The organism is Pseudomonas sp. RGM2987 (assembly GCF_022952855.1).
GTDB lineage: Bacteria > Pseudomonadota > Gammaproteobacteria > Pseudomonadales > Pseudomonadaceae > Aquipseudomonas.
This window is the reverse complement of the sequence record NZ_JALJDX010000192.1, coordinates 1-53,660: the sequence shown is the minus strand read 5'-3', so window position 1 is coordinate 53,660 and position 53,660 is coordinate 1. Positions and strand designations below refer to the sequence as shown.

At 62.2% G+C, this 53,660-nt stretch carries 38 protein-coding genes; 27 read left to right on the top strand and 11 right to left on the bottom strand.

The window, feature by feature from the left end; genetic code table 11:
* Positions 1-102: 102 nt before the first annotated feature.
* Complete coding sequence (gene putA, locus RGM2987_RS13410; protein WP_245141858.1) at positions 103-4,056, bottom strand: trifunctional transcriptional regulator/proline dehydrogenase/L-glutamate gamma-semialdehyde dehydrogenase; 3,954 nt, start codon at positions 4,054-4,056, stop codon at positions 103-105.
* 458 nt (positions 4,057-4,514) lie between these two features.
* Between putA and putP the strand changes: the two genes are divergently transcribed.
* From putP to rlmJ, 4 genes are all read left to right on the top strand, one after another.
* A complete protein-coding gene (putP, locus tag RGM2987_RS13405; RefSeq protein ID WP_245141855.1) occupies positions 4,515-5,999 on the top strand; it encodes a sodium/proline symporter PutP in 1,485 nt (494 codons plus the stop codon).
* 254 nt (positions 6,000-6,253) lie between these two features.
* The gene (locus RGM2987_RS13400; protein ID WP_245141853.1) at positions 6,254-8,308 is read left to right on the top strand and encodes a type VI secretion system tip protein VgrG; all 2,055 of its coding nucleotides are present in this window, start codon (positions 6,254-6,256) and stop codon (positions 8,306-8,308) included.
* A complete protein-coding gene (locus RGM2987_RS13395; protein WP_245141850.1) occupies positions 8,305-9,036 on the top strand; it encodes a DUF4123 domain-containing protein in 732 nt (243 codons plus the stop codon). Before RGM2987_RS13400 ends, RGM2987_RS13395 begins: the two co-directional genes overlap by 4 nt.
* A 251-nt stretch (positions 9,037-9,287) precedes the next feature.
* Positions 9,288-10,127 carry a 23S rRNA (adenine(2030)-N(6))-methyltransferase RlmJ gene (gene rlmJ, locus RGM2987_RS13390; protein WP_245141848.1) on the top strand — a complete coding sequence of 280 codons (840 nt, stop codon included), beginning with the start codon at positions 9,288-9,290 and terminating at the stop codon, positions 10,125-10,127.
* A 150-nt stretch (positions 10,128-10,277) separates the two neighbouring features.
* Here rlmJ and msrA read toward each other — a convergent pair whose 3' ends face one another.
* The 5 genes from msrA to aceE form a co-directional block, all read right to left on the bottom strand.
* Positions 10,278-10,925 (bottom strand): peptide-methionine (S)-S-oxide reductase MsrA, encoded by a 648-nt coding sequence (msrA, locus tag RGM2987_RS13385; RefSeq protein WP_245141862.1) that lies wholly within the window; start codon positions 10,923-10,925, stop codon positions 10,278-10,280.
* 78 nt (positions 10,926-11,003) lie between these two features.
* Positions 11,004-13,697, bottom strand: coding sequence for a GGDEF and EAL domain-containing protein (locus RGM2987_RS13380; RefSeq protein ID WP_245141846.1), 2,694 nt, complete (start codon positions 13,695-13,697; stop codon positions 11,004-11,006).
* A 194-nt stretch (positions 13,698-13,891) separates the two neighbouring features.
* The gene (locus RGM2987_RS13375; RefSeq protein ID WP_245141843.1) at positions 13,892-15,283 is read right to left on the bottom strand and encodes an alkaline phosphatase D family protein; all 1,392 of its coding nucleotides are present in this window, start codon (positions 15,281-15,283) and stop codon (positions 13,892-13,894) included.
* A gap of 313 nt (positions 15,284-15,596) precedes the next feature.
* On the bottom strand, positions 15,597-17,234 hold the full coding sequence (aceF, locus tag RGM2987_RS13370) for a dihydrolipoyllysine-residue acetyltransferase (RefSeq protein WP_245141840.1): 1,638 nt from the start codon (positions 17,232-17,234) through the stop codon (positions 15,597-15,599).
* 11 nt (positions 17,235-17,245) lie between these two features.
* A complete protein-coding gene (gene aceE, locus RGM2987_RS13365; RefSeq protein WP_245141836.1) occupies positions 17,246-19,891 on the bottom strand; it encodes a pyruvate dehydrogenase (acetyl-transferring), homodimeric type in 2,646 nt (881 codons plus the stop codon).
* 382 nt (positions 19,892-20,273) lie between these two features.
* Here aceE and glnE point away from each other — a divergent pair, with 382 nt between their 5' ends.
* From glnE to RGM2987_RS13290, 15 genes are all read left to right on the top strand, one after another.
* Complete coding sequence (glnE, locus tag RGM2987_RS13360; protein WP_245141833.1) at positions 20,274-23,213, top strand: bifunctional [glutamate--ammonia ligase]-adenylyl-L-tyrosine phosphorylase/[glutamate--ammonia-ligase] adenylyltransferase; 2,940 nt, start codon at positions 20,274-20,276, stop codon at positions 23,211-23,213.
* Positions 23,214-23,484: 271 nt separating this feature from the next.
* Positions 23,485-24,519 carry a lipopolysaccharide heptosyltransferase II gene (gene waaF, locus RGM2987_RS13355; RefSeq protein ID WP_245141830.1) on the top strand — a complete coding sequence of 345 codons (1,035 nt, stop codon included), beginning with the start codon at positions 23,485-23,487 and terminating at the stop codon, positions 24,517-24,519.
* 1 nt (position 24,520) lies between these two features.
* Positions 24,521-25,579: a lipopolysaccharide heptosyltransferase I gene (gene waaC / locus RGM2987_RS13350; protein WP_245141827.1), complete on the top strand. Its 1,059-nt coding sequence runs from the start codon at positions 24,521-24,523 to the stop codon at positions 25,577-25,579.
* Positions 25,579-26,703, top strand: coding sequence for a glycosyltransferase family 4 protein (locus RGM2987_RS13345; RefSeq protein ID WP_245141824.1), 1,125 nt, complete (start codon positions 25,579-25,581; stop codon positions 26,701-26,703). Before waaC ends, RGM2987_RS13345 begins: the two co-directional genes overlap by 1 nt.
* Entirely contained in the window at positions 26,700-27,506 is an 807-nt protein-coding gene (gene rfaP, locus RGM2987_RS13340; RefSeq protein ID WP_245141822.1) for a lipopolysaccharide core heptose(I) kinase RfaP, read from the top strand. The genes RGM2987_RS13345 and rfaP overlap by 4 nt, the downstream gene beginning before the upstream one ends.
* Positions 27,506-28,240 (top strand): lipopolysaccharide kinase InaA family protein, encoded by a 735-nt coding sequence (locus tag RGM2987_RS13335; protein WP_245141820.1) that lies wholly within the window; start codon positions 27,506-27,508, stop codon positions 28,238-28,240. The genes rfaP and RGM2987_RS13335 overlap by 1 nt, the downstream gene beginning before the upstream one ends.
* Positions 28,237-28,989 carry a lipopolysaccharide kinase InaA family protein gene (locus RGM2987_RS13330; protein ID WP_245141818.1) on the top strand — a complete coding sequence of 251 codons (753 nt, stop codon included), beginning with the start codon at positions 28,237-28,239 and terminating at the stop codon, positions 28,987-28,989. The genes RGM2987_RS13335 and RGM2987_RS13330 overlap by 4 nt, the downstream gene beginning before the upstream one ends.
* A complete protein-coding gene (locus RGM2987_RS13325; RefSeq protein ID WP_245141815.1) occupies positions 28,989-30,440 on the top strand; it encodes a lipopolysaccharide kinase InaA family protein in 1,452 nt (483 codons plus the stop codon). Before RGM2987_RS13330 ends, RGM2987_RS13325 begins: the two co-directional genes overlap by 1 nt.
* A gap of 313 nt (positions 30,441-30,753) precedes the next feature.
* Entirely contained in the window at positions 30,754-32,511 is a 1,758-nt protein-coding gene (locus RGM2987_RS13320) for a carbamoyltransferase (protein ID WP_245141812.1), read from the top strand.
* Positions 32,495-33,625: a glycosyltransferase gene (locus RGM2987_RS13315; protein WP_245141860.1), complete on the top strand. Its 1,131-nt coding sequence runs from the start codon at positions 32,495-32,497 to the stop codon at positions 33,623-33,625. The genes RGM2987_RS13320 and RGM2987_RS13315 overlap by 17 nt, the downstream gene beginning before the upstream one ends.
* The gene (locus RGM2987_RS13310) at positions 33,625-34,521 is read left to right on the top strand and encodes an antimicrobial resistance protein Mig-14 (RefSeq protein ID WP_245141809.1); all 897 of its coding nucleotides are present in this window, start codon (positions 33,625-33,627) and stop codon (positions 34,519-34,521) included. The genes RGM2987_RS13315 and RGM2987_RS13310 overlap by 1 nt, the downstream gene beginning before the upstream one ends.
* 8 nt (positions 34,522-34,529) lie before the next feature.
* Entirely contained in the window at positions 34,530-35,963 is a 1,434-nt protein-coding gene (locus tag RGM2987_RS13305) for a PIG-L family deacetylase (RefSeq protein WP_245141807.1), read from the top strand.
* 46 nt (positions 35,964-36,009) lie between these two features.
* Entirely contained in the window at positions 36,010-36,894 is an 885-nt protein-coding gene (locus tag RGM2987_RS13300) for a DUF6625 family protein (RefSeq protein ID WP_245141805.1), read from the top strand.
* Positions 36,891-38,045 (top strand): glycosyltransferase, encoded by a 1,155-nt coding sequence (locus tag RGM2987_RS13295; RefSeq protein WP_245141803.1) that lies wholly within the window; start codon positions 36,891-36,893, stop codon positions 38,043-38,045. The genes RGM2987_RS13300 and RGM2987_RS13295 overlap by 4 nt, the downstream gene beginning before the upstream one ends.
* Positions 38,042-38,926, top strand: coding sequence for a glycosyltransferase (locus RGM2987_RS13290; RefSeq protein ID WP_245141800.1), 885 nt, complete (start codon positions 38,042-38,044; stop codon positions 38,924-38,926). The genes RGM2987_RS13295 and RGM2987_RS13290 overlap by 4 nt, the downstream gene beginning before the upstream one ends.
* Positions 38,927-38,999: 73 nt before the next feature.
* Here RGM2987_RS13290 and RGM2987_RS13285 read toward each other — a convergent pair whose 3' ends face one another.
* Positions 39,000-40,856, bottom strand: a complete 1,857-nt coding sequence (locus RGM2987_RS13285) for a bifunctional O-antigen ligase/aminoglycoside phosphotransferase family protein (RefSeq protein WP_245141796.1) — start codon at positions 40,854-40,856, stop codon at positions 39,000-39,002.
* Positions 40,857-41,010: 154 nt separating this feature from the next.
* Here RGM2987_RS13285 and msbA point away from each other — a divergent pair, with 154 nt between their 5' ends.
* The 6 genes from msbA to RGM2987_RS13255 all read left to right on the top strand — a co-directional run bounded on the left by msbA (position 41,011) and on the right by RGM2987_RS13255 (position 47,740).
* Positions 41,011-42,813: a lipid A export permease/ATP-binding protein MsbA gene (gene msbA / locus RGM2987_RS13280; RefSeq protein ID WP_245141794.1), complete on the top strand. Its 1,803-nt coding sequence runs from the start codon at positions 41,011-41,013 to the stop codon at positions 42,811-42,813.
* A gap of 129 nt (positions 42,814-42,942) precedes the next feature.
* A complete protein-coding gene (gene cysC, locus RGM2987_RS13275; RefSeq protein ID WP_245141792.1) occupies positions 42,943-43,551 on the top strand; it encodes an adenylyl-sulfate kinase in 609 nt (202 codons plus the stop codon).
* Between the two features lie 99 nt (positions 43,552-43,650).
* The gene (hldE, locus tag RGM2987_RS13270) at positions 43,651-45,072 is read left to right on the top strand and encodes a bifunctional D-glycero-beta-D-manno-heptose-7-phosphate kinase/D-glycero-beta-D-manno-heptose 1-phosphate adenylyltransferase HldE (RefSeq protein WP_245141789.1); all 1,422 of its coding nucleotides are present in this window, start codon (positions 43,651-43,653) and stop codon (positions 45,070-45,072) included.
* A gap of 106 nt (positions 45,073-45,178) precedes the next feature.
* Entirely contained in the window at positions 45,179-46,153 is a 975-nt protein-coding gene (locus tag RGM2987_RS13265; RefSeq protein WP_245141787.1) for a glycosyltransferase, read from the top strand.
* 5 nt (positions 46,154-46,158) lie between these two features.
* Positions 46,159-46,860: a hypothetical protein gene (locus RGM2987_RS13260; protein ID WP_245141785.1), complete on the top strand. Its 702-nt coding sequence runs from the start codon at positions 46,159-46,161 to the stop codon at positions 46,858-46,860.
* 73 nt (positions 46,861-46,933) lie between these two features.
* Complete coding sequence (locus RGM2987_RS13255) at positions 46,934-47,740, top strand: hypothetical protein (RefSeq protein WP_245141783.1); 807 nt, start codon at positions 46,934-46,936, stop codon at positions 47,738-47,740.
* A gap of 2 nt (positions 47,741-47,742) precedes the next feature.
* On the opposite strand, the gene RGM2987_RS13250 is transcribed toward RGM2987_RS13255, so the two are convergent.
* The 4 genes from RGM2987_RS13250 to RGM2987_RS13235 all read right to left on the bottom strand — a co-directional run bounded on the left by RGM2987_RS13250 (position 47,743) and on the right by RGM2987_RS13235 (position 51,273).
* On the bottom strand, positions 47,743-48,708 hold the full coding sequence (locus tag RGM2987_RS13250; protein WP_245141781.1) for a metal ABC transporter ATPase: 966 nt from the start codon (positions 48,706-48,708) through the stop codon (positions 47,743-47,745).
* A gap of 33 nt (positions 48,709-48,741) precedes the next feature.
* A complete protein-coding gene (locus tag RGM2987_RS13245) occupies positions 48,742-49,554 on the bottom strand; it encodes an aldo/keto reductase (protein ID WP_245141778.1) in 813 nt (270 codons plus the stop codon).
* The gene (locus RGM2987_RS13240; protein ID WP_245141776.1) at positions 49,551-50,726 is read right to left on the bottom strand and encodes an FAD-dependent oxidoreductase; all 1,176 of its coding nucleotides are present in this window, start codon (positions 50,724-50,726) and stop codon (positions 49,551-49,553) included. Before RGM2987_RS13240 ends, RGM2987_RS13245 begins: the two co-directional genes overlap by 4 nt.
* Positions 50,727-50,940: 214 nt before the next feature.
* The gene (locus RGM2987_RS13235) at positions 50,941-51,273 is read right to left on the bottom strand and encodes a multidrug efflux SMR transporter (RefSeq protein WP_245141774.1); all 333 of its coding nucleotides are present in this window, start codon (positions 51,271-51,273) and stop codon (positions 50,941-50,943) included.
* Between the two features lie 103 nt (positions 51,274-51,376).
* Here RGM2987_RS13235 and RGM2987_RS13230 point away from each other — a divergent pair, with 103 nt between their 5' ends.
* Together RGM2987_RS13230 and waaA are read left to right on the top strand one after the other, a co-directional pair.
* Positions 51,377-52,267, top strand: coding sequence for a LysR family transcriptional regulator (locus RGM2987_RS13230; RefSeq protein WP_245141771.1), 891 nt, complete (start codon positions 51,377-51,379; stop codon positions 52,265-52,267).
* Between the two features lie 22 nt (positions 52,268-52,289).
* Positions 52,290-53,564, top strand: coding sequence for a lipid IV(A) 3-deoxy-D-manno-octulosonic acid transferase (waaA, locus tag RGM2987_RS13225; RefSeq protein ID WP_245141769.1), 1,275 nt, complete (start codon positions 52,290-52,292; stop codon positions 53,562-53,564).
* The last annotated feature ends 96 nt before the right edge of the window (positions 53,565-53,660 follow it).

Genomic DNA, 53,660 nt, shown 5'->3' with positions numbered 1-53,660 from the left:
GAAATGATGTCGACTGACCCACCGCCTTCGCGAGCAAGCCCGCTCCCACAAGGGGATTGCGGTTACCCAGGCACCCATTGCGAGTGCCTGGCTTGCAGTGGTTTAACCGATCGTCATCAAGCTGGCGTTACCGCCCGCCGCTGCGGTGTTGACGCTCAACGCCCGCTCGATCACCAAACGCTCCAGCGCGATGCCGGTTTCGCCCTGGGACAAACCGTGGACCCCGACGATGGCGCCGGCACGCTTGGCCACTTGCTGGCAGACACTGCGCAACTGATCCGAGTCGCCGTGGTGCAGGACCGCGTCAAATACCACGTCGTCCTTGGCCCAGTCGCCAACCCGCTGGATGCGCGCCTGAATGTCCTTCGGCAAGCGTGCGAACAAGGCTTTGCTGGTATCGGTTTCCGGCCACACGGCCGAGCCGCCCACGGCCAGTACGGCCGCCAGTTGCGTCAGCAGATCGCCTTCCACGTCGGCCAGGCACAGCACATGCTCGCGCGGCAGGATGGCGTAGCTGTTGCGCTCGCCCGTCGGGCCGGTCAACTGGCGGGTAATACCGCTTTGCGACTGGGCCGCGAACTGTACGCACAGGGCGCTCAATTCGGCGAGTTTCTGGCTGTCGGCCCAGGCTTGCAGGGCGGTCAGCGGTTTGCTCATGGCATCGCGCAAACGCAGGTCCGGTGCACTGACGGCGTCACCGCGGGCAAAGGACTGCTGGATCGCATCGGTCGGACGGGTCGACAGCAGGCGATACAGGTACAGCGGACCACCGGCCTTGGGCCCGGTGCCCGACAGGCCTTCGCCGCCGAACGGTTGGACACCGACCACGGCACCGACGATGTTGCGGTTCACGTAGACGTTGCCGGCATGGACGTTGTCGATCACCTTGGCGATGGTTTCGTCGATGCGGGTGTGCACGCCCAAGGTCAAGCCGTAGCCGGACGCATTGATCTGGTTGATCAACTGATCCAGTTCCTTGCGCTTGTAGCGGACCACGTGCAGCACCGGACCGAAGATCTCGCGTTGCAGCTCATCGAAGCTTTCCAGCTCGATCAGGGTCGGCATCACGAAGGTGCCTCGCTTGCACTCGTCGCTGTCGGCGATTGCCATCTGGTACACGGTGCGACCTTTGTCGCGCATGGCCTGGATGTGTTTCTCGATGCCGGCCTTGGCTTCGGCGTCGATCACCGGGCCGATGTCTACCGACAGGCGCTCCGGGTTACCCAGGCGCGACTCGGCCATGGCGCCCTTGAGCATTTCGATGACACGGTCGGCGGAATCTTCCTGCAAGCACAGGACCCGCAGGGCCGAGCAACGCTGGCCGGCGCTGTCGAAGGCCGACGACACCACGTCGATGACCACTTGTTCGGTCAGGGCCGAGGAGTCGACGATCATCGCGTTCTGGCCGCCGGTCTCGGCGATCAGCGGGATCGGGCGGCCCTGGTTGTCCAGGCGACCGGCGATGTTGCGTTGCAGCAGGCGCGCCACTTCGGTGGAGCCAGTGAACATCACGCCTTTGACCCGCTCGTCACCCACCAGGCGGGCACCGACGGTTTCGCCACGGCCCGGCAGCAGTTGCAGCACGCCTTGCGGAATGCCTGCTTCGAGCAGCAGGCGCACGGCCTGGGCGGCCACCAGCGGCGTCTGTTCGGCTGGCTTGGCCAGGACCGGGTTGCCGGCGGCCAGTGCCGCAGCGACCTGGCCGCTGAAGATCGCCAGGGGGAAGTTCCACGGGCTGATGCAGACCACCGGGCCCAATGGGCGGTGAGCGTCGTTGGTGAAATCGTTGCGCGCCTGAACCGCGTAGTAGCGCAGGAAGTCCACGGCTTCGCGGACTTCGGCGATGGCGTTGGCGAAGGTCTTGCCGGCTTCGCGGGCCAACAGGCCCATCAGCGGTTGGATCTCGCCTTCCATCAGGTCCGCGGCGCGTTCCAGGATCGCGGCGCGTTCGGCCGGTGGCGTGGCCTGCCAGATCGGTGCAGCGTTGACCGCGCACTGGATGGCGTTGTCGACGTCGGCGACCGTGGCTTCCTGTACATGCCCGACCACGTCACGGTGATCGGACGGGTTCAAGACCGGCGCGGGTGCTTCTTCGCTGGCGGCGCAGCCGAGCATCGGCGCAGCCTTCCAGTCGTTATGGGCCGTTGCCAACAAGGCGCAGGATAGCGAGGCCAGGCGATGTTCGTTGGCCATGTCGATGCCGCTGGAGTTGGCGCGTTCGCTGCCGTACAGGTCGCGTGGCAGGGGAATGCGCGGATGCGGCAGGCCGAAACCGCCTTCCAGGGTCGCCATCTGCTCGATGCTCGCGACCGGGTCGGCCACCAGTTCCTGAATGGAAATGGACTGGTCAGCGATGCGGTTGACGAACGAGGTGTTGGCGCCGTTTTCCAACAGGCGACGCACCAGATAGGCCAGCAGTGTTTCATGGGTGCCGACCGGGGCGTACACGCGGCACGGACGGTTCAACTTGCCTTCGGAAACCTTGCCTACAACTTGTTCGTACAGCGGTTCGCCCATGCCGTGCAAGCACTGGAACTCGTACTGCCCCGGGTAATAGTTCTGACCGGCGATATGATAAATGGCCGACAACGTGTGGGCGTTGTGCGTGGCGAACTGCGGGTAAATGACTTCCGGCACCGACAACAGCTTGCGGGCGCAAGCGATATAGGACACGTCGGTGTACACCTTGCGGGTATACACCGGATAGCCTTCCAGGCCTTCGACCTGGGCGCGCTTGATCTCGCTGTCCCAGTAGGCGCCTTTTACCAGGCGGATCATCAGGCGGTGACGGCTGCGACGCGCCAGGTCAATCACGTAGTCGATCACGTACGGGCAGCGTTTCTGGTACGCCTGGATCACGAAGCCGATGCCGTTCCAGCCGGTCAGTTGCGGCTCGAAGCACAGGCGCTCCAGCAGGTCCAGGGACAGTTCGAGGCGGTCGGCTTCTTCGGCGTCGATGTTCAGGCCGATGTCGTATTGCTTGGCCAGCAGCGTCAGCGCCAGCAGGCGCGGGTACAGCTCGTCCATGACGCGTTCGTACTGGGCGCGGCTGTAGCGCGGGTGCAGGGCCGAAAGCTTGATGGAAATGCCCGGGCCTTCATAAATCCCACGACCGTGGGACGCTTTGCCGATCGAGTGGATGGCTTGTTCGTACGAGGCCAGGTATTTCTGCGCGTCATGTTCGGTGAGCGCCGCTTCACCCAGCATGTCGTAGGAGTAACGGAAGCCCTTGGATTCGAATTTGCTGGCGTTGGCCAAGGCTTCGGCGATGGTTTCGCCGGTGACGAACTGTTCGCCCATCAGGCGCATGGCCATGTCGACGCCCTTGCGGATCATCGGCTCGCCGCTCTTGCCGATGATGCGGCTCAGGGAGGAGGTCAGGCCCGCTTCATTATGGGTGGCGACCAGTTTGCCGGTCAGCAGCAGGCCCCAGGTGGCGGCGTTGACGAACAGCGAAGGGCTGTTGCCCAGGTGCGGCTGCCAGTTGCCGGTGCTGATCTTGTCGCGGATCAGCGCATCGCGCGTGCCCTTGTCCGGGATCCGCAACAGGGCTTCGGCCAGGCACATCAGCGCCACGCCTTCCTGGGACGACAGGGAAAACTCCTGCAGCAGTCCCTGGACAATCCCGGCACGGCCGCCGGCACTTTTCTGGTTGCGCAGCTTCTCGGCGATCGACGCCGCCAGCTTGTTGGTGGCCTCGGCCATTGGCGCCGGCAGGCGCGCCTGCTCGATCAGCATCGGCACCACTTCCGGTTCCGGACGACGATAGGCGGCGGTGATGGAGGCGCGCAGGACCGATTGCGGCAGGATGCTTTCGGCAAATTCCAGGAAGCACTGGTGAGCGTGGTCGACCTGGACCTCGCCGGCATCGTCGCTGTCGGCGCGGGGGGCACCGTTGAGCTCGGTCAGGGTTGCACCACCCTCGAGTTTTTCCAGGTAATTGAAAATTGCCTGCTTGATCAGCCAGTGTGGCGTGCGATCAATCGAGGTTGCGGCCGCCTTGAGGCGTTCGCGGGTCGGGTCGTCGAGTTTGACCCCGAGGGTGGTGGTAGCCATATTTTTATCCTCATGTTTACCACGTATGGCGTGGCATCAGCTGGCGGCAAGATTAGCTGTGCGCAGAATGAGGTGCAACCGGGTGCAACCCATTTTTGGATGAAATAATAAGCAGCTCATCAGTTAGCAGGTACGAACATGGTTTCCATGCACTTACTTGGTGCTCTCGCTACTGATAGAACATCAGTTATTGCACCAACCTGGAGCAAAAAGCGCTCGATCAGTAGGAAAACCGATCAGGTGCAACTGATTTGAACGAAACAGGTTGCACCTCATTTCATTTGTTGAATAGCATTCGCGGCCAAGGTGCAACCGGTTCTCGCCGGAGCATCGGCTGATGGCTTTCCTGGGGAAACATCGGTCATAAATTCGCGGGTCTGCAAATCGTCACTACAACTTCTGTTGTCGGCGTTTCCAGCTGCCACCGCTACATAAAAACAAAGCCAGGGCGTTATTCAATGAGTGTTAGCAATCCCACGTTGATCACTTTCGTGATCTATATCGCAGCCATGGTCCTGATCGGCCTGATGGCTTATCGCTCCACCAATAACCTTTCCGATTACATCCTGGGCGGTCGCAGCCTGGGGAGCGTGGTCACGGCGTTGTCCGCCGGTGCTTCGGACATGAGCGGCTGGTTGTTGATGGGGCTGCCAGGTGCCATCTACATGTCCGGCTTGTCGGAGAGCTGGATCGCCATCGGCCTGATCGTCGGTGCGTACCTGAACTGGCTGTTCGTGGCGGGCCGCCTGCGCGTGCAGACCGAACACAACGGCGACGCACTGACGCTGCCGGATTACTTCTCCAGCCGCTTCGAAGACAAGAGCGGCGTACTGCGGATCATCTCTGCGGTGGTGATTCTGGTGTTCTTCACTATCTATTGCGCTTCCGGCATCGTCGCCGGTGCCCGTCTGTTCGAAAGCACCTTCGGCATGTCCTACGAATCGGCGCTGTGGGCCGGTGCGGCGGCGACCATTGCCTACACCTTCGTCGGTGGTTTCCTGGCGGTGAGCTGGACGGATACCGTTCAAGCCACCCTGATGATCTTCGCGCTGATCCTCACGCCGATCATCGTGCTGCTGGCCACCGGCGGCGTGGACACCACGTTCCTGGCCATCGAAGCGAAAGATCCTTCGTCCTTCGACATGCTCAAGAACACCACCTTCATCGGCATCATTTCGCTGATGGGCTGGGGCCTGGGCTATTTCGGCCAGCCGCATATCCTGGCGCGTTTCATGGCGGCCGATTCGGTCAAGTCCATCGCCAACGCCCGTCGTATCTCCATGACCTGGATGATCCTGTGCCTGGGCGGCACCGTTGCCGTCGGCTTCTTTGGTATCGCTTACTTCTCGGCGCACCCTGAAGTCGCCGGCCCCGTCACAGAGAACCACGAGCGTGTGTTCATCGAGCTGGCGAAGCTGCTGTTCAACCCATGGATTGCCGGTGTATTGCTGTCGGCCATTCTCGCGGCGGTGATGAGTACCCTGAGCTGCCAGTTGCTGGTGTGCTCCAGCGCCCTGACCGAAGACTTCTACAAGACCTTCCTGCGCAAGAACGCTTCGCAGCTGGAACTGGTCTGGGTCGGTCGCGCCATGGTGCTGCTGGTGGCACTGATTGCCATCGCCCTGGCCGCCAACCCGGAAAACCGCGTACTGGGCCTGGTGAGCTACGCCTGGGCCGGCTTCGGTGCTGCGTTCGGTCCTGTGGTGCTGATTTCGGTCATCTGGAAAGACATGACCCGTAACGGCGCGCTGGCCGGCATTCTTGTAGGTGCGATCACCGTGATCGTCTGGAAGCACTTCGAGCTGCTGGGCCTGTACGAGATCATCCCGGGCTTCATCTTCGCCAGCCTGGCTATCTTCTTCGTCAGCAAGATGGGCTCGCCTACCGCCGGTATGGTGCAGCGCTTTGAAGCGGCCGAGAAGGATTTCCGCTTGAACCAGTAAGGCTTTCAATGGGGCCTGTATGGCTCGCTTGAAGGATAAGGAACGGCCCGTCTCCCCTGGAGGCGGGCCGTTTTTTTTGCGGCTGCGTCAGGGCTGGCCCTGTTTTGAGCGAGGATGTCTGTCGGAAAATGCGACGCGTTGTGCGGCTTTTGTCCCTGCGCATATAAGGCAACGTCTGTTTTTCTTGAGCACCGATCCGTTGTCCTGAGGGGTCATGCAGAATCAGTCGCCTTCATTCAACAGAGGCACATCGGATGCTCCCGCCTGCCATCCCATCGCGTTTCACCCTGACATTCGACAGCGGGCCAAATGAATTCGAGGTGCTTGAGTTCAAGGGCAAGGAGGCGATCAGCCAGCCGTATCGCTTTGACCTGGAGCTGGTCAGCGAACGGTTCGACCTGGCGCTGGAAGAACTCCTGCATCGCCAGGCCTACCTGGCGTTCGAGGGCCAGGGGCGTGGTGTGCATGGTCAGGTCTACAGCGTCGCCCTAGGGGATTGCGGCAAGCGTCTGGCGCGTTACCGGATCAGCCTGGTGCCACGCCTGGCTTACTTGCGGCATCGCATCAACCAGCGGATTTTCCAGCAATTGAGCGTGCCGGCGATCATCGGGCGGATCCTCAAGGACCATGGCATCCAGGGTGATGCCTTCCGGTTCAGCCTCAGTGGGCAATACCCTGAACGGGAGTACTGCGTGCAGTACGCCGAGAGTGATCTGGCGTTCATCGAGCGAATCTGTGCCGAGGTCGGCATTCACTACCACTTCAGGCACAGTCCTGAGGGGCATCTACTCGTGTTCGGCGACGATCAGACCGTCTTTCCCCATCTGCCCGAACCTACGCTTTATCAACCGGACAGCGGCATGGTCGCCAGCGAGCCGGCGATCAAGGCGCTGACGGTGCGGCTCCAGGCCCGGACCAACGCGGTGACGCTACGCGACTATGATTTTTCCAAGCCCGGCCTGGCGCTGCAAACCCGCCACGACAATCAGCAGCAGCCGGTGCTGGAAGACTATCGCTACCCAGGGCAGTTTGCCGACCGCGACCATGGCCGCCACTTGGCCCGGCGCGCACTGGAGCGCCACGCGGTCGACTACCGCCAGGCCGAAGGATGCAGTGATCAGTGCGCCCTGATCAGTGGGCATTTCATGCAGGTGCGCGGGCATACCCGGGCGCAGTGCAATGACCTCTGGCTGCTCACTGAAGTCTCCCACCATGGCCGCCAGCCCCAGGTCCTGGAAGAAGCGGCGGGTGTCAGCCCTGATGAGCTCCAGGGCTACCGCAATACGTTCGTGGCGACGCCGTGGGATGTTTTCTATCGTCCGCCCCTGCGTCACCCGAAACCGCCAGCCCAGGGTTACCAATCGGCGGTGGTCACCGGGCCCGTGGACAGCGAGATCCATTGCGATGAGTTCGGGCGGGTCAAGGTCCAATTGATCTGGGATCGCGACGGCAAGCGTGACGAGCACGCCAGCTGCTGGCTAAGGGTGGCCTCCGGTTGGGCCCATGACCGCTACGGTGCGGTGATGATCCCCCGGGTCGGGATGGAAGTGTTGGTGGGGTTTATCGATGGCGATGTCGACAAGCCGTTGGTGGTGGCCTGCCTGCCCAATGGTGCCAACCCGCCGCCGCTGGATCTGCCGGCGGACAAGACCCGCAGCATCTGGCGCAGCCAGAGCAGCCCTGGCGGAGGCGGTTATAACGAGTTGCGCATCGAGGATCGCAAGGGCGCCGAAGAGATCTACCTGCGCGCCCAACGAGACTGGACCCAGCATGTGCTGCACGACCAGCGGGTGCAGGTCGATCATGAACGCAGCATCGTCGTCACCGGTACTGCCCGTCACGAGCTCAAGGCCGATGAGCAGCGCATCACCCACGGACGTCGGCAGGCGGAGGTCAGGCAGGACGACCACTTGCTGGTCACTGGCGAGCGACACATCCGGGTAACCAGCCAAGTCCTCAATGCCAGCCAGCAGTTTCACGTCAGCGCCGGCCAGCAGATCGTCCTGGATGCGGGTGTCAGCGTGACGATCCAGGCAGGGGGCCATTGGATCAATATCGGCGCGAGCGGGATCTCCAGCAGCGTGCCGATCGAAGTCGGTGGCGCGCCGATGCACGCCAGGAGCGCGGCGTCTGCTGTGTCGTGCCTTGAGGAAAAACTTGCCGCGACGACCTCTCGGCTTTCCTACGCCCAACTGTTGAGCCTGGGCGGCGCGGCCCCGTTCTGTGAAGAGTGTGAGCGTTGCAAGAGCGGTGTCTGCGCGCCGCCACCCGTTGCTCGCCGGGTGGTGGGTGCCGAGGCAAGTGCATGAAGGGCGGTCAATCTCCCCACGCCTGGCTTCAAGAGCATCCTTTGCAGGCAGGCGAGCAGCTTTATGCCGTCTTCAGCAGTGCCAGCGCCGCTGGGCCGCTGGCGGCCTGGCGACGCTCGATGACTTCGGCGCCCAGCCCGATATGGGCCGATACGCCTTATGCTGAATGGGCGGCGGCAATGCCTTATGTGGGCGTCGTCGCCGCAGACAGTGCGTTTCTGGATTGGATCGGCGCTGGCGACTCGCTCGACTGGGGTTGGCTGGCAGTGTCGTCTGCCTGCCAGGACACCCTTGCCGGGCATCTGTGTGGGCTGACACAGGTTCTGCTGCCGGGCGGCCAATCGGTATTTTTCCGTTTTTGGGATGGACGCTTTTTGCTGCCGATCCTGCAATCGCCGGAGGTGGAAGCCGGGCAGCTCTTGCCGGTCGTCAGCCGCTGCCTGATCAACGGTCAAGTGCTGGAAATCGTCGCAAATGCCCAGCGACCAGCGCAGGCATATCCCTGGTGGGAAGTACCCGGCGCAGTGCTCAGGGCGATGGCCGGGCATTCGACCGACTGCCTGCGGGACAACCTGCTCAAATGGTTGAGCGAGGAGCATCCGTATCTGTTCGAGCGGGTCGACGAGCGCATCCTGCGGCGCAAGGTCGCGCACTTTCTCGAAGCCTTGGGGCCTGGCGAAGCGCCGAAGGCGCCGTTGCTCGGCTATTTGACCCAGGAACTGGGTTGATATTTGCCCTGGCCTGCTCTTGTGGCGAGGGGGCTTGCTGTGGCGAGGGAGCTTGCTCCCGCTCGACCGGGCTGGCGCACCAGTGCGAAGCGCTCGCCTATCCGGGGGCTGCTTCGCAACCCAGCGGGAGCAAGCTCCCTCGCCACGGTCCTTTCCATCCTTCAAACAGTGCGACCCGCTGCCCGCTGGGCCGCGGCCCCTGACGCGCGGCGCGCTTCGCGGTAAACTCGTCGCCCTTCGCAGGAGCCGCCATGAATTATCGCCACGCCTTCCACGCCGGCAATCACGCCGATGTGTTCAAACACCTGACCTTGACCCGCCTCATCGCCCTGATGTCGCGCAAGGAGCAGCCCTTCGCCTACCTCGACACCCACGCGGGCATCGGGCTGTACGACCTGCAGGGCGACCAGGCCAACCGCACCGGTGAATACCTGGAAGGCATCGCGCGCTTGTGGGGCGAGAACGATCTGCCGCCGCTGACCGCCGACTACATGCAGGTGCTGCACGAGATGAACCCGGATGGGCAGTTGCGCTATTACCCGGGCTCGCCGGAACTGGCGCGACGCCTGACCCGCCCGCGGGACCGGGTACTGCTCAACGAAAAACACCCTGAAGACGGCGTCCTGCTCAAGGACAACATGAAAGGCGACCGGCGCGTCGCGGTGCACCTGGGCGAAGGCTGGCACGTGCCCCGGGCGCTGCTGCCGGTGGCAGAGAAGCGCGGCCTGATGCTGATCGATCCGCCCTTCGAGCAGCTTGACGAAATGCAGCGCTGCGCCGCGTCCCTCAAGGAAGCCATCGGCCGCATGCGCCAGACAGTGGCGGCGATCTGGTACCCGGTGAAGGACCAGCGGATGTTGCGCCGTTTCTACCAGGACCTGGCCGGCACCGGGGCGCCCAAGCTGTTGCGGGTCGAGCTGCTGGTGCATCCACTGGCGACGCCCAACAGCCTGAACGGCTCCGGCCTGGCGATTGCCAATCCGCCATGGGGGCTGGAGGAAGAGTTGCGGGAGTTGCTGCCGTGGCTGTCGAAGAAGCTCGGACAGACCCAGGGTGGATGGCAGATGGATTGGTTGATTGCGGAAAGTTGAGGGGCGATCAGACGCGTTGGTAGCGCCTGGAAGGGCGCATTCGCGAGCAAGCCCGCTCCCACAATAGGTTGGTGTTGATCACAAAAATGCGCTCAGACACAAAACCCATGTGGGAGCGGGCTTGCTCGCGAAACTTTTAAAACCTGAAAGTCAGATCGGGCAGGTCACGCCCGTACCGCCGATCCCGCAATACCCTTCAGGGTTTTTCGCCAGGTACTGCTGGTGATAAGCCTCGGCGAAGTAGAACGTCGGCGCTTCTTCGATTTCGGTGGTGATCGTGCCCTTGCCGGCCTTGGTCAGCTCCGCCTGGAAGATCTCCTTGCTGTGCTGGGCGGCAGCCAGTTGCTCAGGGTTGGTGGCATAGATGACCGAGCGGTACTGGGTGCCGATGTCGTTGCCCTGGCGCATTCCCTGGGTCGGGTTATGCAGTTCCCAGAACATCTTCAGCAGCGCCTCATAGCTGACCTTCGCCGGTTCATAGACCACCAGCACCACTTCGCTGTGGCCGGTCAGGCCTGAGCAGACCTCTTCATACGTGGGGTTCGGCGTGAAGCCGCCAGCGTAGCCCACCGCAGTACTGACCACGCCCTCGCGCTGCCAGAACTTGCGCTCGGCGCCCCAGAAGCAGCCCAGGCCAAAGATCGCGAAATCCACGTCCATGGCAAACGGGCCCAGCAGCGGCGCGTCGTGGACGAAGTGCTTTTCCGGCACGGTCATTGGGGTTTCGCGGCCAGGCAGCGCTTGTTCTTGAGTAGGGAGCACGTTTTTGTTCACCAGGATTTCCGAGCGCAAGACCATCATCAGTCCTCTCAGTCAGATTGAATTGAGCGAATTTGGATAATAAGACTGCCAGTGTGCCCGAGTGTTACGTCGCTGTCAGGCAATTGGACCGCGCGGATAGCGCTTGAGCTTCTCGATCAGCTCAGCACCAGGGATGGGTCGGTCAAACAGGTAGCCCTGGCCGACGTCACAGCGGTGGCGACGCAGGAAGGTCAATTGCTGGGCGGTCTCGATGCCTTCTGCCACCACCTTGAGTTTCAGGTTGTGGGCCATGGCGATCACCGCGGAGGTGATTTCCATGTCGTCCTGGTTGTCCGGGATTTCGTGGATGAAGCTGCGATCGATCTTGATGATGTCGATCGGGAATTTCTTCAAGTAGCTCAGGGACGAATAACCGGTGCCGAAGTCATCCATGGCCAGCGTCAGGCCCAGGCGCTTGAGTTGATCGAGCTGCAAGTGGGTGTCTTCGGTGGCTTCCAGCAGCAGGCCTTCGGTCAGCTCCAGTTCCAGCAACCGGGCCGGAAGCTGTTCTTCCTTGAGAATGCTGGCGATGGAGGCGACCAGATCCGGGTCGGAAAACTGCTTGGGCGACAGGTTGATCGCCACTTGCAGGTTGCCCAGGCCGGCGGCGGTCAGTTGCTTGCTCATGCGGCAGGCCTGGCGGGCGATCCATTTGCCGATGGGGATGATCAGGCCGGTTTCCTCGGCCACGCTGATGAACTGGTCCGGGCGGATCATGCCTTTTTCCGGATGATTCCAGCGCAGCAGCGCTTCCATGCCCAGCAGGCGCCCGCTGCGCAGGCACAGCTTGGGCTGGTAGAACACGTCCAGTTCGTTCTGGGTCAGGGCCCGGCGCAGGTTGTTTTCCACGAACAGCTTGTAGCTGGCCTCGGCATTCAGTGCTTCGGTGAACACCTGGACCTGATGCTTGCCGTTGGCCTTGGCCTTGTGCAGGGCGAGGCCGGCGTTGCGCATCAGGGTCTGTGGATCGCGGCCATGCAGCGGTGCGCAGGCCAGGCCCACGGAGCCGGTCACGCTGATCAACTGGTTGTCGACGAACATCGGTTTGTCGAGGGTCATCAACAATTGGCCGGCTATCTGCTGGCCGGCTTCCAGGTCGGTGTCGTCCAGCAGCACCGCGAACTCGTTACTGGCGAAGCGTGCCAGGCTGCCGCTGGGGCTCAGGCTGTTGCGCAGGCGCCGGGCCAGGCTGATCAGCAGCTTGTCGCCGGTCTGGTGGCCGAGGCTGTCGTTGATGCGCTTGAAGTTGTCGATGTCCACCAGCAACAGGCTGATGGGCGAGTCGCTGTCCCTGGCAAAGCGTTCATCCAGGTTGCGAATGAACGCCGGGCGGTTGCCCAGGTTGGTCAGGTTGTCTGTGTAGGCCAGGCGCTCGATGCGCTGCTGGGCCAGCTTGGTCTGGGTGATGTCTTCGTAGATGCCGATGTAATGGGTCAGCTCGCGGTTGTCGCCGTAGACCTTGGAAATCGACAACTGGCCCCAGTAGGGTTCCAGGTTCTTGCGCCGGCTCTTGAACTCGCCCTGCCAGCTGTTGTTCTGGGCCAGGGCCGAGGGCGCGTCGAACAGCAGCTCACTGAGGTTCTCCAGGGCCGGCAATTCGGACAATCGCTGGCCGTGGACTTCCTCGGTGGTGTACTGGGTGATCGCGGTGAAGCTGGGGTTGACGTACTCCACCACGCCGTCGCAATTGACCAGCAGGAACGCGTTGGCGCTCTGCTCCACGGCGCGCTGGAACAAGTGCAGGGCGCTGGTGGCGGTCCGGCGGTTGTGGTTATTGATCACCTGGGCAAACTGGTCCGCCAGCTCACCGGCAAAGGCGATCTCATCCGACTGCCAGGCGCGGGTGGCGCCCACTTGCTCCAGGCACAGCACGCCCACCACTTGGCCGTCGATGCGCACGCTGGCGTCGAGCATGGCGTTGACGTCGCGGGCGCGCAGGCTCTCGGCCATTTCCCGGGTGCGCGGGTCGCGTAGCGCATTGTGGGCGTCGATGGCGCGGCAGGACTGCAGCGCCTCCATGTAATTGGGAAACTCGGTGGCGTCGATCACGCCTGGCAAAAAGTATTCCTGGGAAGCGCGGTTGAAGGCCGAGATGGGTACCAGCTTGCCATCTTCGAGGTTCCAGATACTGGCGCAATCGATCTGGTAGATGTCGCAGGCGCTGCGGGTGATCAGTTCGGCCGCTTCGAGCAGTGAGTTATTGGCGCTGTAGCGCTGGCGGGTGAGCAGCAGGATCAGGTCCTGCTGGGCGCGCACCCGGTCCAGGTGCTGGAGCTGTTCCTGCTGGGCGCGCTGGTTCAGCTCCAGGGCGATCTGCAAGCGTGAGTTCTGGGTTTCCAGGTCCAGCGCCGGCATGGACGGCTCGCCTTGCAGCAAGCTGTCTACCACCAACAGGTAGCCGCGCAACAGATGACGATTGTGTTGCTTGTAGGCTTCCCCGGTCTCCAGCACATTCATCGGGCCCTGAGCGGTGTGGAGCATGTAGCGGATCTGGTAATGCGCGGCCTCTGCCAGTTGCTGCTGGATCGCGTCGTGCAGCTTATAGCGCGCCTCGGGCTCCATCAGGCTGGCGTAGGGCGAGCTGACCAGCGAGCACAGGTCGACCGCCGGCAGGCCGAAGTATCGCTCGCAATTGGGATCGAGGAACAACAGCGCCCAGCTTGCTTCATTCAGCCGTTCGAAACGCAGCATGCCGAGCCGCGAGGGCACCGGTAACTGCGTCACTACCTCGGCCGCCATTCGGCTGGCGGCATCGGGTTGGCTTTTCATGGGGAAACTCGCTTCGAAAATTCTGATCGCGCCGGGCTGACGCCCTCATTATTACGGATTGCCGCAAGGTTGCATCATTGCGGCACTGGCTGACAAGAGACATGAAGGCCATGTGCTATAAACCTTATATCGGCCGACGAAGGGATTTCTCCAGTCGTTGGCCGATAAGAGAGTGTCGCAAGGGGCACCGCTGGTCAGCGAAGCGCGATTTCCACCGTCTGCAAGGGGTTGCCGTCGCGGTCGTGGAAGATTACCTGGACGCTCTGCGCCGTGACGTGCAGGCGGGCAAAGTTGTCTTGGCTGACCACGTTGCTGGTCAGTTCGTAGCGATACTCGCCGCTTTCAACCCGGGCCATGGGCGCATCGAAAATAAAGTCCGACGCCTTGGCATAAGGCAGCAGCCTGCTGTTGCACAGCGGCGAGGAAACGATGGTGTTGACCTCGAACTCAGGATCCTGGCTGTGGCGCAGGCGGCTGGTCATGGAGCCGTGCACATCGCCCGAGACGAAGATCACGTTCCTGATCCTCTCACGACGCAGGGCCTCCAGCAGGCGCAGGCGTTGGTCTGGGAAGGCCTGCCAGGCGTCACCGTCATTCCATTTGCTGTCGGGGTAGAACATGACGCTGGTGACCACGAATTTGACCCTGGCGCTGCTCTGGACGAGCCATTGGAGCAGCGCCCGTTCCTGGACCTCGTTCAGAATGCGGCGGTCGCCGGGCGACAGGTTGCGTTGAGTGCGACTGTCTGTGACAAACCACTCAATATCGCCGTGGGCGAATGTATACCAGTAGCGCTTCAGTGCTTTATTTATTGTTCCGTCACGGAGAAGTTCATGGGCCGGGCTGTGGCTGGCTTGATAAAGTTCGTAAGCGCTCATGGCGTTGGCATATAGAATGTCGTCGTTGAGCGTTCTGTTGGCAGGCCAGTTATCTTCAATTTCGTGGTCGTCGAGCATCATGTAAGTGGGGACTTCGGACATCAATCTGGCAATGTGTGGCTGGGAAAAAACAGTGCGGTATTTAAACAGAACGTCGTGGTAGGTCCGGTCCGGAGCAAACTTGTTCAAGTCGTCGAGATAGACCTGGTCACCGGTCATCAATACCGCGCTGATCGGCGGGTCGGCCAGGGCCGCGACGCGATTGATGCCGGCAAAGGTGCGGTCACCGAGGCCGGGCAGCGACGGCACGCCGCCGGTGATTCGCAGGTAACGGCAGGAACCCACGATATAGGCGCGAGGCGCGCCGGGTTCAGCCGCTTGCGTACGCAGGCAGTAAAGGGTCCGGGGCCATTGCAGCGGCAGCTCCTGCACGGTTGCCACGGTGTGGGTCGGGCTCAGGGGGCTGAACCAGCCTGCCTGGTATTCATAGGCGGTATTGGCTTGAAGGTCTTTGAGCACAATCACATCGGACATGTCGCGGTGCGGCTCCAGTTGAACGAACTGTCCTCTCGACCAGTTTGTTTCACCTTTGCGCCTGTGGCGAATGCCGGCGAATACCAACTTGTTATCGCGATCACCGCGCAGGAATATTCGAGCGTGGTCGGTAGTTGTGTGGCCAACAATAGGGCCGACGGTAGGTTTGAACATATTCGAGTCCATTCGAATTGCAGCATTTATAAAGTATTGGCGAGAGCGCTTAGTTGTCTCGCGGGTTCGATGCTAAAGCTCGTAGCGTCATAAATATTGATAGGGAAGGGGGCGCAAGTTGTGGGCAAAGTCCAATAGAAGGCGTAGCCATTGGGGCGGATAGAGGTAGGAAAGTTGTCGGCGCGACGGCCGGCTGATGCGGGTGGGTTTATTTCAGGCAAAAAAAGCCCCGCCAGACGGGCGGGGTTGAGGTACGAGCGTGGCGCTCGGAAAACAGCGCCGGATGGCCCCCCGCATGGAGGGCCGGCCGGAGTTACAACAGGATAGTGCGAATGTCGCCCAGCAGGTCGCTCAGGCGCTTGGTGAAGCGCGCAGCAGCGGCACCGTTGATCACGCGGTGATCGTAGGACAACGACAGCGGCAGCATCAGCTTCGGCTGGAAGGCCTTACCGTCCCAGACCGGCTGGATGGTGGCCTTGGAAACACCCAGGATCGCCACTTCCGGCGCGTTGACGATCGGCGTGAAGCCGGTGCCGCCAATGTGGCCGAGGCTGGAGATCGTGAAGCAGGCGCCCTGCATGTCGTCCGCGGTGAGCTTCTTGTTCCGGGCCTTTTCGGCCAGGGCAGCCGCTTCGCCGGCCAGTTGCAGCAGGCTCTTCTGGTCGACGTTGCGGATGACCGGTACCAGCAGGCCTTCCGGGGTGTCGACGGCAAAGCCGATGTGCACGTATTTCTTGCGGATCACAGCCTTGCCGCTTGGCGCCAGGGAGCTGTTGAAGTCCGGCAGTTCCTTGAGCAGGTGTGCGCAGGCCTTGAGCAGCAGTGGCAGCACGGTCAGCTTCACGCCGGCCTTTTCCGCCACGGCTTTCTGCGCAACGCGGAAAGCTTCCAGCTCGGTGATATCAGCCTGGTCGAACTGAGTCACGTGCGGAATGTTCAGCCAGCTGCGGTGCAGGCTCGACGCGCCGATCTGCATCAGGCGAGTCATGGCCACTTCTTCGGTTTCGCCGAAGCGGCTGAAGTCCACCGCCGGGATTGGCGGAATACCCGCGCCGCCGGTGGCGCCTTCGGCCGGTGCATTCTTGGCTTTCTGCATCATGGCCTTGACGTAGGCCTGCACGTCTTCCTTCAGCACGCGACCGTGTGGGCCGCTCGGGCTGACGGCCGACAGCTCGACGCCGAATTCACGGGCCAACTGACGCACCGCAGGACCGGCATGAACCTTGGCACCGCTAGGCGCAGGCGCGGCGGCAGGGGCTTGCGCAGCCTCGGCCTTGGCAGCTGGCGCGGCAGCCGGAGCAGGCGCGGCTTCAGCCTTGGCAGCAGGTGCAGCGGCCGGTGCTGGTGCGGCGGGTGCCGAAGCACCGGCCACTTTCAGCTTGAGGATCAGGTCACCCGTGCCGACTTCGTCTTCCAGCTTGATCTCGACGCTTTCCACCACGCCGGCGGCCGGCGATGGGATTTCCATGCTGGCCTTGTCGGATTCCAGGGTGATCAGCGACTGGTCGGCTTCGACGGTATCGCCGGCCTTGACCAGTACTTCGATGATCTTGGCCTTGCCCGACGAACCGATGTCCGGGACATGGATGTCCTGGACGGTGGCAGCGGCAGGCGCAGCAGCCGGGGCAGGAGCCGCCTCGGCAGCCGGTGCAGCGGCGGGCTTTTCAGCTGCCGCCGGGGCCGCGGCAGGGGCGGCTGCTTCAGGCGCCGCAGCGGCGTCCTCGACTTCCAGCTCCAGCAGCTCGTCGCCTTCTTTCAGACGATCGCCCAGCTTCACTTTCAAACTCTTGATGACACCGGCCTTCGGCGCAGGCACTTCCATGCTGGCCTTGTCCGATTCAAGCGTCAGGATGCTCTGGTCGGCTTCGATACGGTCACCGACCTTCACAAACAGTTCAATTACTTCACCTTCACCGCTGCCGATGTCAGGTACGCGAATGAGTTCGCTCACGAAAATTCTCCTCAGCAGTCCAGTGGGTTGCGTTTTTCCGGATCGATGCCGAACTTGACGATGGCCTCGGCCACCACCTTGGGTTCGATATCGCCACGGTCAGCCAAGGCTTCCAGGGCTGCCAACACCACGAACTTACGATCGACTTCGAAGAAGTGACGCAGCTTCTTGCGGCTGTCGCTACGGCCGAAACCGTCGGTGCCCAGCACCTTGAATTCCTTGGACGGAACCCACTGACGGATCTGCTCGGCGAACAGCTTCATGTAGTCGGTCGATGCGATGACCGGACCTTTGCGGCCGTTCAGGCATTCTTCGACGTAGCTCAGCTTCGGCTTCTGGCCAGGGTGCAGGCGGTTGCTGCGCTCTACGGCCAGGCCGTCGCGACGCAGTTCGTTGAAGCTGGTCACGCTCCAGACGTCGGCGCCGATGTTGAATTCCTCGCGCAGGATCTTCGCCGCTTCACGCACTTCGCGCAGGATGGTGCCAGAGCCCATCAGCTGGACGTGGTGCGCCGCTTCGCGGGTGTCTTCCTCGAGCAGGTACATGCCCTTGACGATGCCTTGCTCGACACCGGCCGGCATGGCTGGCTGCTGGTAGGACTCGTTCATCACGGTGATGTAGTAGAAGACGTCCTGTTGCTCTTCGGTCATCTTCTTCATGCCGTCCTGGATGATCACCGCCAGCTCGTAGCCGTAGGTCGGATCATAGGTGCGGCAGTTCGGGATGGTCCCGGCCAGCATGTGGCTGTGACCGTCTTCGTGCTGCAGGCCTTCACCGTTGAGGGTGGTGCGCCCGGCAGTACCGCCGATCAGGAAGCCACGGGTGCGGCTGTCGCCAGCGGCCCAGGCCAGGTCGCCGATCCGCTGGAAGCCGAACATCGAATAGAAGATGTAGAACGGCAGCATCGGCTGGTTGTGGCTGGAGTACGAAGTACCGGCGGCGATGAACGAGCTCATGGCGCCCGCTTCGTTGATGCCTTCCTCGAGGATCTGGCCCTTCTTGTCTTCGCGGTAGAACATCACCTGGTCTTTATCGACTGGCTCGTAGAGCTGGCCGACGGACGAGTAGATGCCCAGCTGGCGGAACATGCCTTCCATACCGAAGGTACGGGCTTCGTCCGGGATGATCGGGACGATGCGCGAGCCGATTTCCTTGTCCTTGACCAGTTGCGCGAGAATCCGCACGAAGGCCATGGTGGTGGAGATTTCACGGTCGCCCGAGCCATCCAGGATTGCCTTGAGGGTTTCCAACGGAGGTGTCGGGATGCTGATGCTCTTGGCGCGACGCTGCGGTACGAAACCGCCCAGGGCGGCGCGGCGCTCGGCCAGGTAACGGGCTTCGGCGCTGCCTTCTTCAGGCTTGAAGAACGGCAGGTTTTCCAGCTCGCTGTCCTTGACCGGGATGTCGAAGCGGTCGCGGAACAGCTTCAGGCTGTCGACGTCGACCTTCTTGGTGTTGTGCGCGGTGTTCTTCGCTTCGCCGGCACCGGTGCCATAACCCTTGATGGTTTTGGCCAGAATGACGGTCGGCTGCTCTTTGTGGTTGACCGCTTCGTGGTACGCCGCGTAGACCTTGTACGGGTCGTGGCCGCCACGGTTGAGTTTCCAGATCTCGTCGTCGGACAGATCGGCAACCATCGCCTTGAGTTCAGGCGTATTGAAGAAGTGCTCACGGACGAACGCGCCGTCCTTGGCCTTGTAGTTCTGGTACTCGCCGTCGATGACTTCGTCCATGCGGCGTTGCAGGATGCCGTCGACGTCCTTGGCCAGCAGTGGGTCCCAGAAACGGCCCCAGATGACTTTGTTGACGTTCCACTGGGCACCACGGAACACGCCTTCGAGTTCCTGGATGATCTTGCCGTTGCCGCGAACCGGGCCGTCGAGGCGCTGCAGGTTGCAGTTGATGACGAAGATCAGGTTGTCCAGCTTCTCGCGGCCGGCCAGGGAGATCGCGCCCAGGGATTCCGGCTCGTCGCACTCGCCGTCGCCCATGAAGCACCAGACTTTCTGTTTGCCGGGCTGGATGAAGCCGCGGGCTTCCAGGTACTTCATGAAGCGCGCCTGGTAGATCGCCTGGATCGGGCCCAGACCCATGGAAACGGTCGGGAACTGCCAGAAATCAGGCATCAGCCAAGGGTGCGGGTACGACGACAGGCCGTTGCCGTCCACTTCCTGGCGGAAGTTGTTCATCTGGTCTTCGGTGATGCGGCCTTCCATGAACGCACGGGCGTAGACGCCTGGCGATGCGTGACCCTGGAAGTAGATCAGATCGCCGCCGTGTTCGTTGGTCGGGGCCTGGAAGAAGTAGTTGAAGCCGATGTCATACAGCGTTGCGCTGGAGGCGAAGCTGGAGATGTGACCGCCCAGGTCAGAATCTTTCAGGTTGGTACGCATGACCATGGCCAACGCGTTCCAGCGTACCAGCGAGCGAATGCGGCGTTCCATGAACAGGTCGCCAGGCATGCGTGCTTCGTGGGTAACGGGGATCGTGTTGCGGTACGGCGTGGTGATGGCGTAAGGCAGTTGCGAACCACTGCGGGTGGCGAGTTCGCCCATACGGGTCATCAGGTAATGAGCGCGGTCTTCGCCTTCTTTGTCGAGAACCGATTCCAGGGCGTCCAGCCATTCCTGGGTTTCGACGGGATCGAGGTCTTGCATGGCTTGCTCCAGGGCGGAAAGGCTACCAGAATCGGTTGCCTGAGTTTGCGACTGGCCTTGTGGGCAGACGATATAAATTCTTGGATTGCCGAAGGTAGATTCGACGGCGTGTAGTTTTACTACAAATCGTCGGCCGTTTCAGCCTTTCGAATGTATAGACGAGTAGTAAAACTACACATGAGTGGCTTCTGGCCCCTCGTTTCGTTGTGAGAATAATCGTTACTGTTGGTCTTTAGCCAACTCGAACAGGTAAAAACTTGATGTCGGCTGCCAATAAAATCAGATTTTCAGCTATTTATCATCTTTGTTCGACAGTCAATCAGGTAGTGTCTTTGGGAAAATCACTACATCCAGCCTTTCCCGCGCCGATCAAGGATAGACCATGAGCCTGCCCTCGCTAGCCCCGATACCGTCGATTCTCCAGTCATTGGTCAGTCGTGCCGAGCAGTCGTTCCGTGCGGCAGTGGCCTTGTTCGACGACGACCACGGGCTGTCGACCTGGACGGCGCAGCGCTGGGAGGCGTTCAACCGCATTGCCGCCGCCAGCGACTTCGTCATCGAGCAGAGCCTACGTGACCCAGTGATGCTGCTGGAGCTGGTGCGCAGCGGCGAACTGGATCGCAGCTTCGCCCCCGGGGAGTTGTGCGCGCAGATCGGCGCCGCGGTGCAGGCCGCCGCAACCGAGGATGAGCTGGGCCGCGTCTTGCGCCGTCAGCGCACCCGCCAGCAGGTACGGATCATCTGGCGCGACCTGACCCGTCAGGCCGACCTGGTCCAGACCTGCCGCGACCTCTCGGACCTGGCCGACGCTTGCATCGACCAGGCTTACCAATGGTTGTACCGGCGCCTCAGCCAACAGTTCGGCACGCCCACCGGGCGGCGCAGCGGCGAGCCGCAACAGATGGTCATCCTCGGCATGGGCAAGCTGGGAGCGGTGGAGCTGAACCTGTCTTCGGACATCGACCTGATTTTCGCCTACCCCGAGGGCGGCGAGACCGTCGGGGTCAAGCGGCCGCTGGATAACCAGGAATTCTTCATCCGGGTCGGTCAGCGCCTGATCAAGGCCCTGGACCCGATGACCGTCGACGGTTTCGTGTTCCGCGTCGACATGCGCCTGCGCCCTTACGGTTCGGCCGGTGCGTTAGTGCTGAGCTTCAACGCCCTGGAGCAGTATTACCAGGACCAGGGGCGCGACTGGGAACGCTACGCCATGATCAAGGCGCGGGTTGTCGCCGGGGATCAGGTGGCCGGTGCGCAACTGCTCGACATGCTGCGCCCGTTCGTCTATCGGCGTTACCTGGACTTTTCCGCCATTGAAGCGCTGCGCACCATGAAGCAGTTGATCCAGCAGGAAGTGCGGCGCAAGGGCATGGCCGACAATATCAAGTTGGGCTCGGGCGGCATCCGTGAGGTGGAGTTCATCGCCCAGGCCTTCCAGTTGATCCACGGCGGTCGCGACTTGAGCTTGCAGCAGCGACCACTGCTCAAAGTGCTCGGGACCCTGGAAGGCCAGGGTTACCTGCCGGCCAAGGTGGTCGATGAGTTGCGCGAGGGCTATGAGTTCCTGCGCTATACCGAGCACGCGATCCAGGCCATCGCCGACCGGCAGACCCAGATGCTGCCGGACAGTGCCCAGGACCAGGCGCGTATCGCCTTCATGTTGGGCTTCGCCGACTGGTCGGCATTTCACGAACACCTGATGCACTGGCGCGGCCGCGTGGCCTGGCATTTCGGCCAGGTCATCGCTGACCCGGATGAGGAAGCGGGCGGCGAGAGCGAAGTGGTGGTGGGCGGCGAATGGTTGCCTTTATGGGAAGACAGCCAGGACGAGGAGGCGGCCTGTCGCCAGCTGGAGGAGGGCGGTTTCGTCGATGCGCCCAAGGCGCTCAAGGCCCTGGCCGTGCTGCGCGGCAGTCCGCAGTTGCGGGCGATGCAGCGTTTGGGGCGCGAGCGTCTGGATGCGTTCATTCCCCGCCTGCTGGCCCAGGCGGTGGAGCACGCCAACCCGGACCTGGTACTGGAGCGGGTGCTGCCGCTGGTGGAGGCGGTGGCCCGACGCTCGGCCTACCTGGTGCTGTTGACGGAGAACCCCGGCGCCCTGCGGCGCTTGCTGACGCTGTGCGCGGCAAGCCCGTGGATCGCCGAGCAGATCACTCGCTTCCCGCTGCTGCTCGATGAGTTGCTCAACGAGGGGCGCTTGTTCAAACCGCCCCTGGCGCCCGAGCTGGCGGCGGAGTTGCGTGAGCGCCTGACGCGGATTCCCGAGGATGACCTGGAGCAGCAGATGGAGGCGCTGCGGCATTTCAAGTTGGCGCACCGCCTGCGGGTGGCCGCCTCGGAAATCGCCGGCAGCCTGCCGTTGATGAAAGTCAGCGACTACCTGACCTGGCTCGCCGAGGCGATTCTCGAACAAGTGCTGGCGTTGGCCTGGCGCCAGACGGCGGCCAAGCATGGCGTGCCGCTGCGTACCGACGGCAGCCTGTGCGATCCCGGCTTCATCATTGTCGGTTATGGGAAAGTCGGCGGCCTGGAACTGGGGCATGGTTCGGACCTGGACCTGGTATTCATCCACGACGGCGACCCCCAGGCGGAGACCGATGGCCCGAAACCGATCGATGGTGCGCAGTTCTTCACCCGCCTCGGTCAGCGGATCATTCACTTGCTGACTGCCCAGACCAACTCCGGGCAGTTATATGAAGTCGATATGCGCCTGCGGCCCTCCGGGGCGTCGGGGTTGCTGGTCAGTTCCCTCGGCGCGTTTGCCCGTTATCAGGAGAACGAAGCCTGGACCTGGGAACATCAGGCGCTGGTGCGGGCCCGGGTGCTGGTGGGCAGCCAGGACGTGGGCCAGGCGTTCGAGAAGGTCCGTGCCCAGGTATTGGGGCGCAAGCGTGACCTGCCGACGTTGCGCCAGGAGGTCAGCGAGATGCGCGCCAAAATGCGCGACAACCTTGGCAGCAAGGCCACCGCTGCCGGGACTGCACCAAACGCTTTCGAGGCCTCGGCGCCCTTCGATCTCAAGCAGGATGCCGGAGGTATCGTCGATATTGAATTTATGGTGCAATACGCGGCCCTGGCGTGGTCCGAGGAACACCCGTCGCTGGCGCGCTACACCGATAACATCCGCATCCTGGAAGGGTTGCAGGAGGTGGGGCTGATGCCGGCCGAAGACGCCACCTTGTTGCGCGAGGCCTATAAAGCCTACCGCTCCGCCGCGCACCGCCAGGCCTTGCAGAAAGAGGCCGGGGTGATCACCGGCGACCAGTTTGTGAATGAGCGTCGACAGGTGCTGCGGATCTGGCGAGAGCTGGGGTTGAGTTGAATACTGATTAAAGGTGGGAGCGGGCTTGCTCGCGAAAGCGGTGTGTCAGGCGAAGTAGATGTTGCAGGTCCTGCCTCTTCGCGAGCAAGCCCGCTCCCACAGTTGGATGAAGAACCCTTGTGGGAGCGAGCCTGCTCGCGATGGCGGAATGTCAGGCAACACAGATGTCGGATGCGATGGCCCTTTCGCGAGCTAGCCCACTCCCACAATGGGTTGCAGTGTTCTTGAGGCGGGGAGGCGTAGGCCTCCCCGTAGCGTTTTTGGAAAGCACATGAATATTCTGATCGTTGGGCCCAGTTGGGTCGGTGACATGGTGATGGCGCAGACACTGTTCCAGTGCCTGAAGCAACGCCACCCGCAATGCGAAATCGACGTCCTGGCCCCCGAGTGGAGCCGGCCGATCCTTGAGCGCATGCCCCAGGTGCGCAAGGCCTTGAGCTTTCCGCTCGGTCACGGCGTGCTGGAACTGGCGACCCGTCGACGCATCGGCAAGTCCCTGGCCGGCCAGTATGACCAGGCGATCCTGCTGCCCAATTCGCTGAAATCGGCGCTGGTGCCGTTCTTCGCCGGGATCCCCAAGCGCACCGGCTGGCGTGGCGAGTTCCGCTACGGCCTGCTCAACGATGTGCGCACCCTCGACAAAGACCGTTACCCGCTGATGATCGAGCGCTTCATGGCCCTCGCTTATGCGCCAGGCGACGAATTGCCCAAGCCGTATCCGCGTCCCAGCCTGGTGATCGACCCGGTGAGCCGTGACGCGGCGCTGGCCAAGTTCGGCCTGAGCCTGGACCGCCCGGTGCTGGCCCTGTGCCCGGGAGCCGAGTTCGGTGAGTCCAAGCGCTGGCCGGCGGAGCATTACGCCCAGGTGGCCGAGGCGAAGATTCGCGAAGGCTGGCAAGTCTGGCTGTTCGGCTCGAAAAAAGACCACCCGGTGGGCGAGGACATCCGCTCACGGCTGATTCCAGGCCTCAGGGAGGAGTCGGTGAACCTCAGCGGCGACACGTCCCTGGCCGAGGCCATCGACCTGCTGTCCTGTGCCGATTCGGTCGTGTCCAACGACTCAGGCCTGATGCACGTGGCCGCCGCGCTGAATCGCCCGTTGGTGGCGGTCTACGGCTCCACTTCGCCAGGCTTTACGCCGCCGCTGGCCGACCAGGTCGAAGTCGTGCGCCTGGGCATCGAGTGCAGCCCATGCTTTGATCGCACCTGCCGCTTCGGTCACTACAATTGCCTGCGCCAGCTCCTGCCGGTGTCGGTGAACGATGCCCTGGAGCGATTGCAGGGCACTCCCGTGGAGGTCCGGTAACTTGCGGGTATTGCTGATCAAGACCTCTTCGCTGGGGGATGTGGTCCACACGTTGCCGGCCCTGACCGACGCCGCGCGGGCGATCCCGGGGATCAAGTTCGATTGGGTGGTGGAAGAAGGCTTCGCCGAAATCCCCACCTGGCACCCGGCCGTGGGCAAGGTCATCCCGGTGGCGATCCGGCGCTGGCGCAAGAACCTCTGGCAGGCCATCAAGAGCGGCGAATGGCGACGCTTCAAGCAAAACATGCGCGCCGAAAAATACGACCTGGTGATCGATGCCCAGGGCTTGCTGAAAAGTGCCTGGCTGACCCGTTACGTCAAGGCGCCGGTGGCCGGCCTGGACAAGGACTCGGCCCGCGAACCCTTCGCCGCGCGTTTCTATAGCCGCCGCCTGGCGGTGGCCCGTGGTCAGCATGCGGTAGAGCGTGTGCGGCAACTGTTCGCCGTGGCGCTGGGGTATGACCTGCCCCGGACCTTGGGTAACTACGGCCTGAATGTCGATCGCCTGGTTGAATTGCCGCGCAAGTACCCCTATGTGGTGTTCCTGCACGGCACAACCTGGGAATCCAAGCATTGGCCCGAGCTTTACTGGCGCCAGCTGACCGAGCGCATGGGGCAGTTCGGCGTCGTGGTGAAGCTGCCATGGGGCAATCCGCTGGAAAAAGCCCGGGCCGAGCGCATTGCCAAGGGGCTGCGCAACGTCGAAGTGTTGCCGAAGCTGAACCTGGGCGGCATGGGCAAGGTGCTTGCCGGTGCCCAGGCCTGCGTGGCGGTGGACACCGGTCTCGGCCACCTGGCCGCAGCCTTGGACGTGCCGACCATTTCGCTGCTCGGCCCGACCAATCCAGTGTTGACCGGCGCCTACGGCAAGGGCCAGGTTCACCTGGCCAGCGATTTTCCCTGCGCGCCTTGCATGCAGAAACAATGCACTTATTCGCCGACCGCCGAAGACGCTCGTCGGTTTGACCTGAAACGCGAGCAGCCCCTGTGCTTCACGCGTCTGAACCCCGAGCGTGTTGCCAGCCACCTGAGCACGTTATTGGCTGAGGAGTCGCGCTGATGCAATTGGCTTTTGTCCTTTACAAGTATTTCCCCTTCGGTGGCCTGCAGCGAGATTTCATGCGCATCGCCCTGGAGTGCCAGCGTCGTGGCCATCAGATCCGCGTCTACACGCTGATCTGGGAAGGCGACGTCCCGCCCGGCTTCGAAGTGCTGGTGGCACCGGTCAAGGCGCTGTTCAATCACCGGCGCAACGAGAAACTCAGCGCCTGGATGGAGGCCGACCTGGCCAAGCGCCCGGTGGACCGTTTGATCGGCTTCAACAAAATGCCCGGCCTGGACGTCTACTACGCCGCCGACGGCTGCTTCGAGGACAAGGCGCAGAACCTGCGCAATTCGCTGTATCGGCGCTGGGGTCGCTACCGGCATTTCGCCGAATACGAGCGGGCGGTGTTCGGCAAAGACGCGAAAACCGAAGTGCTGATGATCTCCGAAGTCCAGCAGCCGCTGTTCATCAAACACTACGACACGCCGCTGGAACGCTTTCACCTGCTGCCGCCGGGCATCGCCCAGGATCGTCGCCGGCCTGCCGATGCCGACGAAATCCGGGCCGCGTTCCGTGCCGAGTTCGCCCTGGCCGACGATGACCTGCTGCTGGTGCAGATCGGTTCCGGGTTCAAGACCAAGGGCGTGGATCGCAGCCTCAAGGCACTGGCCGCGCTGCCGGCGGAACTGAAAAAACGCACCCGGCTGTTTGTAATCGGCCAGGACGACCCCAAAGTATTCCAATTGCAGAGTGCCACGCTGGGGCTCGGCGACAACGTGCGGTTCCTCAAGGGCCGCAGTGACATCCCGCGTTTCCTGCTGGGCGCCGATCTGTTGATCCATCCGGCGTACAACGAAAACACCGGGACGGTACTGCTTGAAGCGCTGGTGGCCGGCTTGCCGGTGCTGGTCAGTGCGGTGTGCGGATACGCCCACTACATCGCCGAGGCCGACAGCGGCCTGGTGCTCGACGAGCCGTTCGAACAGGCGCAGCTCACCGACTATCTGGGCCGGATGTTGAGCGACACCGAGGCGCGGGCGGCCTGGAGCCGCAACGGTCTGGCCTTCGCCGAGACGGCCGACCTCTACAGCATGCCGCAGCACGCGGCCGATGTGATATTGGCGGAGCACGCACAATGAAATTGATGCTGGCCGAACCGTTCAAGAGCCTCTGGGCCGGGCGCGATGCGTTCGCCGAAGTCGAGGCGCTCAAGGGCGAGGTCTATCGCGAACTGGAAGCCCGGCGCACCTTGCGCACGGAGGTGGACGGACGTGGCTTTTTCGTGAAGATCCACCGTGGCATCGGTTGGGGCGAGATCGTCAAGAACCTGGTCACCGCCAAGCTGCCGGTCCTCGGCGCAGGACAGGAATGGAAAGCGATCCAGCGCTTGCAGCAAGTCGGCGTGCCGACCATGACCGCTGTTGCGTACGGCGAGAAGGGCAGCAACCCGGCGGACCAGCACTCGTTCATTGTCACCGAGGAGCTGGCGCCGACCGTCAGCCTCGAAGATTTCAGCATCGACTGGGTCAAGCAACCACCCGAGCCAGTGCTCAAGCGGGCGCTGATCGGCGAAGTGGCGCGCATGACCGGCATGATGCACCGCGCCGGGGTCAACCACCGGGACTGTTATATCTGCCACTTTCTGCTGCACACCGACAAACCGGTGACCGCGCAGGATTTCAAGTTGTCGGTGATCGACCTGCACCGTGCCCAGACCCGCCCGGCCATTACCACCCGCTGGCGCAACAAGGACCTGGCGGCGCTGTACTTCTCGGCCCTGGACATCGGCTTGACCCGGCGCGACAAGCTGCGTTTTCTCAAAGGCTATTTCCAGCAGCCGCTGCGCCGGATCCTCGCCGAAGAGGCTCCGCTGCTTAGTTGGCTGGAAGGCAAGGCCAACAAGCTGTATGCCCGCAAGCAGCGCTACGGGGACGCACTCTGATGTCGGGTTGGAAGCTGGAACCGGCCTACGCCGACCTGGCGCAGGACTTCGGCAGCCTCGAGGCGGTGTTTGCCTTGCAAGGTGAGCGCCTGACCCGAGACCCGTTGTCCGAAGTGATCCGGGTGCAGCGCAACGGTGTGAATTATTACGTCAAGCGCTACGTCGGGGCTGGCAAGGGTTTGCGCCGATACCTGGGCAAGCCCCGGGTCAAGTCCGAGTGGCAGAACCTCAAGCGCTTCGCCAAATGGGGCATTCCCACCGCCGAAATCGTTGGCTGGGGCCTGGAGCGCAACGGCGCCGCCTATGCCCGTGGCGCGATGATCACCCGCGAACTGCCGCATACCGAAGACCTGTCGGCCCTGGCCGATCGTCACGATCGGCGGCTGACCGATCGCAATTGGGTCGATGGTGTGAGCCAACAGCTGGCTGGCTACACGCGAACCATGCATGAACACCGCTTCACCCATAACGATCTGAAGTGGCGCAACCTGCTGATCGACGACCGGGCGCAGCTGTTCCTGATCGATTGCCCGAACGGTGATTTCTGGAGCGGCTTCTGGCTCAAGTACCGTATCACCAAGGACCTGGCGTGCCTGGATAAAGTGGCCAAGTATCATTTGTCCGCGACCCAACGCCTGCGTTTTTACCTGCAATATCGCCAGCGGGATCGGCTCGATGCGCGCGATAAAAAGCGTATCCGCCACGTGGTGAGATTTTTCGAGGGGCGTGAATGACTGATTTTCTGGCCGCTGAGGACCGGGCGTTGCTGCAGCGTCATGGCCTGGACAGCTTCGATGCCCTGTGGGCGCGACAACTGGACGCGGTGGACGAGCCCAACACTTCGGGCGACGGTTGGAGCAGCGTGTTCCGGCTGGAGTTGGAAGGGCAAGGTTATTACCTCAAGCGCCAGAGCAATTACCTGACGCGAACCTGGACCCACCCCTTTGGCGAGCCGAGTTTTTCCCGGGAATTTCGCAATATCAGCCGTTATCGGCAGTTGGGGATTCCGGCGCTGCAAGCCGTGTTCTACGGCCAGCGCAAGGTGGACGGCGAAGTGCGCGCAATCCTGCTGACCCGCGCCCTGGATGGCTGGGATGACCTGGATTCGCTCCTGCAACGCTGGCCGGCCCTGACGGCGGCGCAGCGCAACACCATCCTGAACGCCTGCGGCCAATTGGCGCGGCGACTGCACGGTTTGCATCAGGTGCACGGCTGCTTTTATCCCAAGCATATTTTCCTGCAAGCCACCCCCAGTGGTTATCAGGCGCAATTGATCGACCTGGAAAAGACCCGACCGCTGCTGTTCGGCTGGCGTGACCGGGTCAAGGACCTGGAGCCCTTGTTGCGTCGGGCATCGATCTGGAGTGATGCCGATGTGCGCCAGTTGTTGTCTACCTATCTGGATCAGCCGCCCGATTCCGGGCTGGTGGACAGTTGGATGGGACGCCTGAGTGTCCGGCGCAGCCAAAAGAGAGCCCGTTGATGCGTTTGTCAGAGTTGAAGAGCGTCGGTCGCAATCCCGTCCTGCCGCTGAGCCTGGAGCTGGCCGATGCCGCAGGCCCGGCACAATTGCAGTTGCTTTCGCTGTTGCGGGTGTTGCCGGGGCAGCGTTACGTCGGCGCGGGCGTCTGGCGCGGCCGGCCGGTGCTGGCCAAATTACTGGTCGGCAGCAAGGCCGCTCGGCATTTTCAACGGGAACTGCAAGGTGTGCGCCTGTTGGCAGAGCAAGGGCTGACGACCCCGTTGTTGCTGGCTGACGGCCTGAAAGACGGCGAGGGTGGTTGGCTGTTATTTGAGTTGCTCGAAGATGCCGAGAGCCTGGGAGACGCCTGGAAACAGGTCGAGCACCTGCCATTGCTGGCTGACGAGCAGGCTGCGGTACTGGCCGAAGCCCTGGGCGCCATCGCCCAATTGCACAGCAAAGGCTTGTGGCAGGAAGACCTGCATCTGGACAATCTGCTGCGTCATGGCGGCCAGCTCTATTTGATTGACGGTGCCGGCATTCGCGCCGAAACGGCGGGCCAACCGCTGTCGCGACAGAAGGTGCTGGAAAACCTGGGGGTGTTTTTCGCGCAGTTGCCCAAATCCCTGGCGCCCTTCAACGAAGAGTTGTTGGTGCATTACCTGCTGGGTAACGCCGAGCATGCGTTACCCATGGAGGCCCTGCAAAAGCAGATCGACAAGGTCCAGGCCTGGCGCTTGAAGGACTTCCTGGAAAAGGTCGGGCGCGAGTGCAGCCTGTTCAGTGTGCGGCGCGGCGCATTCGGCCTGCGGGCCATCCGCCGCGAGGAAGAAGCCGCCATGTTACCGGTGCTGGAGCAGGCGGATGCCCTGCTTGACCAGGGCCACTTGTACAAGACCGGTGGCGCGGCGAGCGTCGGCAAGGTCCAGGTGAGCGGCCGTAGCCTGGTGATCAAGCGCTACAACATCAAGAGTTTTGCCCATTGGCTCAAGCGTTTCTGGCGCCCCAGCCGTGCCTGGCATTCCTGGCGCGAAGGCCATCGCCTGGCCTTCCTCGGCATTGCCACGCCCAAGCCGTTGGCATTGTTGGAAAGGCGTTTTTTGTGGCTGCGCCGTGGCGCGTACCTGGTCACCGAGCATCTGTCGGGGCCGGACATCATCGAGCGCTTTGCCCCTTATGTGGAAAGTGGCGAGGCGCCCGAATCCGAACTGCTCGCCCTGGACCGGTTGTTCGCCGATCTCATCCGCGAGCGTATCAGCCATGGCGACTTCAAGGGTCACAACCTGTTCTGGCAGCACGACCGCTGGGCGCTGATCGATCTCGACTCCATGTGCCAGCACCGCACCCAGGCCAGCTTCGCCCCGGCGTACGCCCGGGATCGGGCACGGTTCATGCGCAACTGGCCGCAAGAGAGTGCGTTGTATCGGGTGATTGATGAGCGGCTGCCCAAGGCTATAAAGGCTCAAGCCTGAGGTCGTCCGCGGCCTGCTATCGCGAGCAGGCTCGCTCCCACAGGGGCCGATGATAGTCACAGGATCTATGCACGCCGCGGTCCACTGTGGGAGCGAGCCTGCTCGCGATAGCGCCAGATCGGTATTGGAAGCCTATAACGCTCCATATACATGTCGTAGTAATTCGCCACAAGCTCGCGCTTCACCGCTAGAGGTTTGAGGTGGCTTTTAAGTTATAATCGCCCCCTTTGGCTGCCCCGCGCCCCGGCGAGTGGCACATCAATTTTTTTCGAGGCGCTTGTCGCCCGTATGCAGATTAAGAGGCTAGACCCCTGTGGCATTGACGATTCTTGGCCTGTCCGGCGCCCTTAGCCATGATCCTTCCGCAGCGCTGTACATTGACGGCAAGCTGATCGCGGCAGCCGAGGAAGAGCGCTTCGTACGCGATAAGCACGCAAAGAACCGCATGCCCTATGAGTCGGCGAAGTTCTGCCTGGAGCAGGCCGGCATCAAGCCGTCCGACGTCGATGTGGTGGCGATTCCGTTCGCCCCGATCAGCCTGTTCGGCGAGGCGCGCTGGCACTACGCCAAGCGCTACTGGTACGCCCCGGACCGTGCCCTCGATGCAATCCTGATGGGTAATCGTCGCTACAAGCGTTATCGCCGCAAGATCGTCTGGTGCCTGGAGCAACTGGGCTTCGACCCGAAAAAGATCAAGATCGAGCCGGTCGAGCATCACCTGGCCCATGCCTCCAGCGCCTACCATTGCTCGGGTTTCCAGGAAAAAACCGCGATCCTGGGCATCGACGGCAAGGGCGAATACGCCACGACCTTCTTCGGCTACGGCGAGAACGGCAAGATTCACAAGATCAAGGAATTCTACGATCCGGATTCCCTGGGTGGCCTGTACGGCGCGATCACCGAGTTCCTCGGTTTTGAAATGCTTGACGGCGAGTTCAAGGTCATGGGCATGGCACCTTACGGTGATGCCAGCAAATACGACTTCTCGCGCCTGGCTTCGTTCGAGAATGGCGAACTGGTGATCAATACCGACTACGCCAACGTCATCGGCCTGCGCCGCTATAAAGAGAAGGGCAAGGGCTTCTACTTCTCGCCGAAGCTGATCGAATGGCTCGGCCCGAAACGTGAAGGCGACATCGCCGACGAGCCTTACATCCACTACGCGGCCAGTATGCAGGCGTTGTTCGAGAAACTCGCGCTGCAGATGATTGACCACTACCTGGGCGACGTGCTCAAGGAAACCGGCAAGCTGGCGTTCGCCGGTGGCTGTGCCCTGAACGTCAAGCTGAACCAGAAGATCATCGCCCGTGACGACGTCAAGGAGCTGTTCGTACAGCCGGCCTCCGGCGACGCCGGCACCGCAGTCGGCGCGGCGGCCTATGTGTCTCACGCCCGTGGCGTGCCGGTGGAGAAGATGGAGCACGTCTATCTCGGCCCGGCCTACAGCAACGAAGACGTGATTGCCGCCTGCGCCCGTCATCCGAGCAAGCCGGCGTGGCGCAAGATCGACAACACCCCCGAGCGCATCGCGAAGATTATGGTCGATGGCAACCCGGTTGCCTGGTTCCAGGGTCGCATGGAGTTTGGCCCGCGTGCCTTGGGCGGTCGTTCGATCATCGGTTGCCCGAGCGCCAGTGGCGTGGCGGATCGCATCAACGAACAGATCAAGTTCCGCGAGCGCTGGAGACCTTTCTGCCCGTCGATGCTCGACACCGTCGCGCCGCAGATGATCAAGGTCGACCACCCCGCGCCGTTCATGACCTTCACCTTCGAAGTGGCCGAGGAGTGGAAGACCCGCGTGCCGGAAGTCGTCCATGAGGACGGCACTTCCCGGGCCCAGGTGCTCAAGCGCGAATACAACCCGCGCTACTACGACATGATGAAAGCGCTGGAAGTCCTGACGGGCAACGGCGTGTCCTTGAACACCTCGCTCAACCGCCGTGGCGAACCGATGATCTGTTCGCCGACCGATGCGTTGAACATGTTTTTCGGCTCCGACCTGCAGTACTTGATCATGGAAGATATTCTGGTGGTCAAAGAGGGTGTGGATGCTTATGACACGTTCGGCTGAGCGGCATGTACTGCAGTTCTGTCACGGTTATGACGGGCCGTTCCTGGACTGTGCGCGACAATACGCCAGTCTGTTCGCGGGCACAGGCTACCGGGTGACCACGGTGTTTCTCACCGGGGTCGCGGACGCGCAGGTAGCCGCCAGTTGTGCCTCGGACGAGGTGCTGTTCATGGAGTACAAGTCCAGCGCCATTCGGGGCCTGAAGCTGGGAGCCATCGGCGATCTGCGCAAGATCGCCGCGTCGCGCAATTTCAGCTTCTGTATTGCCCATCGTTTCAAGCCGATCTATATCGCCCTGCTCGGGACCTCCTTGCCGGTGATCGGCGTGCATCATGCCTTTGGTGATTACAGGCGGCGTACCCGTCGCTTGTTCGCCCATATCTTCCGTAAGCGCTTGAGCCTGCTTGGGGTTTCCAATGCGGTGCGTGACGACCTGCGCCGCTGCCTGTCGAAGTGGCCGGCCGTGCGGATCCAGACGCTCTACAACCGCATCGATCTCGACGCTACCCAGGCCGCGTTGCTGTCGCGCGATGAAGCGCGGCATACCCTTGGGCTGGACCCGGACGCCTGGATAGTCGGCAATGTCGGACGCCTGCACCCGGACAAGGACCAGGCCACGTTGTTGCGTGGCTTTGCCGCCGCGCTGGCCTATCTGCCGGCTAACAGCCAACTGGCGATTCTCGGCGAGGGGCGGCTGGAACAGGAACTGCGCAAGCTCGCGCTTGAACTGGGCATTGCCGATCGGGTGATGTTTCTCGGCCAGGTGCCTGACGCCCGCCGCTATTTCCGTGCCTTTGATGTATTTGTCCTGAGCTCCAACCACGAGCCGTTTGGCATGGTACTGCTTGAGGCCATGGCCACAGGCGTACCGTTGCTGGCCACCGCCTGTGGCGGTGCGAAGGAAGTGGTCGAAGGCGTCGGCATCCTGTTTCCCCTGGGCGACGCCGAACACATGGCCCAGGGGCTGCAACACCTGGCGGCCATGGATGACCTGCAGCATCGTCAATGCGCCGAGCTGATGCTCGACCGCTTGCGTGAACGTTTCTCGGATCGTGCTGTGCGCGAGGCCTTCTGGCGTTTGCCCCAAGTCATCGACCTGGCGCCGAGAGCCTGATGCTCAATCGATTCCAGGGTTGGCGCGAGCGTGGCTGGACAGCCGTCGATGCATCGATTTATGCCCAGGCCTGGCAGCGTTTTGGCGGCAGTGTCGCCACCCATCCGCTGGTGGTCGAGCGTCTGGCCGCCCTGGCGGGGATTCCCGTGCGCTACCTGGCGTACGAGCAGCAAGGCGAAGTGAAGGCCGCGATTCCAACCTGGGGCCGCGACCTGGCATTGTCCAAGGACGTGCTCAAGCGCTGCGGCAAAAAAGGCTTGTTCGATCTGGGCAACGCTGAGCTGATCCTGCCGGCGGCGCCCGATGCCCAGGCACCGTTGCGTCACCGCGCACGTTACCTGTCGCAGCTCAACCAGGGACGCTTCAGTGGCTTGAAGTTGCAGCAGGAACAACTGGCCATGGCCCGCACGCCGGAAGACCTGTCCAAGAAGTTTCGCTACAACCAACGCCGTGAACTGCGTTTGCTGGAAGAGGCGGGCGGGTTGGTGCGGCCGGTCGAAGCGTTCACCAGCGAAGAACTGGCGTCGATCTACTGCGACCTGTTCCAGCGCCGCTGGGGCTTTGCCGCCACCGGTGCCGAGCGCATGGGCGAGGTGATCGGGCTGTTGCGCCAATGGTTGATCGGTTCGGTGATTTTCCTCAACGAAGCCCCCATCGCCATCCAGTTGGTGTATCGCGTGGAAGCGCCCGAGTGGATCAGCGTCGAGTACATCAATGGTGGTGTCGACCCGCAAACCCGCGAATTCAGTCCTGGCAGCGTGTTGAGTTTCCTCAACACCCAGAGCGCCTGGGAACATGCCCGCGCCGCCGGCAAGCCGCTGCGTTTTTCGTTCGGCAGGGCGGACCGGGAATACAAGGACCGTTGGTGCAGCCCCGTGCCGGTGTTTACCGTATGAACCCGTCGATGAGTCGCAAGCAACATCTACTCAAGCGCCACCGTCGCAACAAGCGCGTGGGCCTGTTGCTCGCGCTCGTTGTGCTGGCATTGCTGGGCGTGCTGGTCGCCTGGTGGCTGCCATTGGTGCTTGCGGTGCTGGGCTGGGTCGCCCATGAGGCGTGGTTCGCCGACCACCTGTTCTATTCACCCGGGGACGATTACCAATACAGCTTTCCGCCCTTTACCCAGCAGCCCAAGGTGCATCTGAATGCCGGGCGGCTGCGGCTGGATGAGGGCGTGATCCTGGACGACGACGCAACGCTTATCCTGGCGTTGCGGGTAAAAAGCAACTGGCTGGGACGCTTTATCGACCCGGTTGTCGAGTTGTCGGGCGGTGACGCGTCGGATCGACAGACGTTCGAGCGCGGTGTCAACGGCCTGCGTTATCTCAACCTCAGCGAGCAGGGGCCTGCATTGTCCCGGGGCGAGCTGCACCTGCGCGGGCGCTTCTGTCGCTTGCAGGGGGAGCCGACGCTCTGGTCCTTCACTTCGCCGCCACTGCAACGCCAACGGGTGATGGTCATCGCGCCTCATGCCGACGATGCCGAGCTGGCCGCCTACGGGCTGTACAGCCAGGCAGACGAAACCTGGATCGTGACCCTGACCGCCGGTGAAGTCGAAGCCGGACATTATCAACGCATGGGCCTGGATGGCGTCGAAGCCGCGCGGCTCAAGGGTCGCTTGCGCGCCTGGGACAGCATTGCCGTGCCTCGCTGGGCCGGGGTGCCTGAAACCCGGTGTGTGCAGCTGGGCTACTTCTGTCTGCAACTGGCGGCCATGCAAGCGGCGCCCAGTCAACCCCAGGGCTCTCGCAAGGCTGACCTGAGTGACACCCGGCTGTTTCGCCGGATGAACCCTTTTGTGCTGCCGGGCGATGCTGACGGTGCGCCCACCTGGAACAATCTGCTGGCAGACCTGCGTGAGCTGCTGCTCAAGGCCCGTCCAGAAGTGATTGTGCTGCCGCATCCGACGCTCGACCCACATGCCGATCACGTCTGCGCGCATGACGCCGTGATGCAAGCGCTGGTGGGCCTGGAATGGCAGCCAACGACGCTGCTGGGGTACGCCAATCACCTGCATGACAATGACCGGTGGCCCATGGGCAATACGGGAGAGGGCGTGGCGTTACCGCCGGTCTTTGATCCGCAGCGGCCAATGCATCCCCTGAGCCTGCCGCTGTCGGTAGCACTCCAGCGCGACAAGGCCATGGCGCTGGGCATGATGCATGACCTGCAACCCCCGTTGCCATTGAAGCGACGGTTGAGGCGCTTGATCCAGGGGTTGCTGACCACCCGGATCGGTTCCGTCTATGGCGAGAACGAGTTTTTCCGTAAGGCGGTCAGGCGTCACGAGCTTTTCTGGCTGATGAAGTCTTCTGAAACGCAGATAAAGCAGAAGTGACGCAGAAAGGGCCCGGTGCCCCAGTCCTGGTAGATGTGAGCTTGTAGTGATCAATCCTTGTCCGCGTATTGTTTTCGTCATCCCGTATTTCGGACGTTGGCCTTTCTGGATGCCGTTGTTTCTCGAAAGCTGTCGGCATAACCCCGATATCGATTGGCTGCTGTTCAGTGACTGCGGCGTTCCGGAAAATCTGCCGCCTAACGTGACCCTCGAAACCACCACGTTCCAGGCGTACTGTCAGTTGGTATCCCGACGGCTGGATATCGAGTTCAGGCCGACGCAGGCCTACAAGCTGTGCGACATCAAGCCGGCCCTCGGATACATTCATGCCGATCGCCTGGAAGGCTATGATTTCTGGGCCTTTGGCGATATTGACGTGGTGTACGGCAATCTTCGGCAATATTTCACCGCCGAGCGCCTCGCCAGCCGTGACCTGTTTTCAACTCATGAACGCCGTGTTGCCGGGCATCTGTGTCTGATCCGCAATACGGTCGCTGGTCGTGAAGTCTTCAAGCGGATCAGGAACTGGCAAGAGCGCTTTATCGATGATCGGCATCTCGCGCTGGATGAAGGGGCGTTCAGCCGGATTTTCCTATGGCGCAAGAACTTTCCCGATCCACTGTTTAACCTGGTGGGCAAGTTCAATCCGTGGCGCCGCCGCAGTGAGTTCACTGAAGCCTTCAGTACACCGGGTGGCTGCATAAAATGGCACGACGGTTCGCAGCAGTTCCCGCTTCGCTGGTACTGGCGCAATGGAGGCCTGACCAATGATCGGGACGGGGATCGTACTTTCCCGTATTTTCATTTCGTATGCTGGAAGCGCAACGAATGGTCGGCAATGCCGGAGCCGGATCCTGTCTGGATACGGCGCCTGGCGACGGCGCCAGCCTGGATGATCGATGCGACAGGTTTCCACCAGGGAGAATTATGAGTCAGCGGTTCAAAGTGCTGCAGCTGCAGCCGGACTACAACGTCAAGCAACACGATTTCGCCGATCTGGCGGAGCAGATCGTCAAGGCTCTGCCCAGCGAGCGCTACGAGGTGACGGCCGCCTTCCTGCGTGGTCGCCCGGGCCCTGGGGAGGCGGTGAGCCGGGCCGACCATTCGGTTTATTTCGAGTTTTCCGACAAGGCGCTGAAGGGCCTGCGGCTTCGCGCGATGTGGCAGTTGTACCAGTTCTGCCGCAGGGAAAAGTTCGACGTGGTCGTGTGCAACCGCTTCAAGCCCGTCAATATGATGCTGCAGCTCAATCGATGGCTGAAGATCCCGTTGTGCATCGGCATTTCCCACGGGTTCGGTGAATATGACCGGTTTTATCGTCGCCGCCAGACCGAGCGGCAAGTGGATCGCCACTGGCGATTCGTAGGTGTTTCGCCAGCGGTCAAACAGTACCTGCTGGACTGTCGTTGCGGTTTCACCGACGCCAACACCCATGCCATCACCAATGCCATCGACATCGAGCAGGCTGAAGCCTTGCAGCATCCGCGCGAGCGTGCCCGTGAACTGCTGGGTATCGAACCGTCGGTGAGGCTGGTTGGCGCTCTGGGCCGCTTGGTGCCGGTCAAGGGGCATACGTATCTGCTTCAGGCTTTCGCCGCGCTCAAGGATAAATACCCCGCGGTACAACTGGCGATCATCGGCGCCGGGCGCGAAGAATCCCGGTTGGCGGCCCAGATCGAGCAACTGGGCCTGGGCGGTCGGGCGCACCTGCTGGGTTTCAAGGAGAACGCCTTGCAATATGTGCGGGCATTCGACATCTGGACCATGCCGTCGCTGGCCGAAGGCCTGGGACTCGCGCTGCTGGAAGGCATGAGCGGCCATCTGCCGGTGGTCGCGTCTGATGTCCCAGCCATGCTGCCTTTGATCCAAGGCGCCGGGGGCTTGACGGTGAAGCCGGCCGATGTGCCAAGCCTGACAAAGGCGCTCGACACCTACCTGGGGCTGTCGGACACCGAGCTCAAGGCCTGTGGCGAGCGAGCCTACCGTTACCTGGTCGAGCAGCACGACATCGACGTGTTCCGCCGGCAATACCTTGAGTTGATCGAGACCGGCCTGGCTCAAGCCCGTGAGGAGCAACCATGAGTGCCGCACAACCTGTCGTCACGGTGATCATCGCGTCCTATAACCATGGTCGCTATATCGAAGAGTGCATCCTCAGTGTGCTGGGGCAGACCTATCCGAACATTGAGCTGCTGGTGATCGATGACGGTTCCACCGATGACAGTGTCGAACGTATCCAGCGCTTGCAGGCCGCCCATGGTTTCGACTTTCGCGTCCAGCAGAACCAGGGCCTGACCAATACCCTGAACGATGCGATTGCCCGCTCCAGCGGCAGCCTGGTCGTGCCGTTTGGTTCCGACGACATCATGCTGCCCGAGCGGATCGCCGTCCAGGTGGCGTACATGGATGGCAAGCCCGAAGTGGGTATCTGTGCCGGGAATATCGAACTGATCGATGCCGACGGGAACCTTTATCCCGAGAGTCGCCAGCGTCGGGATGTGCCTTTCCGGCGGCTCGATTTCGAAGATATGTTTATGGAACGCAAGCCTTACCCGCCTGCGCCGACATTGATGATTCGTCGCGAGGCCCTGGAGAAGGTCGGTGGGTTCGATCCACAGATTCGCCTGGAAGATCTGTTGATCGAGCTGAAAGTGACCCGTGCCGGGTATTTTATCGACGGACTGAGCGTGTTGATGGCGCGCTACCGAAAGCATGCGACCAACTCCTACAAGAACCATCGGTTCATGACCGACAGCATTTTGCGGACCTATGCGTTGTTCAGCGACCATCCGCTTTATGACGAGGTGCGCTACAAATTCCTCAATTCCATGTTCCTGAAAACATCGAACCGCGACCACGTGTTCGCTCGTGAGCTGCTGGCGCAGATTCCCTTCAGGGCCTGGAACAAGAAAACCTGGCGCGGCCTTGGGCGCATGTTTTTCTGTCCGCTGGAAAAGCACTGAATCGCGCCCCGTCGATCAGAGGGCACCGGGACCGCCGTTCAATGTTGAGCGACGGTCTGCGCCAAGCACGCCATTACGCCCGGGCTGGGTTGCTTCCCGCCAGGATGCGCTTTTGCAGGTCATCGACGGCCGGTCTGGAGGCGATCGTCGCGTAGCCTTCGAGCAGCGCATCCAGGTGCTGCTCGAAGAGCCATCCGTAATCTTCCTTGTAGCGCCGCATGTGACGTAGGTTGCGCTGGCGAAGTGCGAGCCTGAGCGACGACGGATAAATGTACATGTCGGCGATATCGATCAGGCCGAATTCAGCGTTCTCCAGCACCAGTACGTTGCCCATGTGCAGGGAGCGGAAGTACACGCCTCGCTCATGCAACTGCGCCAGGAATCTACCGAAGCCCTGGACCAGGGCATGGCGTTGCCCAGGCGTGGAAGCATCTTGCAGTGCCTGGCGCAAGGTCATCCCTGGCAAAGGAACGTAGTGCACGGCGCTGCTGCCGTCTTCCAAATGGTACAGGGCGAGTATCGTCGGGCTCTGGATGCCCAGGTTTTGCAGTAGCTGGCTGTTGACGGCAAAGCGCTCGGAATAAGGGTTGAAGCCGCCCGAGGTGTACCAGCGGCGTGCCCGGAACAGTTTGAGGAAGTCCCCCCCGGACAAGCGCAGGACCTTTGGGCCGAGTCCGTCGGATTCGATCACCTGGGCGCCTATCGAGAGGCTTTCCAGGGCCGGCGCAGTCAAGGGTCGCACGGGGATATTCAGCAGGCGCCTGGCGCGGTAATTGATGCTCAAGGCCGCGATCAACGCCAGTGGGATCCACAGCAGGAACCAATGCTCCTTTGGCCGGGACAGAATGCCGCCGCCTTCGGTGAGCGCTGCGCTCATGCCGTAGATCAGCCAGGTAGAGGCCACGACGAACAAAGGGTGAACCCGGTAACGCCAGCTGCTCAACAAGCCCCAGGCCTGGAAGAACAGCCATGGCACCAGCCCGACGATGCCGACGTAGTACAACACGCCCAGGGCAAAGTTATGAGGTTCGGACAGCATATAGCCGATGCCTGGATCAACCTGCAGGTCCGCGCCGTAACCGTGACCGATCCAAGGATGCTCGGCGATCTTTTGCAGCACGATCTGCCAGATTTCGAAGCGATATGAGACGCCACGGGCGAAAATGATATTGCTGAACAACACGCTGACGATGAATGCACCCAGGGCCAGCAGTGCGAACAATGCAATCGAGCGGCGATTCCAGCAAAGCAGACCTACCCAGATAATGGCTGCGGCCAGTGCGACCAAGGGCGTCCTTGAACCGGTCGCGACGATAGCCGCCAGCATGACCATGGCGGCAGGTATCGCGAGCCAGAGGATATGGCGATTCTTCCAGAGCATGCCCAGGCTGATCCAATAGACGCAAAAGAACCCGTACAAGTGAGAACTGAGCAGCGGATTGTCCAGGGCGCCGGAGCCGATCAGGCGCATGCCAGGCTCGTATATCCTGGCAAACATGTACAAATTATAGAGCGAGGCGATCAGGGCTACCGTGGCGGCGCAGAACAACAGGGGGTGAAGCAGGTCGCCACGATAGCGCACCAGCAGATAACAACCGGCAAACAGCAGTACAGTATGCAATGCGATCTTGAGCGGGCGTCCGATACTCTCGACCTCCGGCGTCCACGCCAAACTGATCAGCGCCCAGCCCGCAAATATCACAAGGGCGGTGAAAATCGGTTCGCGGACCAGTTCTTTCAGCAAGCCGGGCCTGATGCACAGGGCTACCAGGGTCGGAATGCTGAACAGGCCATAGAATAATTTATGGTGCTGGCTGCGCCCCGGCAGGAAGAACAAGGCGCACAGGAGTAGCAGGAAGCCAAGCGGAAGAATCCACAGGCAGATGAAATCGAAAACCCTATGGGGCGTGGCGTAGCGCTTGGATAGCATGCTCAGGAATTCATTTCTGGAATCGAGTGGACCATTCACGGTGATGGCTATGGAGTATTTGGCAGCCGCATAACAATAACAGCCTTACCGGTTTGCCAGAACACCGAAGAAGCTGTGTTAAAGTCAGCGACCTTTTTATCGACATTCGCGTGATATGGCCGACTCCAGTCTTGCTGCAAGCCCTTCGAGCTTGAAAATCTATTTCCGCCTGCTCGGCTACGTGAAGCCCTACATCGGCTTGTTCGGGCTGAGCATTGTCGGTTTCCTGATTTTCGCTTCTACCCAGCCGATGCTCGGCTACATCCTCAAGTACTTCGTCGATGGCCTTTCCAACCCGAACGCGGTGCTGTTCCCGTCGGTGCCGTACCTGCGCGACCTGCAATTGTTGCAGGCCGTTCCGTTGCTGATCATCCTGATCGCTGCCTGGCAAGGACTGGGTTCGTACCTGGGCAATTATTTCCTGGCCAAGGTTTCGCTGGGGCTGGTGCACGATCTGCGGGTGCAGTTGTTCAACAACCTGCTGACCCTGCCCAACCGCTATTTCGACAAGCACAACTCCGGTCACCTGATTTCCCGGATTACCTTCAACGTGACCATGGTGACGGGCGCTGCAACGGACGCGATCAAGGTCGTGATCCGCGAAGGCATGACAGTCATCTTCCTGTTCGCCTCGTTGCTGGTCATGAATTGGCGCCTGACCCTGGTGATGGTAGCGATCCTGCCATTGATCGCAGTCATGGTCCGCACCGCCAGCAAGAAATTTCGCAAGCAGAGCAAAAAAATCCAGGTTGCGATGGGGGATGTGACGCATGTGGCCTCCGAGACCATCCAGAGCTATCGCGTAGTGCGCAGCTTCGGCGGCGAGGTCTATGAGCAGAAACGTTTCCTCGAGGCCAGTCAGAGCAATACCGACAAACAGTTGCGCATGACGCGTACCGGGGCGATCTACACGCCCTTGTTGCAATTGGTGATCTACAGCGCCATGGCCGCGCTGATGTTCCTGGTGCTGTTTCTGCGCGGCGATGCTTCGGCGGGCGACCTGGTGGCCTACATTACCTTGGCCGGCCTGCTGCCCAAGCCCATCCGTCAGTTGTCGGAAGTCAGTTCCACCATCCAGAAAGGCGTGGCGGGTGCGGAAAGCATTTTCGAGCAACTGGACGTCACGCCGGAGACCGACACCGGTACGGTGGAGCGTCAGGCCGTCAGCGGGCGGCTGGACGTGCGTCATCTGAGCTTCACCTACCCGGACACCGACCGGCAGGTGCTCAACGACATCAGTTTCTCGGTCGAGCCCGGGCAAATGGTTGCGCTTGTGGGACGCTCGGGCAGCGGCAAGTCCACCCTGGCCAACCTGATCCCGCGTTTCTACCATCACCATGAAGGCGAGATCCTGCTCGATGGCGTTGAAATCGAGCAGTACAAGCTGCTGAACCTGCGCCGTCATATCGCCCAGGTGACTCAGCACGTGACGCTGTTCAGTGACACGGTTGCCAATAACATCGCCTACGGCGACCTGGCGGGTGCGCCGCGTGCCGATATCGAGAAGGCAGCCCAGGATGCCTATGCCATGGACTTCATCAGGCAATTGCCCCAGGGCCTGGACACCCAGGTCGGTGAAAACGGCGTGCTGCTGTCCGGTGGGCAGCGTCAACGCCTGGCTATCGCCAGGGCGCTCTTGAAAAACGCCCCGTTGTTGATTCTCGACGAGGCCACGTCGGCCCTGGACACCGAGTCCGAGCGGCATATCCAATCCGCACTGGACCAGGTCATGAAAGGGCGGACTACCCTGGTGATCGCCCACCGGCTGTCGACCATCGAGAAAGCCGACCTGATCCTGGTGATGGATCAGGGGCGCATTGTCGAGCGTGGAACTCATGCGCAACTGCTGGCGCAAAATGGCTATTACGCACGCCTGAACGCCCTGGGGCTGGATGCCCCGGCGCAGGATATGGCCTGAGGTGCAGCACGCTGTCGTTTGAGCCGAACCCCGCGGCGCGCAGCGGGGGCGGTACGGGAAGCTATGCTGGGGGCGGGCCCCACCGATTGATCCGGCGGGTGGCCCCATGCGACCAGGAGGTGCTCGGCTATGGATGACACGTCAAAGGTATTGAACCAACCGGCGCAGCGGATTCCCCATGTGCCAGCTGTCACGCCCAGGGACCGGGCGGCCATCAAGGCCCAGCGGCCCCGCTGCATCTGGCTGACGGGGCTCTCGGGGGCGGGCAAGTCGACCCTGGCCAATGCCCTGGAAGTGCAACTCAACCAACGAGGCTTGCATACGTCGCTGCTGGACGGCGACGACTTGCGCCAGGGACTGTGCCGCGGGCTTGGCATGGACGCTGAGTCGCGCAAGGAAAATATCCGGCGCATCGCCGAGGTCGCGCGCCTGATGGTCGATGCCGGGCTGATCGTGATCGTCGCCGCGATCTCCCCTTTTCGCGCAGACCGCGACGCGGCCCGACAGTTATTCCCCCAAGGCAGTTTTCTGGAGGTTTACGTGAGCACACCTTTCGCGGTCTGTGCAGAGCGCGACCCCAAGGGGCTGTATCGCGAAGCCCTCGCCGGACGGATCAAGCACTTCACCGGGCTCGACAGTCCTTACGAAGCGCCGCTTGAGCCGGACTGCGCAATCAATACCGCTGAAGTCGACCTGGCCCGGGCTTGTGAGCAGCTACTGGCCTTGTTGCAGGGTTGAACGAGCCTGCGCGGCAGTATCCCATTGCAGCCACGATAAGCCTTCGTCCAACCCTGTGCTAATATCGCGCCCCTGTTCATTTTGTATGTGGGATGCTCCATGAAGTTGTCCATGCCGCGATTCGATCAAGCCCCTGTATTGGTGGTCGGCGATGTCATGCTCGACCGCTATTGGCATGGCGGTACCTCACGGATTTCCCCTGAGGCGCCGGTTCCGGTGGTCAAGGTCGAACACATCGAGGATCGTCCCGGCGGTGCCGCCAACGTTGCCCTGAACATTGCCGCCCTCGGCGCCCCGGCGTCCCTGGTGGGCGTGACCGGTGATGACGAGGCCGCCGACAGCCTGACCAACAGCCTCAAGGGCGCGGGTGTGAAGGCCATATTCCAGCGGATCGCGCACCAGCCGACCATCGTCAAGCTGCGGGTCATGAGCCGTCACCAGCAACTGCTGCGGATCGACTTCGAAGAGCCTTTCGCCACCGATCCCCTGGCCCTCGGTGCGGATGTCGAGAACCTGCTTGAAGGCATCAAGGTGTTGGTGTTGTCGGACTACGGCAAAGGCGCCTTGAAGAATCACCAGGCGCTGATCCAGGCCGCTCGTGCCCGCAATATCCCGGTGCTGGCCGACCCCAAGGGCAAGGATTTTTCCATCTACCGTGGCGCCAGTCTGATCACCCCGAACCTCAGTGAATTCGAAACCATCGTCGGCGGCTGTGTCGACGAGCACGAGTTGGTGAGCAAGGGCGCGCAACTGATGCAAGAGCTCGACCTGGGCGCGTTGCTGGTAACCCGTGGCGAACATGGCATGACCCTGCTGCGTCCTCATCACCCCGCATTGCACCTGCCGGCCCGTGCCCGTGAAGTGTTCGACGTGACCGGCGCCGGCGACACTGTGATTTCGACCCTGGCCGCAGCCATCGCTGCCGGCGAGGAGCTGCCCCATGCAGTGGCCCTGGCGAACCTGGCGGCGGGCATCGTGGTCGGCAAGCTGGGTACAGCGGCCATCAGTGCCCCGGAGCTGCGCCGCGCGATCCAGCGCGAGGAAGGCTCCGAGCGCGGCGTGCTGGGCCTGGAGCAATTGTTGCTGGCCGTTGATGACGCTCGCGCCCATAACGAAAAAATCGTTTTCACCAACGGCTGCTTCGACATCCTGCACGCCGGCCATGTGACCTATCTCGAACAGGCCAGGGCCCAGGGCGATCGCCTGATCGTCGCGGTCAATGACGATGCGTCGGTGAGCCGTCTCAAGGGGCCGGGCCGTCCGATCAACAGCGTGGACCGGCGCATGGCGGTCCTGGCCGGCCTTGGCGCGGTGGATTGGGTGATCAGCTTCAGCGAAGGCACGCCGGAAAACCTGCTGCGCCAGGTCAAGCCCGATGTACTGGTCAAGGGCGGTGACTACGGGATCGATCAAGTCGTGGGGGCGGACATCGTCACGGCCTATGGCGGCACCGTGAAGGTGTTGGGGTTGGTGGAAAACAGCTCGACGACCGCCATTGTCGAGAAGATTCGCGGTCGCTGAGCCAAGCCAGGTTTCACCTCGGGAGTGCGCGAGAAAAGCGCCTCCCACGCAGGACGATGGATCCGTCCATCGCCTCTACTCTATTCGTTTCGTGGTCGATTAGTTTATGAAAGTCATGCTCCTGGTGATGGATGAACAGCGTGTGATCCTTGACCGCCTCTACGAGGTGGCGCGGGATAATTGCGACGACTGTGTCATCTATCGCTTGAGTAAACAGCAGCAGATGAACCTTGGTCCATTCCTGGCATCGGTCAATTACCAGGACTTCGACCGGGTGGTGATTTTCTCGCGGATCAAGCGCCTGGTCCGGCAACTGAGTGTACTGAAGTGCATCCCCGGCCTGATTTTCCTCGAGCATGACGCTTATCAGAACTACATGCGCGAAAGTAAATACATAGGTGTCTACTCGCGTTTGTATCGTCGCCTGCCCAGTTCTCGCGCGCTGGTATCGGGGGCCGTGGTCGCCCGCCGGATGCAGGCCGAAGGCATTGATGCGGTGTTTGTCTCCAAGGGCTATGACGAACAGATGCTGCACAACACCGGTGGTGTTCGCGACATTCCCGTCGGGTTCCTGGGTAGCCTCAAGAGCACCGAATACGCTCAGCGCAAAGCGTTGCTCGAGTCGCTGGCCCGGCGTACCAACATGTTGGTGACGCGTACCGCGTCGGGGCGCGAGTACCTGGAAACCCTCAATCGCATCAAGATCTTCGTCAGCGCCGACCTCGGCATGGGCGAGTTCATGATCAAGAACTTCGAAGCCATGGCCTGCGGATGTGTACTGCTGGCCTGGAGCCAGGGCGAGGAGGATGAGTTACTGGGTTTCGAGGACATGGAGAACGTGGTTTTCTATCATTCCGAGGACGAGGCGGTGCAGAAGCTGGAGTTGCTGCAGCGTGAGCCGGAGCTGGCGGCGCGGATCGCCAGCAAGGGCCAGGCCTTCGCCGAGAGCCGGTATTCGTTCGCTCGCGTCGGGCAGGACCTGGCCGCTGAAATCCAGCGCCAGATGCGTCCCTGGCAGCCACCCTCGGCGCTCATCCGCTGGTGGGTCAAGCTTCGCCATGGCATGCAGGTGCCGGGGTAGACGCTATGGAGGAGCGTGCGGCGCAATCCGGCGAAATGGCCCTGGACCGGCTGCCTGGCGGCGATCAATCGGTATTCGACGCGATCCCCCAGGCGTTGAAGGATTGCCTGGGCAGGGCCGCGCGGGTGTTGCTGGTGGCAAACAATCCGGCAATCACGGCAGCGGACTTCCAGGCGCTGGATGTCGGTCCGGACGATGTGGTCGTGACGTTCAACACCTGTGTGAAATCGGCGCTGCTCAATCACCAGAGCGTCAACGTATTCGTACATGGCTTCAACGCCCCCGATGCGTATTTCTTCGGTTTGCCGTACAAGCCCGAGGTGCAGCGACTGTTCCAACTGCCTGAGGCGCGCTGCTTCACGATGCTGGTGGGGTGCACGCAGCCCATGTCGCCGCTGCCAGGCGTCACCCTGTATCGCGAGCGCATTCCGTTGCCTGCGTTGTGGAATTATCCGGTCGACCGGCCTGGCGGCAAGCGTTACGTCGGTCCTACGACGGGCTTCAATGCGCTGGTGGTCTTCGACTGGTTGCGCGGGCGCGCAGGCTATACCTATCAACTGATGACCCTGGGTTTCTCCAACGAAGCGGGTAAATTCTGGGGCGGACACGCCTGGGATTATGAGCGGCAATGGCTGCTGGAGGCTGACGTGACGGTGGTGCCGTTGCAACCTGGCCGTTGGTGGCAGCGGTGGTTTCGTCGTCGCTGAGCCAGGCGGAACAGGTCGCATCGGCTGATGCGTCGTCGCAGGCATTTTCTTTTTTACAGCAGGGGCAGGACGCGTGTTGAAAGTTGCGGTGGCATTCTTTGGTATTCCGAGAAACTCGGAAATCTGCTTTCCTTCCATCCGGGACAACGTCCTTGCGCAGATCCCCGCGGGCAGCGACGTGCGGTGTTTCTATCACCTGTACAAGATCGACGAGATCAACAACCCACGCTCGGGCGAGCAAGGCGAGCTCAAAGCCGACAACTATGCGCCGTTCAGCACCATGACCGGTCAGCTCGACTCCACCGAGGGTGTCCTGGAGCGTTGGGACTTCGAACGGGTCAAGGCCCTGGGCGATACCTGGGCGGACGAGCACGCATCGCTGCGCAACCTGATCTACCAGCTCAACTCCCTGTACACCGTCACGGCAATGATGGAATCGTTCGATCCGGATTTCGTCGTGTTCGTACGCCCCGACAACTGCTACCACACCGCGCTGCCAACGTATGTGTTTGCGTACCCCGATGCCCGCCGGATGAACGCGTACATTCCGGACTGGCAGTGGTGGGGCGGCTTGAATGACCGGTTCGCGATCTGCGGGCGTGACGCCTACCGGGCTTATGGCCGGCGGATCGAACGCATTTTCGACTTCTGCCAGGCCACCGGCAGGAAACTGCACTCCGAACGGCTGCTCAAATACGCCTTGCAGCAGGCGCGTGTCAGGGTCTGCACCCTACCGACCACCGCCTCACGGGTGCGAATCAATGGCGAGTTTGCCGAGGAGTCGTTCTCGCCCAAACGCGGCATGGGCAAGCGCGAGAACCGCTACTTCCATCTGTTCGCCCGCTGGCGCACCTACCTCGATAAGCGCCGTTCTGCCTGAGACTACTTTTGCAGCGTCCCGCGGACCATGCGCATCAGGCCCAGGGCCTTTTTCCGTAGCCGGGTCAGGCCGTGGCGCCGGGCTGGAGGCATCTCCAGGCCCTGCTGTACCATCCAGTCCTTCCAACGGATACGTTCTTCGCGAACCACCCAACCTTCCTGGCTGGCGAAGCTTTCGGCCAGGTGCAGGCCGCGGGTGCTGGCCGGGATCAACTGATCGCGCTTGACGGTGTACAGCTCGCCGGTCGGCTTGCCATCCTTGAGTGGCATCAAGTAGAGGTCCGGGCGCTTGCGATCCAGGCGCGCCACCAACTGGTCGCCCTCCAGGCGCTCATCGACATGAAACAGGCTCAGGGACTTGGCTTCCTTGGGAACTTCCAGGCGCAAATCGTAAATCAACTGTAGCGATGCCGTCGGCAAGTGCACGTAGGCCCGTGGCCGTTCGATCAGTTGCAGGTTGCCCGTGCGCACCGGCCTCGCAGACCCCGACAGCGGTGTCAGGCGAAACGGCAGGGCTTCGCGATAGTGCAGGGCGGCGGCGTAGGGGGCCGGCAGCCAGGTGTCGTTGAAACGCCCGCCGAGCCAGCCTTCGGGGGTTTCCAGCAGGCACTCCTCGGCAATCTCACTGATGGCGGTGAGCAGCGGCAGGTTCAGCTCATGGGCCGGGACGTAACCGGAAATCAACTTGAGCACCACGTCGCCGCGATCCTGCCGACGCTGGCGCACCAGCACCCAATAGTCGCGATTCTGCCAATGCAGGGTCAGTCGCACCGACACGCCCAGGTTTGCCAGCTCAAGGGAAAAGCGCTCGGCATCGGCCACCGTAACCGGGCGTCGACGCTGTAGGGTCTGGGAAAAATTCAGCGGCATCCCGACACTCTGGTAGGTCAGGCCTTCGGGAGTCGCTTCGACGAGCAGGGGCAGGGTCTTGAAGTTGCTGGGGTTCTTCCTGATGAGCGTACGCGGCATGTCGACTCCTTCTTCATGCCGCGTCAGGCGGCGTCAGTTGTCACGCAGGACCTTGGCTACGGTCGCGACGTTATGGGCGAGGTGCAGCGGATTGATGGTGCCGACAATAGCACTGGTGACGCCGGGATGTTCAAACAACAGTTCGAAGCTGGCGCGCACCGGGTCCACTCCCGGGCTCAGGCAGACATGACCGCTGGCGAGGGCTTTCTTCACCAGGATCGCTTTGCCGTGCCCGGCTGCGTAGTCAATGACAGCCTTCTCGTTTCGTTCGTTCAGATTGTAGGTGACCATCGCGCAATCGCCTTGCTCAAGCGCTTTGAGACCACCGTCGACGGTCTTGCCGGAAAAGCCGAAGCCGCCGATCTTGCCCTCGCGCTTTAGCGCCGCCAGGGTCGGGTAGACCTCGCTGTCGTTGAGGATCGCCAGGTCGTTGCCGTCGGAGTGCACCAGCACCAGGTCGATGTAGTCGGTGTCCAGGCGCTTGAGGCTGCGCTCCACCGAGAACCGGGTGTGAGCAGCACTGAAGTCGTGGCGCGACTGGCCGTTGCTGAACTCTTCGCCGACCTTGCTGACAATCACCCAGTCCTGGCGTTGGCCGCGCAACAGCGGGCCGAGGCGTTCTTCGCTCAGGCCGTAGGCCGGGGCAGTGTCGATCAGGTTGATGCCCAGGTCGCGTGCCAACTTGAGCAGCATGCGCGCTTCGTCGTCATCGGGAATCCGGAAACCGTTGGGGTATTTGACGCCCTGGTCGCGGCCGAGCTTGACGGTGCCCAGGCCCAGGGGCGAGACCTGCGGGCCGGCATGGCCCAGCGGGCGATAGAGCTCGTGCAGGGTCGGCTGGCTCATGGCAGCAGTTGCTCCCAGGCAGCGATGCCCATGGGCGGTTTCGGCAGCTCGGGCAACGGTGCCGGATGGCTTGGCTGGATAGCGTCGCGTTGCAGTGCGTTGATCACCCGGTCGGCGAAATCCGGGGCCAGGGCCAGCTTGGTCGGCCAGCCCACCAGCAGGCGATCCTGTTCGGCGAGGAAGGCGTTGTCCGGGCGGGTCAGGCCCGACTGCAAGGGTTCGGCGCGATCAACCCGCAGCGTGGCCCATTGCGCGGTGCTGAGGTCGATCCAGGGCAGTAATTGACTGAGCTCTTTCTGAGCGGCGGCGATCTGCGCGGCCGGCTCGCGGGCCACGGCGTCGCCTTCGGCGAGGTCGCCCCCCAGGTACCAGACCCATTGGCCGTCTGCGGCCGGATGAGTGGTCACGGTGACGCGTGGCTTGGGGCCGCCGCCCAGGCAATGGGCATACAGCGGCTTGAGGCTCGGGCCCTTGACCAGGACCATGTGCAATGGCCGGCGCTGCATGGCCGGCTGGTCCAGGCCCAGGGCCTTGAGCAGGTCGGCGGTGCCGCCGCCGGCACTGAGGACGATGCGTTGGGCGCGGATCTCGCGCTCATCCACCTTCAGGCCCACCAGTTCGCCACCTTCGCGCAGCGGTTCGATGTGTTGCCCGGCCAGCAGGCTGTCGCCGGCCAGTTCCGCCAGGCGGGCGATCAGGCTGGGAACATCCACCACCAGCTCGGCGAGGCGATAGACCTTGCCTTTGAAACGCTTGTCTTGCAGGGCCGGCGGCAGTTGTTCGCCCTTGACCTGGTCGACCCGCCCGCGCACGGCCTTGCTGGCGAAGAAACTGGTGAGATTGCCGGCCAGGGTGCCTGGAGACCAGAGGTAATGGGCATCGGACAGCATGCGCACACCGGACAGGTCCAGCTCACCGTCGCCCTTGAGGGCTTCGCGCCAGCGCCGGGGCATGTCGGCAATCGCTTCCGAGGCGCCGGTCAGGGCACCGTGCAAGGCGTACTTCGCGCCTCCGTGGATGATGCCCTGGGATTTGACGCTCTGCCCGCCGCCCAGGGTGGCGCTTTCCACCAGCACGGTCGAAAAGCCCTGGCGACGCAAGCGTGCATTGAGCCAGAGGCCGGCGACTCCGGCGCCGACAATCAGAACGTCGGTGGAAATAACGGATGGCATGCAGCGACCTCAGTGTTCAAGACGAGGGCGCAGTATACAGACTCGATGCTATTGGGATTTGTTGAGAATCAACATCCGGGCGAGCGCTCTTGTGGCGAGGGAGCTTGCTCCCGCTGGGCCGCGAAGCGGTCCTCGCTCTTGGTGGGCGCTTCGCACCCAAGCGGGAGCAAGCTCCCTCGCCACAATGGTGTTTCAGCTTTATTGATCGGTGCTTTCAATGCCCGGCGGTCTTGGAAAAGAGTTGGATCACCACAACCCCCAGCACAATCAACGCCATCCCCAGCATCGCCGGCACGTCCAGCTTCTGCCCGTAGATGAACAGCGCCGCCACGCTGACCATGACGATGCCCATCCCGGCCCACACTGCATACGCCACACCCACCGGAACGGTGCGCACCACCAGGGTCAGCATCCAGAACGCGATGCCGTAGCCGGCGATGACCAGCACCAGGGGCAGGGGCGTGCTCAGGCCCTTCACCGCTTTCATCGAAACGGTGGCGATCACTTCGGCGCAGATAGCGATAGCGAGGTAGTAGTAAGCATTCATGGACAGTCCTCGGTAGAGTGTTGCGTCTTTCAATGGCGACATTTTAGAAGCTGGGCAGATGCGGTAAAGTCATTACCTATCTGTATTCGAGATAGGACGCGCCATGAACGTTCAATGGAATCTGGAGCAGCTGCGGCTGTTTGTCGGCGTCGCCGAAAAGCGTTCGTTTTCTGCGGTGGCCCGTGACCAGCGCAAGGCTCAGTCGGCCATCAGCAGTGCGATTGCCCTGCTGGAGACCGATCTGGGCGTCAGCCTGTTCGAGCGCAGCAGCGGTCGTCAGCCGCAACTCACCGAGGCCGGCGCGGCGTTGCTGGAAGAGGCGCGGGAAGTGTTGCGCCAGTGCGAGCGTCTCAACGGTCGTGCGCAGGCCTTGATGCGCGGTCAGGAAGCGCGCCTGCGCCTGGCCCAGGACGAAGCGATGCCGTACCAGCCGGTGATCGACAGCCTGGCGGCCCTGGCCGAGCAGTTCCCCACCCTCGAAGTGCAACTGGCCAGTGCCGCCCAGGGCGATGTGGCGCGCAAACTGGTGGAGCGTCGCGCCGACCTGGGGCTGCTGTTCTACCACGAGCAGATTCCCGGGGAGCTGGAGCGTCGGGTGCTGGGCAGCGTCGAGATGGTGACCGTGTGCGGTCGCGGCCACCCCATGGCCGATCTGGACTATGTGACCTGCCTGGAAATGGCCCGGCACCGGCAGTTGCTGATGGCGACCCAATCCAGCGTGTACCCGGGCAGTGAGCAGGCCAGCCCGCAGGTCTGGCGTGCCGACAGCTTCTACGTCCTGGCCGAATGGCTGAGAAGTGGCCTGGGCTGGGCCTGGCTGCCGCGCCATGTGGTGCAGTACCCGGCGTACCTGGGCGACATGGTCGAACTCAACAGCGAATGGACCCCGCCAGCGCTGGTGGTGGAGCTGGTCTGGCGGCGCGACGAGCCCCTGGGCCCGGCGGCGCGCTGGTTGGCGGAACGTTTTGCCGTGCAGTTGCAGGCGATCGGTTGAAAACCCGATAAACTCCGCCGCCATGAACAGAACTCTCTATAGCGCATTGTTTTATCTGGGGCTGCCACTGGTAGCGATTCGGCTGTGGTTGCGCTCGCGCAAGGCACCGGCGTATGCCCGGCGTATCGGCGAGCGTTTTTCCTGGGGCTTGCCGGCCATGGTGCCGGGCGGCATCTGGGTCCACGCGGTATCGGTGGGCGAAAGCATTGCCGCCGCGCCGATGATCCGCGCCTTGCTGCAACGTTATCCACAGTTGCCGATCACCGTGACCTGCATGACGCCGACGGGTTCGGAGCGGATCCAGGCCCTGTTCGCCAACGAGCCGCGCATCCAACACTGCTATCTGCCTTACGACTTGCCCTGCGCCGCCAGGCGTTTTCTCGATCGGGTTAGCCCGTGCCTGGCGGTGATCATGGAAACCGAGCTGTGGCCGAACCACATTCATCAGTGCGCCAGGCGCGGTATTCCCGTGGCGTTGGCGAATGCGCGATTGTCGGAACGTTCGGCTCGCGGCTACGCACGCTTTCCCAAGCTGACCCGGCCAATGCTCGCCGAGATGAGCCTGTTCGCGGTCCAGACCGAAGCCGAGGCCGAGCGTTTTCGTCAGCTGGGCGCGCGGGCCGAAACGGTCGAGGTCACGGGCTCGATCAAGTTCGACCTGACCATCGACCCGCAATTGCTCGAAAGCGCCAGTGCCCTGCGCAGCCAATGGCAGGCTACGGATCGTCCGGTCTGGATCGCCGCGAGCACCCATGAGGGCGAGGACGAGGTGGTGCTGGCCGCCCACCGTCGTCTGCTCGACAGCTATCCCGATGCATTGCTGATCCTGGTGCCGCGTCATCCCGAACGTTTCGACGCCGTGCACCAGCTATGTGAAAGCCAGGGCTTCGCCACGGTCCGGCGCTCCAGCGCCCAGCCGGTCACCGCGCAGACCTCAGTGTTGCTGGGCGACACCATGGGTGAATTGTTGTTCCTCTATGCGCTGGCTGACAGCGCGTTTGTCGGCGGTAGCCTGGTGGCCAACGGCGGACACAACCTGCTTGAGCCGGCTGCACTGGCGAAACCGGTATTGAGTGGCCCGCACCTGTTCAACTTCCTTGAAATCGCCGCGCAATTGCGCAGCGCCGGGGCGTTGCAGGAAGTCGACGATGCCCAGAGCCTGGCCCTGGCCGTGCAACGCCTGTTCGAGCTGCCCCGCGATGCCCAGCGCATGGCCGAGGCGGGGCTTGCGGTAATGCGCCGCAATCAGGGCGCGTTGCAGCGGTTGCTGGATGGGTTGGGGCGGTTGATCGGCTGAATGTACCCGCATCTGCCGAGAACCCTGTTGTGGCGAGGGAGCTTGCTCCCGCTTGGGTGCGAAGCGCCCACGGAGGCGGGGACCGCTTCGCGGTCC

Bases quoted from the DNA above. Each gene is read 5' to 3' on its own strand.
- RGM2987_RS13305 (WP_245141807.1), top strand. From the start codon at position 34,530: ATGAGTCGCAAGCAACATCTACTCAAGCGCCACCGTCGCAACAAGCGC.
- putA (WP_245141858.1), bottom strand. From the start codon at position 4,056: ATGGCTACCACCACCCTCGGGGTCAAACTCGACGACCCGACCCGCGAA.
- putP (WP_245141855.1), top strand. From the start codon at position 4,515: ATGAGTGTTAGCAATCCCACGTTGATCACTTTCGTGATCTATATCGCA.
- aceE (WP_245141836.1), bottom strand. From the start codon at position 19,891: ATGCAAGACCTCGATCCCGTCGAAACCCAGGAATGGCTGGACGCCCTG.
- msrA (WP_245141862.1), bottom strand. From the start codon at position 10,925: ATGGTCTTGCGCTCGGAAATCCTGGTGAACAAAAACGTGCTCCCTACT.
- RGM2987_RS13310 (WP_245141809.1), top strand. From the start codon at position 33,625: ATGCTCAATCGATTCCAGGGTTGGCGCGAGCGTGGCTGGACAGCCGTC.
- RGM2987_RS13335 (WP_245141820.1), top strand. From the start codon at position 27,506: ATGTCGGGTTGGAAGCTGGAACCGGCCTACGCCGACCTGGCGCAGGAC.
- RGM2987_RS13330 (WP_245141818.1), top strand. From the start codon at position 28,237: ATGACTGATTTTCTGGCCGCTGAGGACCGGGCGTTGCTGCAGCGTCAT.
- RGM2987_RS13400 (WP_245141853.1), top strand. From the start codon at position 6,254: ATGCTCCCGCCTGCCATCCCATCGCGTTTCACCCTGACATTCGACAGC.
- RGM2987_RS13285 (WP_245141796.1), bottom strand. From the start codon at position 40,856: ATGCTATCCAAGCGCTACGCCACGCCCCATAGGGTTTTCGATTTCATC.
- waaA (WP_245141769.1), top strand. From the start codon at position 52,290: ATGAACAGAACTCTCTATAGCGCATTGTTTTATCTGGGGCTGCCACTG.
- RGM2987_RS13240 (WP_245141776.1), bottom strand. From the start codon at position 50,726: ATGCCATCCGTTATTTCCACCGACGTTCTGATTGTCGGCGCCGGAGTC.
- RGM2987_RS13345 (WP_245141824.1), top strand. From the start codon at position 25,579: ATGCAATTGGCTTTTGTCCTTTACAAGTATTTCCCCTTCGGTGGCCTG.
- rfaP (WP_245141822.1), top strand. From the start codon at position 26,700: ATGAAATTGATGCTGGCCGAACCGTTCAAGAGCCTCTGGGCCGGGCGC.
- RGM2987_RS13290 (WP_245141800.1), top strand. From the start codon at position 38,042: ATGAGTGCCGCACAACCTGTCGTCACGGTGATCATCGCGTCCTATAAC.
- RGM2987_RS13265 (WP_245141787.1), top strand. From the start codon at position 45,179: ATGAAAGTCATGCTCCTGGTGATGGATGAACAGCGTGTGATCCTTGAC.
- hldE (WP_245141789.1), top strand. From the start codon at position 43,651: ATGAAGTTGTCCATGCCGCGATTCGATCAAGCCCCTGTATTGGTGGTC.
- RGM2987_RS13260 (WP_245141785.1), top strand. From the start codon at position 46,159: ATGGAGGAGCGTGCGGCGCAATCCGGCGAAATGGCCCTGGACCGGCTG.
- RGM2987_RS13245 (WP_245141778.1), bottom strand. From the start codon at position 49,554: ATGAGCCAGCCGACCCTGCACGAGCTCTATCGCCCGCTGGGCCATGCC.
- RGM2987_RS13235 (WP_245141774.1), bottom strand. From the start codon at position 51,273: ATGAATGCTTACTACTACCTCGCTATCGCTATCTGCGCCGAAGTGATC.
- rlmJ (WP_245141848.1), top strand. From the start codon at position 9,288: ATGAATTATCGCCACGCCTTCCACGCCGGCAATCACGCCGATGTGTTC.
- RGM2987_RS13375 (WP_245141843.1), bottom strand. From the start codon at position 15,283: ATGTTCAAACCTACCGTCGGCCCTATTGTTGGCCACACAACTACCGAC.
- RGM2987_RS13325 (WP_245141815.1), top strand. From the start codon at position 28,989: ATGCGTTTGTCAGAGTTGAAGAGCGTCGGTCGCAATCCCGTCCTGCCG.
- RGM2987_RS13230 (WP_245141771.1), top strand. From the start codon at position 51,377: ATGAACGTTCAATGGAATCTGGAGCAGCTGCGGCTGTTTGTCGGCGTC.
- RGM2987_RS13380 (WP_245141846.1), bottom strand. From the start codon at position 13,697: ATGAAAAGCCAACCCGATGCCGCCAGCCGAATGGCGGCCGAGGTAGTG.
- RGM2987_RS13250 (WP_245141781.1), bottom strand. From the start codon at position 48,708: ATGCCGCGTACGCTCATCAGGAAGAACCCCAGCAACTTCAAGACCCTG.
- RGM2987_RS13395 (WP_245141850.1), top strand. From the start codon at position 8,305: ATGAAGGGCGGTCAATCTCCCCACGCCTGGCTTCAAGAGCATCCTTTG.
- RGM2987_RS13295 (WP_245141803.1), top strand. From the start codon at position 36,891: ATGAGTCAGCGGTTCAAAGTGCTGCAGCTGCAGCCGGACTACAACGTC.
- waaF (WP_245141830.1), top strand. From the start codon at position 23,485: ATGAATATTCTGATCGTTGGGCCCAGTTGGGTCGGTGACATGGTGATG.
- cysC (WP_245141792.1), top strand. From the start codon at position 42,943: ATGGATGACACGTCAAAGGTATTGAACCAACCGGCGCAGCGGATTCCC.
- msbA (WP_245141794.1), top strand. From the start codon at position 41,011: ATGGCCGACTCCAGTCTTGCTGCAAGCCCTTCGAGCTTGAAAATCTAT.
- glnE (WP_245141833.1), top strand. From the start codon at position 20,274: ATGAGCCTGCCCTCGCTAGCCCCGATACCGTCGATTCTCCAGTCATTG.
- RGM2987_RS13315 (WP_245141860.1), top strand. From the start codon at position 32,495: ATGACACGTTCGGCTGAGCGGCATGTACTGCAGTTCTGTCACGGTTAT.